At 61.8% G+C, this 55,873-nt stretch carries 54 protein-coding genes and 3 pseudogenes (2 of these 57 cut by a window edge); 29 read left to right on the top strand and 28 right to left on the bottom strand.

The genetic code is table 11. From position 1 onward, the window contains the following. The 8 genes from EFR00_RS06865 to EFR00_RS06830 all read right to left on the bottom strand — a co-directional run. Nucleotides 1–490 carry the 5' portion of a hypothetical protein gene (locus EFR00_RS06865; RefSeq protein WP_009991488.1) on the bottom strand. Its footprint begins 17 nt before the window's first position, so only the first 490 of its 507 coding nucleotides appear in the window; it begins with the start codon at nucleotides 488–490; the stop codon falls past the left edge of the window. Between the two features lie 75 nt (nucleotides 491–565). Then, a complete protein-coding gene (locus EFR00_RS06860; RefSeq protein ID WP_077989412.1) occupies nucleotides 566–2,218 on the bottom strand; it encodes a putative bifunctional diguanylate cyclase/phosphodiesterase in 1,653 nt (550 codons plus the stop codon). Between the two features lie 241 nt (nucleotides 2,219–2,459). Next, complete coding sequence (locus EFR00_RS06855) at nucleotides 2,460–3,293, bottom strand: sugar phosphate isomerase/epimerase family protein (protein ID WP_077989411.1); 834 nt, start codon at nucleotides 3,291–3,293, stop codon at nucleotides 2,460–2,462. Then, nucleotides 3,290–4,495, bottom strand: coding sequence for an NAD(P)/FAD-dependent oxidoreductase (locus EFR00_RS06850; protein WP_077989410.1), 1,206 nt, complete (start codon nucleotides 4,493–4,495; stop codon nucleotides 3,290–3,292). Before EFR00_RS06850 ends, EFR00_RS06855 begins: the two co-directional genes overlap by 4 nt. A 60-nt stretch (nucleotides 4,496–4,555) precedes the next feature. Further along, on the bottom strand, nucleotides 4,556–5,500 hold the full coding sequence (locus EFR00_RS06845; RefSeq protein WP_077989409.1) for a substrate-binding domain-containing protein: 945 nt from the start codon (nucleotides 5,498–5,500) through the stop codon (nucleotides 4,556–4,558). Nucleotides 5,501–5,572: 72 nt separating this feature from the next. Further along, on the bottom strand, nucleotides 5,573–5,884 hold the full coding sequence (locus EFR00_RS06840; RefSeq protein WP_077989408.1) for a MocE family 2Fe-2S type ferredoxin: 312 nt from the start codon (nucleotides 5,882–5,884) through the stop codon (nucleotides 5,573–5,575). Further along, nucleotides 5,881–6,915, bottom strand: coding sequence for a sterol desaturase family protein (locus tag EFR00_RS06835; protein ID WP_077989407.1), 1,035 nt, complete (start codon nucleotides 6,913–6,915; stop codon nucleotides 5,881–5,883). Before EFR00_RS06835 ends, EFR00_RS06840 begins: the two co-directional genes overlap by 4 nt. 169 nt (nucleotides 6,916–7,084) lie before the next feature. Continuing rightward, complete coding sequence (locus EFR00_RS06830) at nucleotides 7,085–8,086, bottom strand: LacI family DNA-binding transcriptional regulator (RefSeq protein WP_077989406.1); 1,002 nt, start codon at nucleotides 8,084–8,086, stop codon at nucleotides 7,085–7,087. 251 nt (nucleotides 8,087–8,337) lie between these two features. Between EFR00_RS06830 and EFR00_RS06825 the strand changes: the two genes are divergently transcribed. Continuing rightward, entirely contained in the window at nucleotides 8,338–9,030 is a 693-nt protein-coding gene (locus tag EFR00_RS06825) for a type 1 glutamine amidotransferase domain-containing protein (RefSeq protein WP_009995720.1), read from the top strand. 197 nt (nucleotides 9,031–9,227) lie between these two features. Beyond that, nucleotides 9,228–9,671 (top strand): SRPBCC family protein, encoded by a 444-nt coding sequence (locus EFR00_RS06820; RefSeq protein WP_077989405.1) that lies wholly within the window; start codon nucleotides 9,228–9,230, stop codon nucleotides 9,669–9,671. A 158-nt stretch (nucleotides 9,672–9,829) separates the two neighbouring features. Here the strand turns inward: EFR00_RS06820 and EFR00_RS06815 are convergent, their stop codons facing one another. The 3 genes and pseudogenes from EFR00_RS06815 to EFR00_RS32945 form a co-directional block, all read right to left on the bottom strand. After that, nucleotides 9,830–10,153 carry a hypothetical protein gene (locus EFR00_RS06815; RefSeq protein ID WP_106796650.1) on the bottom strand — a complete coding sequence of 108 codons (324 nt, stop codon included), beginning with the start codon at nucleotides 10,151–10,153 and terminating at the stop codon, nucleotides 9,830–9,832. Nucleotides 10,154–10,380: 227 nt separating this feature from the next. After that, nucleotides 10,381–11,306: pseudogene (locus tag EFR00_RS06805) on the bottom strand (hypothetical protein). Nucleotides 11,307–11,612: 306 nt separating this feature from the next. Next, entirely contained in the window at nucleotides 11,613–11,786 is a 174-nt protein-coding gene (locus EFR00_RS32945; RefSeq protein ID WP_086156462.1) for a hypothetical protein, read from the bottom strand. 158 nt (nucleotides 11,787–11,944) lie between these two features. Between EFR00_RS32945 and EFR00_RS06800 the strand changes: the two genes are divergently transcribed. Further along, a complete protein-coding gene (locus EFR00_RS06800) occupies nucleotides 11,945–12,145 on the top strand; it encodes a hypothetical protein (protein ID WP_009992991.1) in 201 nt (66 codons plus the stop codon). Nucleotide 12,146: 1 nt separating this feature from the next. Continuing rightward, nucleotides 12,147–12,356, top strand: a complete 210-nt coding sequence (locus EFR00_RS06795) for a hypothetical protein (RefSeq protein WP_009992990.1) — start codon at nucleotides 12,147–12,149, stop codon at nucleotides 12,354–12,356. Between the two features lie 76 nt (nucleotides 12,357–12,432). Here EFR00_RS06795 and EFR00_RS34175 read toward each other — a convergent pair. From EFR00_RS34175 to ftsZ, 3 genes and pseudogenes are all read right to left on the bottom strand, one after another. Next, nucleotides 12,433–12,555: pseudogene (locus EFR00_RS34175) on the bottom strand (3-beta hydroxysteroid dehydrogenase); the annotation flags it as partial. Between the two features lie 29 nt (nucleotides 12,556–12,584). Beyond that, nucleotides 12,585–12,998, bottom strand: coding sequence for a hypothetical protein (locus EFR00_RS06785; RefSeq protein ID WP_009992987.1), 414 nt, complete (start codon nucleotides 12,996–12,998; stop codon nucleotides 12,585–12,587). A 323-nt stretch (nucleotides 12,999–13,321) separates the two neighbouring features. Further along, nucleotides 13,322–14,344 carry a cell division protein FtsZ gene (gene ftsZ / locus EFR00_RS06780; RefSeq protein ID WP_077989436.1) on the bottom strand — a complete coding sequence of 341 codons (1,023 nt, stop codon included), beginning with the start codon at nucleotides 14,342–14,344 and terminating at the stop codon, nucleotides 13,322–13,324. A 252-nt stretch (nucleotides 14,345–14,596) separates the two neighbouring features. Here ftsZ and EFR00_RS06775 point away from each other — a divergent pair, with 252 nt between their 5' ends. After that, entirely contained in the window at nucleotides 14,597–15,013 is a 417-nt protein-coding gene (locus tag EFR00_RS06775; RefSeq protein ID WP_077989404.1) for a hypothetical protein, read from the top strand. A gap of 177 nt (nucleotides 15,014–15,190) precedes the next feature. On the opposite strand, the gene EFR00_RS06770 is transcribed toward EFR00_RS06775, so the two are convergent. Then, entirely contained in the window at nucleotides 15,191–16,186 is a 996-nt protein-coding gene (locus EFR00_RS06770; protein WP_077989403.1) for an AraC family transcriptional regulator, read from the bottom strand. A gap of 83 nt (nucleotides 16,187–16,269) precedes the next feature. Here EFR00_RS06770 and EFR00_RS06765 point away from each other — a divergent pair, with 83 nt between their 5' ends. Together EFR00_RS06765 and blh are read left to right on the top strand one after the other, a co-directional pair. Next, nucleotides 16,270–16,638 (top strand): DsrE family protein, encoded by a 369-nt coding sequence (locus EFR00_RS06765; protein ID WP_009994894.1) that lies wholly within the window; start codon nucleotides 16,270–16,272, stop codon nucleotides 16,636–16,638. A gap of 116 nt (nucleotides 16,639–16,754) precedes the next feature. Continuing rightward, on the top strand, nucleotides 16,755–18,035 hold the full coding sequence (blh, locus tag EFR00_RS06760) for a bifunctional sulfur transferase/dioxygenase Blh (protein ID WP_009994892.1): 1,281 nt from the start codon (nucleotides 16,755–16,757) through the stop codon (nucleotides 18,033–18,035). A gap of 121 nt (nucleotides 18,036–18,156) precedes the next feature. Here the strand turns inward: blh and EFR00_RS06755 are convergent, their stop codons facing one another. Continuing rightward, nucleotides 18,157–20,439, bottom strand: coding sequence for a hypothetical protein (locus EFR00_RS06755; RefSeq protein ID WP_077989402.1), 2,283 nt, complete (start codon nucleotides 20,437–20,439; stop codon nucleotides 18,157–18,159). Nucleotides 20,440–20,835: 396 nt separating this feature from the next. Between EFR00_RS06755 and EFR00_RS06750 the strand changes: the two genes are divergently transcribed. The 16 genes from EFR00_RS06750 to EFR00_RS06675 all read left to right on the top strand — a co-directional run bounded on the left by EFR00_RS06750 (nucleotide 20,836) and on the right by EFR00_RS06675 (nucleotide 37,855). Then, nucleotides 20,836–21,399, top strand: a complete 564-nt coding sequence (locus tag EFR00_RS06750) for a hypothetical protein (RefSeq protein WP_009997009.1) — start codon at nucleotides 20,836–20,838, stop codon at nucleotides 21,397–21,399. 166 nt (nucleotides 21,400–21,565) lie between these two features. Further along, nucleotides 21,566–22,489, top strand: coding sequence for an MYG1 family protein (locus tag EFR00_RS06745; RefSeq protein WP_009997011.1), 924 nt, complete (start codon nucleotides 21,566–21,568; stop codon nucleotides 22,487–22,489). Between the two features lie 179 nt (nucleotides 22,490–22,668). After that, nucleotides 22,669–23,058, top strand: a complete 390-nt coding sequence (locus tag EFR00_RS06740) for a c-type cytochrome (protein ID WP_009997013.1) — start codon at nucleotides 22,669–22,671, stop codon at nucleotides 23,056–23,058. A gap of 162 nt (nucleotides 23,059–23,220) precedes the next feature. Beyond that, complete coding sequence (locus EFR00_RS06735) at nucleotides 23,221–24,030, top strand: cytochrome c oxidase subunit II (RefSeq protein WP_009997015.1); 810 nt, start codon at nucleotides 23,221–23,223, stop codon at nucleotides 24,028–24,030. Between the two features lie 66 nt (nucleotides 24,031–24,096). Continuing rightward, nucleotides 24,097–25,866, top strand: a complete 1,770-nt coding sequence (gene ctaD, locus EFR00_RS06730) for a cytochrome c oxidase subunit I (protein WP_077989401.1) — start codon at nucleotides 24,097–24,099, stop codon at nucleotides 25,864–25,866. Beyond that, nucleotides 25,863–26,573, top strand: a complete 711-nt coding sequence (locus tag EFR00_RS06725) for a cytochrome c oxidase subunit 3 (RefSeq protein WP_077989400.1) — start codon at nucleotides 25,863–25,865, stop codon at nucleotides 26,571–26,573. The genes ctaD and EFR00_RS06725 overlap by 4 nt, the downstream gene beginning before the upstream one ends. 23 nt (nucleotides 26,574–26,596) lie before the next feature. Beyond that, the gene (locus EFR00_RS06720) at nucleotides 26,597–27,316 is read left to right on the top strand and encodes a heme-copper oxidase subunit III family protein (protein ID WP_077989399.1); all 720 of its coding nucleotides are present in this window, start codon (nucleotides 26,597–26,599) and stop codon (nucleotides 27,314–27,316) included. 7 nt (nucleotides 27,317–27,323) lie between these two features. Further along, the gene (locus EFR00_RS06715) at nucleotides 27,324–27,689 is read left to right on the top strand and encodes a cytochrome C oxidase subunit IV family protein (protein ID WP_009989279.1); all 366 of its coding nucleotides are present in this window, start codon (nucleotides 27,324–27,326) and stop codon (nucleotides 27,687–27,689) included. A 107-nt stretch (nucleotides 27,690–27,796) separates the two neighbouring features. After that, a complete protein-coding gene (locus EFR00_RS06710) occupies nucleotides 27,797–28,378 on the top strand; it encodes a dienelactone hydrolase family protein (RefSeq protein ID WP_077989398.1) in 582 nt (193 codons plus the stop codon). A 127-nt stretch (nucleotides 28,379–28,505) separates the two neighbouring features. After that, nucleotides 28,506–29,519: a helix-turn-helix domain-containing protein gene (locus EFR00_RS06705; RefSeq protein ID WP_009995073.1), complete on the top strand. Its 1,014-nt coding sequence runs from the start codon at nucleotides 28,506–28,508 to the stop codon at nucleotides 29,517–29,519. A 347-nt stretch (nucleotides 29,520–29,866) separates the two neighbouring features. Next, a complete protein-coding gene (locus EFR00_RS06700; RefSeq protein WP_125864847.1) occupies nucleotides 29,867–31,129 on the top strand; it encodes an efflux RND transporter periplasmic adaptor subunit in 1,263 nt (420 codons plus the stop codon). Beyond that, a complete protein-coding gene (locus tag EFR00_RS06695) occupies nucleotides 31,126–31,830 on the top strand; it encodes an ABC transporter ATP-binding protein (RefSeq protein ID WP_039620563.1) in 705 nt (234 codons plus the stop codon). The genes EFR00_RS06700 and EFR00_RS06695 overlap by 4 nt, the downstream gene beginning before the upstream one ends. Further along, a complete protein-coding gene (locus tag EFR00_RS06690; protein WP_077989397.1) occupies nucleotides 31,827–32,966 on the top strand; it encodes an ABC transporter permease in 1,140 nt (379 codons plus the stop codon). Before EFR00_RS06695 ends, EFR00_RS06690 begins: the two co-directional genes overlap by 4 nt. A 4-nt stretch (nucleotides 32,967–32,970) precedes the next feature. Next, on the top strand, nucleotides 32,971–34,182 hold the full coding sequence (locus EFR00_RS06685) for an ABC transporter permease (protein WP_077989396.1): 1,212 nt from the start codon (nucleotides 32,971–32,973) through the stop codon (nucleotides 34,180–34,182). Nucleotides 34,183–34,512: 330 nt separating this feature from the next. After that, entirely contained in the window at nucleotides 34,513–36,006 is a 1,494-nt protein-coding gene (locus EFR00_RS06680) for a right-handed parallel beta-helix repeat-containing protein (RefSeq protein WP_077989395.1), read from the top strand. Between the two features lie 379 nt (nucleotides 36,007–36,385). Next, nucleotides 36,386–37,855 carry a right-handed parallel beta-helix repeat-containing protein gene (locus EFR00_RS06675; RefSeq protein WP_183740796.1) on the top strand — a complete coding sequence of 490 codons (1,470 nt, stop codon included), beginning with the start codon at nucleotides 36,386–36,388 and terminating at the stop codon, nucleotides 37,853–37,855. 111 nt (nucleotides 37,856–37,966) lie between these two features. On the opposite strand, the gene EFR00_RS06670 is transcribed toward EFR00_RS06675, so the two are convergent. The 3 genes from EFR00_RS06670 to EFR00_RS06660 form a co-directional block, all read right to left on the bottom strand. Next, nucleotides 37,967–38,248 (bottom strand): hypothetical protein, encoded by a 282-nt coding sequence (locus EFR00_RS06670; protein WP_038689666.1) that lies wholly within the window; start codon nucleotides 38,246–38,248, stop codon nucleotides 37,967–37,969. 215 nt (nucleotides 38,249–38,463) lie between these two features. Then, nucleotides 38,464–39,240 carry a dioxygenase family protein gene (locus EFR00_RS06665; RefSeq protein ID WP_077989394.1) on the bottom strand — a complete coding sequence of 259 codons (777 nt, stop codon included), beginning with the start codon at nucleotides 39,238–39,240 and terminating at the stop codon, nucleotides 38,464–38,466. Nucleotides 39,241–39,339: 99 nt separating this feature from the next. After that, nucleotides 39,340–41,241 (bottom strand): potassium transporter Kup, encoded by a 1,902-nt coding sequence (locus tag EFR00_RS06660; protein ID WP_077989435.1) that lies wholly within the window; start codon nucleotides 41,239–41,241, stop codon nucleotides 39,340–39,342. A gap of 657 nt (nucleotides 41,242–41,898) precedes the next feature. Between EFR00_RS06660 and EFR00_RS06655 the strand changes: the two genes are divergently transcribed. Next, nucleotides 41,899–42,321, top strand: coding sequence for a TIGR02594 family protein (locus EFR00_RS06655; protein WP_009990113.1), 423 nt, complete (start codon nucleotides 41,899–41,901; stop codon nucleotides 42,319–42,321). Between the two features lie 72 nt (nucleotides 42,322–42,393). Here the strand turns inward: EFR00_RS06655 and EFR00_RS06650 are convergent, their stop codons facing one another. From EFR00_RS06650 to EFR00_RS06640, 3 genes are all read right to left on the bottom strand, one after another. Continuing rightward, nucleotides 42,394–43,179: a class I SAM-dependent methyltransferase gene (locus tag EFR00_RS06650; protein WP_077989393.1), complete on the bottom strand. Its 786-nt coding sequence runs from the start codon at nucleotides 43,177–43,179 to the stop codon at nucleotides 42,394–42,396. 102 nt (nucleotides 43,180–43,281) lie between these two features. Beyond that, on the bottom strand, nucleotides 43,282–44,685 hold the full coding sequence (locus EFR00_RS06645; RefSeq protein ID WP_077989392.1) for a pyridoxal phosphate-dependent decarboxylase family protein: 1,404 nt from the start codon (nucleotides 44,683–44,685) through the stop codon (nucleotides 43,282–43,284). A 232-nt stretch (nucleotides 44,686–44,917) separates the two neighbouring features. Next, on the bottom strand, nucleotides 44,918–45,838 hold the full coding sequence (locus EFR00_RS06640) for a phytanoyl-CoA dioxygenase family protein (protein ID WP_077989391.1): 921 nt from the start codon (nucleotides 45,836–45,838) through the stop codon (nucleotides 44,918–44,920). Between the two features lie 97 nt (nucleotides 45,839–45,935). Here EFR00_RS06640 and EFR00_RS06635 point away from each other — a divergent pair, with 97 nt between their 5' ends. The 3 genes from EFR00_RS06635 (at nucleotide 45,936) to EFR00_RS06620 (ending at nucleotide 49,104) form a co-directional block, all read left to right on the top strand. After that, on the top strand, nucleotides 45,936–46,754 hold the full coding sequence (locus EFR00_RS06635; RefSeq protein ID WP_077989390.1) for a helix-turn-helix transcriptional regulator: 819 nt from the start codon (nucleotides 45,936–45,938) through the stop codon (nucleotides 46,752–46,754). An 800-nt stretch (nucleotides 46,755–47,554) separates the two neighbouring features. After that, nucleotides 47,555–48,061 (top strand): GNAT family N-acetyltransferase, encoded by a 507-nt coding sequence (locus tag EFR00_RS06625; RefSeq protein ID WP_077989389.1) that lies wholly within the window; start codon nucleotides 47,555–47,557, stop codon nucleotides 48,059–48,061. Between the two features lie 95 nt (nucleotides 48,062–48,156). Beyond that, entirely contained in the window at nucleotides 48,157–49,104 is a 948-nt protein-coding gene (locus tag EFR00_RS06620) for an ornithine cyclodeaminase family protein (RefSeq protein WP_077989388.1), read from the top strand. 35 nt (nucleotides 49,105–49,139) lie between these two features. On the opposite strand, the gene dapB is transcribed toward EFR00_RS06620, so the two are convergent. Next, a complete protein-coding gene (gene dapB / locus EFR00_RS06615) occupies nucleotides 49,140–49,910 on the bottom strand; it encodes a 4-hydroxy-tetrahydrodipicolinate reductase (protein WP_077989387.1) in 771 nt (256 codons plus the stop codon). Between the two features lie 170 nt (nucleotides 49,911–50,080). Next, nucleotides 50,081–50,296, bottom strand: coding sequence for a hypothetical protein (locus EFR00_RS06610; RefSeq protein WP_009995619.1), 216 nt, complete (start codon nucleotides 50,294–50,296; stop codon nucleotides 50,081–50,083). Between the two features lie 297 nt (nucleotides 50,297–50,593). On the opposite strand from EFR00_RS06610, the gene EFR00_RS06605 reads away from it, so the two are divergent. Beyond that, the gene (locus EFR00_RS06605; protein ID WP_009995621.1) at nucleotides 50,594–51,067 is read left to right on the top strand and encodes a VOC family protein; all 474 of its coding nucleotides are present in this window, start codon (nucleotides 50,594–50,596) and stop codon (nucleotides 51,065–51,067) included. 57 nt (nucleotides 51,068–51,124) lie between these two features. Here EFR00_RS06605 and EFR00_RS06600 read toward each other — a convergent pair whose 3' ends face one another. Continuing rightward, a complete protein-coding gene (locus EFR00_RS06600) occupies nucleotides 51,125–51,526 on the bottom strand; it encodes a GFA family protein (RefSeq protein ID WP_009995622.1) in 402 nt (133 codons plus the stop codon). Between the two features lie 223 nt (nucleotides 51,527–51,749). Here EFR00_RS06600 and EFR00_RS06595 point away from each other — a divergent pair, with 223 nt between their 5' ends. Continuing rightward, a complete protein-coding gene (locus EFR00_RS06595; RefSeq protein WP_077989386.1) occupies nucleotides 51,750–53,630 on the top strand; it encodes an ABC transporter ATP-binding protein in 1,881 nt (626 codons plus the stop codon). A 131-nt stretch (nucleotides 53,631–53,761) separates the two neighbouring features. On the opposite strand, the gene EFR00_RS06590 is transcribed toward EFR00_RS06595, so the two are convergent. The 3 genes and pseudogenes from EFR00_RS06590 to EFR00_RS06585 form a co-directional block, all read right to left on the bottom strand. Further along, nucleotides 53,762–54,535, bottom strand: coding sequence for a phosphodiester glycosidase family protein (locus tag EFR00_RS06590; protein ID WP_009993519.1), 774 nt, complete (start codon nucleotides 54,533–54,535; stop codon nucleotides 53,762–53,764). A gap of 313 nt (nucleotides 54,536–54,848) precedes the next feature. Beyond that, nucleotides 54,849–55,022, bottom strand: a complete 174-nt coding sequence (locus EFR00_RS32940; protein ID WP_167482289.1) for a hypothetical protein — start codon at nucleotides 55,020–55,022, stop codon at nucleotides 54,849–54,851. A gap of 205 nt (nucleotides 55,023–55,227) precedes the next feature. Continuing rightward, a pseudogene (locus tag EFR00_RS06585) lies at nucleotides 55,228–55,873 on the bottom strand (argininosuccinate synthase) (it continues 577 nt past the right edge of the window).

The raw sequence follows: 55,873 nt of genomic DNA, 5'->3' as shown, positions 1-55,873 counted from the left end.
CCGAGGGGAAATCGGCAATGATGCCGATCCCGTCCGCGCCGTCTTTCTCGATGTGGATGACGGCGCCGAATATTGTCGCCAAATTGCTGAGCAAAGCCCCATCGGACTTCGTGACCAGGCGACCGGACCCGTCGTCGAGGCCAGGCTGGATTTCACCTGACCCTGCCTCCATGTGTTTGCGGCGAAACTCCTCATCGCAGGGAAACGCAATTCGCAGCCGATTGTAGGTCGCGCTGCGCGCGAGGCTGAAACTTATCTTGCCCCGTCCGTTCGTCGCGCGGAAAGCGAGTTCGATGAGTTCGTTTGCCGCGACTGAAAGAAAGTTGGCGTACCGCGCGGGATCGCTGTGACCCTGGCCGAGAATGTCGGAGAGATATTCGGTAATCTCGTCGCAAAACTGCCATTGAGATTTGAACACCGCAACGTTCATTTCCAGCGATACCATCGGCACAAATGCGTGGTCGTCGAAGCGGGATGCTTCCTCTTCCAATGCACCCTCCTTTCGTCTGTCTGGAGCGCCAGATTTGCATGCGATCTAGGAGCATGGCGAAAAGTCGTTAAAGCACTATTGTCGAGCGTGGATCTTGGATGCGTCCGCGCGGGTAATGAATTCGTCAATCGCCTCCACGGGAAGCGGCCTGCTCACCAGATAGCCCTGCAGCCTGTCGCAGCCGACGCTGTGCAACCATGCCGCCTGACCTCGCGTCTCGACCCCCTCGGCTGTCACCTGCATGTCGAGGTCATGTGCAAGGTTGACGATGCATCGGACGATTGCCTGGCTTTTCAGATCGGTTTCGAGATCGGTGATAAAGTATTTGTCGATTTTGATCGTATCGAAAGGAAATGTTTTCAGATAGCTCAGGGACGAATATTCCGTCCCGAAATCATCAAGAGAAATTCGGATGCCCAGCACATTGAGAGTGTTCAGGGTGTCGATGTTGTTGACGGTGCGCTCGAGCAGAACGCTTTCGGTTATTTCGAGCTCCAGACGTTCGGGCGGAAGTCCGACAAGATCCAGCGTCTGGGAAATCCGGTCGGTGAGGCCGCTTGTCAGGAATTCAGCCGCGGACAGATTGACGGCAACGATGTAGTTCTCGGGCCACTTCATCGCCTCAAGGCATGCCTGCTCCAAGACCCACGCGCCGATCTCGGGCATCATTCCATCGGCCTCGGCCATCGGAATGAACGACGCCGGCGGAATCTTCCCGAGCAGGGGATGGTGCCATCTCAGCAACGCTTCGAAGCCGACGATGCAGCCGCCCTCGGCGATGGGCTGGTATTCGACATAAAATTGCTGTTGCACCAGGGCCATGCGCAGGCTGCGGCGCAGCAGTTCCCGCTGCTCCAGCAGTTCAAGCATTGCCGGGTTAAAGGCTTTTGCCCGACCGCGCCCATCTTTCTTGGCGGTGTAGAGTGCGAGGTCGGACGCCTTCATAAGCTCCTCCGGAGTTGTACCGTCCGATGGAGCCGTGGATATGCCGATGCTGGTGCCGACAAAGACTGCGATGCCGTTGATCGTGAATGGCTTTTTGAACGCAGCAACCAGATCGTCCGCCAAACGATGGGCTCTGGCCGGATGTCCCGAGCCCACCGATATCACCGTGAATTCGTCACCGGCCAGCCGATAGGCTCTGTCATCGCTGGAAAGGCAGGCTAGGATACGCCTTGCCGCCGATTGAAGAAGCTTGTCGCCGGCGGCATGGCCGAGCGTGTCGTTGACGGGTTTAAAATCGTCGAGGTCAAGTTGCATCAGCGACAGTGTCTCGCTCGCGCCTGCGGTTTCCTGCAAGAGGGCGGTCAGGTCTTCGCTGAACTGGCGCCGGTTCGGCAGTCCGGTCAGCGGATCATGGGTTGCGAGATGCAAAAGTGTTGCGCGCTCATCATCGGCCCGTTCCTCGGATCGGACCACGGCAAACAGGTCGCCGATCCGGTAGATCGTCAGGCCGGGTGAGCCGGGGGCGCCGAGCTCGCCCGATATTCGCAAAGGCTGGGCATTATCATCCAGTGAATGGAAAGCACGCGTAATGGCTGATTTGTCCAGCTCAGGAAAATGCTCCCAGAAGGAGGCGGCTGGTTTGACGTATGAGGGCAGCGCATTGCCGAGCAGATCCTCGATGGGATTGAAATCGCGGTCAAAGAACAAAAGCCGGTCCATCAAGCTCGAAGCTTCTGCCTCCGGCTTTCCGAGGGCTAAACGGGCAGCAGGAATTTTCCGCATGTAGGAGGCTCTCCCTATCGAATATCCTACCAGATATTATAGCAACTCTACTCCTGCACAACTTGTGCTCGTTAAGATTTACATTAGGCATTTCTGATTAACAATCCCCAAACCTCCGCCCGGCGTGTTCGCCGCTGTGGACGCCCGCAACTGATGCGACGAGGTTGATGGCGGCCATTGAGAGAGCCGCCGCGGGGGGCGCGAGAGAAGGAATTACCGTGCGATATTCGTTCAATCCGGCTCAGCCAAAGGCATCCCACAATTCACGCACCATCTGGCGCAGCGCCAGAGCCTCGGCCCATCTGTCTGTCGAATCGTTGCCGTCTCTGCCGGTGATCGCATAGGGTTTGGGACCTAGCTTGCAGGTAAAAACCAGCTCGGCGTCATCGGCGGCACGGGATCGCCAATGGCGAAAACCATACTCCCACCATTGCAGGAAGAGATCGACCCATGGCCGGTGGTGCGGAAAGGCGATTTCGATCTGTACCTGTTCGCGTGAGGCGACGCGACCATGAAATGCATGGGCATTCTGCAGGACGCGCCTGACATGGGCGTGGTTTTCCTCATCGACCGGAAAGGCGAATTCGCGGCCGACCAGGAAATGCGACAGATCGGCCAACAGCGGCAGTTCGGGACGCCGGTCGAGCAGATCCAATGTGAAGAACAGGTCCGTCGTCATCCGGTCGCGATGGGTTTCGATGAAGACCGGAATGCCGGCATCTTCGGCGAGCCGCATCCAACCGTCGAGGAGCGGCAGGCAAGCCTCGACGCGGCGGAGGCGGATATCGGGCTGCAGGTTGACGTGGCTGACGGGAAAGGCCGCGGCAAGCTCCAGCGGCAGCCGCAGATCCTCGACTGAGCGGGGAAAGCAGACCGCCTCGATCTTCAGCCCGCTGCCTCGGAGCGTCTCGTTCAGCAAAACGACATCCCGGCGGTTGGTGTAATGCGCGCTGATGCCGTCGAAGCCCGCCTGGCGAATCATCGCGATGTTCTCGTCAAGTGTGCGCTCGAATCCGTCCGTGTGCCGGCGCTCCATGGCCCAGAGCGACTGGAAGATGAGCAGCTTCTGCGTCATGCGGCCCGCGCGCTTTTCAGAAGCATCTTGAGGTTGACGCTCGGGTCTGCCAGCGCCGCGGGCGAGGGACTGACACCTGCGGCAATCAGCAGTTCGGCAAGCTTGATATCCTTGGCCAGGCCATTGCCGATACCAAGGCCGGCGGCCGCCACGAGGCGGCCATCGTCGAGATAGAATTCGAGCTCGCCCGCCGGTATCAAGCGCCGGACAGTCTGATGGGCGGGCTGCGGCTGCCCCGCCACCTGCAGGCCCAGATCGTACTGGTCGGACCAGAACCAGGGAATGGCGGCAAACGCCTCGGCGGTGCCGGCCATGTTCCGCGCCGCGGTCTCGGCCTGCGTTCTGGCGTTGCGCCAGCTTTCATAGCGGATATGTCCTCCGGCCGGTTGGGCGACCGCCGCGCAATCGCCTGCCGCATAGATGTTCGGCGCGCCGGTGCGAAGATAGGCATCCGTCAGAATGCCATTGCCGGTGGCCAGTCCAGCCGCTTCCGCCAGGGCGATGTCAGGCAGGACCCCGATCGCGCTGACGACGAGATCGGCGGGCACCACGCTGCCGTCGGTCAAGGTGACGCCATCGTCGCCGATTGCCGCCACAGCCCGATCGAAATGAAAACGCACGCCTTCGGCGGCATGTCTGATGTGCAGCTTGTCGGCAAAGCGGGCAGGGACTGCGCGGCCCAAGGGCTTGGGCGCGGCTTCGATCACGCTGACCGCAACGTTTCTGCTGCGAAGCACCGATGCGAGCTCCATCCCGATCAGACCCGCGCCGATGATCGCGACACTCCGGCCGGGGGTGATGTTGGCGAAGATCGCTTCGGCGTCGGCGTGGGTGCGGAAGTCGAGTGCACGCTCGGCGCCGGGGCAGGCAAGCCGTCTCGGCCGTGCGCCGGTGGTCAGAAGCAGCTTTTCGTAACGCAATATCCGACCGTCGCTTACTGTCACGGTCGCGGCGTCGGCATCCAGCCTGGTGGCCGACAAACCCTTGAGATAGGTGATGCCTGCTGCATCAAGCGCATCCGCCGCGCAGATCAGCTTCATCTGCACAGCACCGTCGACGGTTTTCGACAGGGGCGGCCGTTCATAGGGCAGATGGGGTTCGGCGCCGACCAGCGTGACGGATCCGCGATAGCCTGCTTCGCGCAGTGCAAAGGCCGCCCGGGTCCCGGACTCGCCCGCACCGATAATGACGATACCGTCCATGGCGTACTCCATAAAAAGAGCGGCCGGCGCTCGTGAGGAGGTGACGCCGGCCGGGGAGGATCAGTTCTTCTTGGCGTATTCGGTCATGTTCTGAGGCGTGACCAGTTCGAAAGGCACCCAGACTTCCTTGTCGACGCTGTTGCCGTGGGCAAGCGCGACGGCTGCGTCGACGGCGCTTGCCGCCTGTTGTTTGGCGTTCTGGAAGACGGTCACGTCAAGATCGCCCGCCGACATCGCCGCCAGTGCGTCCTGCGTCGCATCGATGCCGATGACGATGACGTCGTCCATCGACACGCCGGATGCCTTGAGCGCCTGAATGGCGCCTAGCGCCATCTCGTCATTATTGGCGAAGATCGCGTCGATCGGACGGCCTGCCGTGAGCCAGTTCGTGGTCAGATCCATGGCGTTCGTGCGGGTCCAGGCGGCGGTCTGCTCGTCGGCGATGGTCACGCCCTTGCAATCGCCTGCCGCGAGCGTCGCCTTGACCGAAGAGGTCCGGTCGCGCGAGGCCTGATGCGCGAGATCGCCCATCAATATGTAGGCCTGGGCGTCGTTCGCCTTGCCCTTCTTCTTCAGCAATTCACAGGCGGCCTCGGCGCCGAGCCTTCCGGAATCGGTTTCCTTCGAGCCGACATAGGCCTGCTTTTCCGGAAGCTTATCGATGTTTTCCGGCTCGAGATTGAGGTAGACGAGCGGAATGCCGGCCTTTCGGGCCGCCTCGCTGATGCCGGTGGCGGCCGAGGTGTCGGCGAGCGTCATGATGATCGCATCGACCCCCGATGCGATGAAGTTGTCGACCTGGCTGCGCTGTTTGGAAACGTCGGTCTGCGCATCCTCGATCTGCAGGCTGACGCCGTTGAGCTTGGAGGCCCTTGCCTGCAGGCCTTCGCGCAGCAGGGTCTGAAAATTGTTGTCGAAGCTCTGCATCGAGACGCCGAACGTCTCGGCCGAGGCAGCAGTCGTCGTCAGGGCGGCCAGGACGGCCGCCACACAGATTGATTTCATCTTATCCTCCCAAGGGGCGCCGGGCCGCCCGATCCATTCCGGAGGCTGTTCAGGCCTGCTGATGTCGCGGGCTCAGATCAGAGCCACGCGAACCTCTCCGTCGATCACCTCCGCCGGATAGGTTTTCAGGTTCTCGCAGGCCGGCAGCCGCAGGGCCTCGCCGGTGCGATAGTCGAAGGCGCCGGAATGTGTTGGACATTCCACCTCGAAATCCATGACCAATCCGTCGGCGAGATGGATCGCCTCGTGGGTGCAGAGCCCGGCGGTGCAGTAGACGCTGTCGTCGGGGCCGCGGTAGATCGCGTAGGTGCGTCCGCCATGGTCGAAGCGGATGGCGCCTTCCTGTTCGATGTCGTCGAGTTTGCCAGCTGTGACCCAGGTCATTCGGCGGCTCCTTCGACTTCCAGGCGCGCCTTGCGGGCGGCGAGTTTTTCCTTGCGCCTGCGGTAGCGCTCCTGCATCTGCGCCTCGCCTTCGGGGGAGCCGTCGTGCCAGGTGCCGAACCACTTATCGAGCGGGATCAGCGCGTCACCGTAGTTCACCTCGAAATATTTGTGGTGGAGGTAATGCGCATAGGCGTGGCTGTCGACCAGCCCATCCTTGCCGATCTCGACCTTGTCGAAGCCGACATGGCCGGGAATTGCCCCGAAGCCGGCATAATGCAGCTGGTAGAGCATGATGATCGGGTTGGAGGGCAGGAGCAGATGGTAGAAGGCCGTTCCGAAATAGAGCAGATGCTCCACCGGATGCATCGACAGCGACGACCAGGGTGAGGGGTTGACCGAATTGTGGTGGACCGAATGCACCCATTTGTAGAGGAAGGGCGTGTGGATGAGCCGGTGGATGCAGAAGAAGTGGAACTCGTGAATGATCGGAACCACGAGCGCGACGAGCGCCAGTGTACAGGGATTTTCGGCGAAGCCGAGCCAGGGCGCATAGCCGTTGGCATAGGCCCAGAGCATGCCGACCTCGACGGCGGTCCAGATCACCACGCCCGACAGGAAGGTGCGTAGCATATTGTCGAGGTTCTGGCGCTGGAACCAGAAGGCGCTGTTTTTCTGCTCGGCCGGGAACTTGCCATTGTACTTGAAGCGGTTTTCCTGCCGCTTCAGCACGTAGAGATGCAGTTCGAAGGCGCCGTAGAACAGCAAGACCGCGACGGCGTTGACCGCGTAAAGCCAGGCGATCCAGCCGAGACTCAGCGTCCGCATCGTTTCAACAGGGGGGATGATCCAGGCCCAGTAGGCGAGCGCGGAGATGGCAAAGATCAGGTTCCAGGGCAGGAAATAGTGCGGCAGCCATTTCAGGACCGCCGTCAGCTGCGGCGGGAAGGCGAAAAGCGGCGCGGTCTCGACCGGCCGGTCCGGCGCCCAATCGCCGCGCTTGTTGCGCTTGCCGAATTTCAAATCATCCATTCGCATCTCCTCCGAAGCGCCGGACGTCTCCGGGCCCGCACATGTTTTGCTAGAGGAGAGCGCCACTTGCGCCTCGATCCGCCGGGTCCTCGCCGCGCCGGATCGCCTCCCCGATGCGAAACTAGCAGCGGGAGCTCCGAACGGCGAAGCCTTCTTTGATCTAATTAGATCAAAGCCCTTCCTTGGTGATGGTGATGAAACGGATCGGTGCCTGGTCCGGTTTGATCTCGGTCAGGCCGATGCGGTGCAGAACGAGATCGAGCGCGCGGCGCGCCTGCGCCTCCGGCGCCTGGTCCAGCACCACGTCCATGACGCCGTCCAGCAAGGCTGCGCGCGTATAGTCGGTCAATTCGTGGCCGACGAAAAACACGTCGCGACCGCCAGGATGCCGGCGCAGCACCTCGATCAGGGCGGAATTGGCGCCGCCGGCATTATAGAGGCCGGCAAGGTCGGGATACATCTCCAATGCCGACCACAGCCGATCGGCGCTGGCGCGCTCCTCGTCGCCACCAAATCCCAGCCACTGGAAGCTGGAGGCGCCGGGATGATCGCGAAAATACTCCGAAAAGCCGCGGATCCGATCGCGGTGCACCTGATAGATCGGATGGCAGATGGCAACGACAGGTCCGGTCCGACGCGCCATTCGGCAGATGTAGAGCGCGGCCGTCCGGCCGACGGCCTCATTGTCGATGCCGATGAACTCGCCAACGCGCTCGGAAGCGCGGGTGACGACGTGGACGACGGGCAGGCCTTGCGCATTCACCTTTTCCACCGCGGCACTGATCAACGGGCTGCTCGGCACGGCCAGGATCAGGCCGGCGCGCGGAAGGTCGGTGGACAGGATGCGCCGCGCGACCGCGTCCGCATTCATCTCGTCGGTGAAACTGCGGTGGACGACGACCAATGGATCGAGGGTCGCCGCAATTCTCTCGAACGCATGAGAAAGGCGACGATAGAAGCTGGTTTCCGGACGAACCATCAGCACTTCTATCCGCAGCAGGCCGCGATGGGCTTCGGGAAGTCTACGCGGATAGTCCAGGCTGCGTGCGGCGGATATGACCTTCTCGACCAGCTCCGGCCGGACGCCGCCGCGCCCGTTCAGGACGCGCTCGACCGTGGCAGTGCCGACGCCGGCATGGCGGGCGATATCCCGATAATTCGGCTTGCTCACTTTCCAAGATCCTCGAAGGCTCCGCTGAACCGATGCGCAACAGCGATACGGATCTTCTATGCGTCTCCAACAGGAATTTGAAGGGCGGGACGATCAGGCGCGTCCTCATCATTCGAATGGAACAGGAGGCTTGTGTCGCGCCGGTGGTCGATCTATGATTTTGGCAATTCAGCATGAGATTGCAGGCAGTATTTCACCGTTAACCCGGACACGAAGGCTTTGTCCTCCGGCCGGAGCGAAGGAGCTGGGCAATGAAAATTCTCATGGTTCTCACATCACATGATCAGCTGGGAAATACCGGGAAGAAAACGGGCTTCTGGCTCGAGGAGCTCGCCGCGCCTTATTTCGTCTTCCGCGACGCCGGAGCGGAGGTGGCGCTCGCTTCGCCCAAAGGAGGTCAGCCTCCGCTCGATCCGAAGAGCAACGAGCCGGCCTTTCAGACGGAAGACACGCGACGCTTTGAACGAGACCCGGCGGCTACGGCGGCGCTCGCCAATACGCTGAAGCTGTCCGACGTCGACCAGGCTGATTATGACACCGTGTTCTTTCCCGGCGGCCATGGCCCGCTTTGGGATCTGACCAACGACAGCAATGCCCACGCCTTGATCGAGGAGACGCTTGCGGCCGGAAAACCGCTGGCGCTCGTCTGCCACGCGCCGGGGATACTGACGAAGGTCAAGGCACCCGATGGCGGGCCGATCGCCAAGGGGCGGACTGTCACCGGCTTTACCAATTCCGAGGAGGCCGCCGTGCAGCTCGTCGAGGTCGTGCCCTATTTGCTCGAAGACGTGCTGAGAGAGCAGGGGGCAAAGTTTTCGGCGGCGGAAGACTGGGCCGTGCATGTAGTCCAGGACGATCAGCTGATCACCGGACAGAACCCGGCTTCTTTGAAGCAGGCCGCTCGCCTGCTGCTCAATGCGCTGGGCGAGCAGGCAGCGGCCTGAACGCAGCGGCGGCGCAAGGCGCGGCAGCTTGCAACCCAGATGCGGGCCGCCATCTTCCACAGTTCCAAAGCATGCCGAGCTGACACCCGCACGCCTCCGAGCGATTTTTCTTGAAGAAAAGATCGATCCCATGTCGGATCGGCAAAGGCTTGTCCGTCCTTAGCCCGTTCATCCCGTCCACCAGAAGGAACACCACCATGCCGAACACCATACGCCTGCACCGCGTTTTCGCGACCAGCCCGGAAAAGGTCTATCGCGCCTTCATCGAGGCAGACGCGCTTGCCAAATGGCTTCCGCCGAACGGTTTTCTCTGCACTGTGCATCATCTGGAACCGGCCGTCGGCGGCACCTTTAGAATGTCCTTCCGCAATTTCACCACCGCCAACAGCCACGCCTTCGGCGGCGAATTCCTCGAGCTCGTCCCGGGCGAAAGGGTTCGCTACACCGACAAGTTCGAAGACCCCAACCTGCCGGGCGAAATGGATGTCACTGTGACGCTGAAAAAAGTCTCGGTCGGCACCGAAGTGAACATCACCCAGGCTGGCGTGCCCGACGTCATCCCGCCCGAGGCCTGCTACCTCGGCTGGCAGGAATCGCTGCGCAATCTTGCCAAGGTCGTCGAGCCGGATATCCACGAATAAAGCGGCTGCGCCAGCCTTGAAAGCGGCCAACCAGCTGCGCCTGCTCTGGCGCCGCGCTTTGCCTCTCCGCCCTCATCCGGCAAATATCCCTGGAATGAGGGCGGAAAGGTGGGTTTCCATAGAGGTCCGGGTCACGGCCGACCGGCGATCGATCGCTGCTAAGCCGGGCGTTGACGGATCGGATCTATCGTTCCGGGTGCAGGAGGCAGCGAGGAGAGCCAGAGGGAATAGGCCAGGGATAGGCCCGTCGACCAGAAGACCATCGGCAGTGTCATCACCGCGGACATCAGCTTGGCCATTTCGTGCGGATCGAGGTCCCAGGAAAATGGCGCCGCTGTCGGCGCCGGCGCGGTATGAAGGGGCTCGAGGCCTGTCCTTTGCATGTCTTCGAGCACCGCCGTGGTGGCGGCTTGCTCGGCCGATGAGGCCTTCTGAACTGGAACGATGGCGGTTTTAACGTGGTTTTCGGCTTCGCCGGACATTTGGAGCTCCTTGTTTTGCTTCCGTCGTAGAAAGCCTGTCCGGGACAAGAAGTTTCATGACATCTCAATGAAATGGTCGGCGCGACGCAGCCGGTGCGAATACGGCGGGGAAGGTTCAATGGCGAGCCGGTGACGTCGCCCAGCGCGAAACCTGTCTTTCCTGTCATATCGGCAACGTGAAAGACCGCGACTAGGTTTTCACACGCTAGGCGCCTTGAGCTTGTCTTCTAAAGCTCAATGCCGCGTTTCGCCAGCGCCTGGCGCGCCGCCGATGCGCCCCAGTCCTCGTCGGGATCGCGGCCCTCGATCTCTCGGTTGCGGCGATTGCCGTTGCCCGGATCAGCGGTACGGAGCCGAAGGGCATGCCGTCGATCCGGCGAGGATCACGGCTGAGGATGATGCGGGTCAGGGGGTGGTAATCCTCCGTCAGCCGGCAGAACAGGATGGCGCCATGGTTTTCGACATCGCGTGCGACGCGGTAGCCGTCGGCCACGAGATCGCCGAGGTCGATCAAAAGGGTTCCCCAGTCGGCGATGGTCGCCGCATCCAGCGTGGCGGCGCCGAATTCCATGAAGAGTTCGCATTCGACGCCGTTCTCGGGTTCGGAGATGCCGGCCCAGGGTGTGGAGAGACCGTCGGTGGCAAGGATCATTTTTCCCGGCGCATCGATCGCCAGGATCCGGCGGTGCGGGCCGAACCACTTGGTCTGGGCACAGACATTGGCCGCGGCGCGCTCGGCGGCAAAGCCCTCGCGCACGGTGCCACGGCTCTGCCAGAAGGCACGGCGGGCACTTGCGGCGCGCTCGTAGATCGGGTCGTCGGGGCCGCGCGGCACGATCGTCTGGTCGAAACTGGTTTCGATCGTGACCTGCGCCCGCATGAAGGGAAGGGCCGGCTTCTTCCAGCGGACGACCACCCGGTTGAAGCGCTCGGTCGTCGCCTCATCCAATCTTTCGACGACATCGCCGATGACGCGCAGCGGATCGCGCGAAGCGTCCGACACGGGCTTTCCGGTCGCATCGCGGTAGCCGCCCGTGCTTGAGGAATGCCCGGCCTGCATGGTGGTGGCGGCCCATTCACCGCTGACGGCGGCCGCCGGCGCCTTGGAGAGAACCGGGACGAGCTCCGGAATTGCATCGTCAATCGAATAGATGCCACGTCGCCCCTTCCGCTGTCGGATGATGCCCCGCTGCGGCCGGTCGGCCGCGAGCATAGGCTAGGGCAGAGGCGTTGCCGTTCAATGACAGGCGAGATAAGGGCGGGGTGGAGTATGTGCGGACCGTGCGGTTGGTTCGCCTAACGCCTGCGATTTCCGCATGCGTCCGCCGATCCGTCAACTTTGCTGTGAGTTGATTATGTTAAGACGCAGACTCTTCTGAGACGCTGAAGGAAGCCATTCACCGCGCGGATGCGCGGTGAATGGTACATTGCGTGCAAAGCCTTATAGCGGGCATAGCCCTCAATTGCTCCCATCGTTGGGGCGGGCCTTGGCGCTGTCGTTGCTGCTGTCCGAGGCGGTTTTGCCGTCGGGTTGCTGGCCAAAATAGGTGCCGCCAAGGTGGCCGCCGGCGCTGGTGTTCCTGACCTGTTGTTCGGCGCGGTTCTGAAGTTCACGAGCGTTGGTCTTGCTCATTTTCGGCTCCATGTTTCAGGTTGCGACCTCTTACCAACCGATGCGCGGCGACACTGTTCCAAATTTTATGCGCCGACCCTCCTCGCCGCGACCTCATGAATGGCTGGAACTGTTCAGGCTTTTTGCGGTTTTCCCTATTCAACCAAGGAGAAACGACAATGGGCATGACGACACCCAAGGACGGCGCCCCCGGCACCACCGATCAATCCCCCCGATGGGAAGGACCGAAGGGCAATAGGCCGCGTGGCTACCTGAAGGCCAAGGACGATCCGGACAAGAACCGCGACGCCAACGACGAAAACAACCGCGACCCTGAAATGAAGGATTTCAGCGACGCGATGAAGCAGAAAGGCGAATGAGATGGGGAATCCCGAAAAAGATGCAGCCGGCCAATTCGCCAAATCCCGGGCCGACCGAAAGGCCACCGGTGTTGCGAGCGCCAAGCCGACCGTCATCACCGGCTCGGAGGATGCCACGGTCAACCGGAACCCGCCGGGCAAGAAAAAGCCGCAGAAGGATTGGGACATCAACTATGATCCCACCGATATGAATGAGGGCCGCATGCGCTAGGACACGTATAGAATCTGATTTCATGCGACGTGCTTTAGTCTTTGTTTTCTTGTCGCCTCGGCCCCCGCGATATCGATCACTCGCCGAAATAGGCCGGGTGGTCGATATCGGCGAGGAGGCCAGGCTCGGTGGGATCCAGCCGACGGCTGATGAGCGCGGCGATCTCACGAAAGGCAATGCCTTCTTCGGCGACCGCCAGGTGGCGCCGAGGCTATTCGACGAGGGATTCTACTTGACTACTTTCACGCTCAACACGCCCTCTTCGGTCTTTCCCTCTTCATAGGGCGAGCGGATGACGAGTCGGTCGCTGCCGGTGTAGCCGGGATCGGATGTGTAGTAGCCGACGACGCCGTTGACCTTAATCGTTTCGCATTTCGACGCTTTTCCGTCGAGCTTGGGGAAGAGCGGTTCGTGGACGATTTCGAGACGCCCGTGTTTGGGCCGTTCGACGATATTGATGGCGGGGTAGTCGATATGGCGGCAGTCGTCGTCGATGTGCCAGTTCTTGGCCACCAGCGTTCTGACGCCACTTTGCGCCGTGATCGACAGCGACTGCCGGCGGGAGCTTTCGGGGGTCGTCGTGCAGCTCGAAAGCGGAATCGTCGTCGCTGCTAATAACAAATATACAAATGCATGTTTCACTTCAAATCCTCAACTTCGGCTTGAAGGAATATTCGTTTTTTTCATTGTGTCAATTGAACTGAGGGCCTGACGGGAGGCGCATCCGCCTCGGCCTTCGAGGCTCCAGCCTTCGGGCTTCCGCTACTCAGGGGAGCTCTCTCGAGCTTAGGCCCGGGCATCCTTCATCGTCTGCGATCCGGGCGCATAGATGAGGAGCATGACCGACGAAATCTCCGTGGTGCACAACATCTGATGGTGACGTCGCCCCGTCCCGTTCTTTATACGGCGGAGCGACGTTTGTCCGGCCGGAGCCGGCGTGAGAAAGTCAGGATACTGCGGCCGTGCTATTGCAGCGTGCGCGTCTGGACTTGCTCGGTCGGGTGGGTGCTCGGGGATATGGGGGCAGCGCTGGCTTCCAGGCCGGTCGCCACGACCGAGACGCGGAACCTGCCGTCCAGGCTGCGGTCGAAGATCGCGCCGACGACGATATCGGCGTCGTCCTGTACTTCGTCGCGAATGCGGCTTGCCGCCTCGTCGACCTCGAAGAGCGTCATATCAGAACCGCCGGAGATCGAGATCAGCACGCCCTTGGCGCCCTTCATCGAGATATCGTCGAGAAGCGGGTTGGCGATTGCCGCTTCCGCCGCCTTCATCGCCCGGCTTTCGCCGGCGGCTTCGCCGGTGCCCATCATGGCGCGGCCCATGCCTTGCATGACCGACTTCACGTCGGCAAAATCGAGGTTGATCAGGCCTTCCTTGACGATGAGATCGGTGATGCAGCCGACGCCGGCAAAGAGCACGCGGTCGGCCGTCATGAAGGCATCGGCGAAGGTGGTTTTTGCGTCCGCGATGCGGAAGAGGTTTTGATTGGGGATGACGATGACGGTATCGGCGGCCTGCCGAAGCGCCTCGATGCCGACTTCCGCCGTCCGCATGCGGCGATTGCCCTCGAACGTGAAGGGCTTGGTGACGACGCCAACCGTCAGGATGCCGGCCGCACGTGCGGCGCGCGCGATGACGGGGGCTGCGCCGGTGCCCGTACCGCCGCCCATGCCGGCGGTGACGAAACACATATGCGAGCCGGCCAGGTGATCCATGATCTCATCAATCGACTCCTCGGCGGCTGCATGGCCAACCTCAGGCAGTGAACCGGCACCCAAACCTTCCGTCACATTCGCGCCGAGCTGAATGCGGCGCGACGCCTTTGAGGTGGCGAGAACCTGGGCGTCCGTATTTGCGGCGACGAACTCGACGCCCGCCAGCTTTTCCGCAATCATGTTATTGATGGCGTTGCCGCCGCCCCCGCCGACGCCGATAACCGTAATATGCGGCCGTAGTCCCGAAATGCCGCTCTTGGCGTCCGTCATCGCACTCTCCTTTGATGCAATCTTGCGCCGCGCCCTCGTCGCGGACAGCGAATCGACAGTGAGGATAAACGCGCAACAAGGCGGAGGCGAGGCGAAAGACGTCCGGGGCGGCGACACACCTGTGATTGTTGCCCTGATGAAGTTTGCCACCACGCTCTTGCGGATTTCGATCAGAAGCTTCGAGATGAGTGTGAACCAAAGGCCTGCCTCGGTGTTTACAGACATGCCTCACTTCTCCGAAAGGACCGACCGATGCAAAGAGTTCTCCTATCTGGCATTGTCCTTGCCGCGCTTACCGGCTCCACCTTCGCACAACAATCGCCACCTCCACCTTCCGCCGCAACGCCACCCACCGCGACCGAGCCTAGCTCGCCTCCGCCGCCGCCAGCCCCGCCGGCTCAGCCCGCTCCCGATGATGACGAGCGGATGATGGGCAGCCCGAATGCACGGTCCGGAGATCGCCCGGACTACCGGTGGCACGGTTCGAAAGGCGACATGGGTTTCCGAGATTTCCGCGGCCATCGCATGCCGCGGCCGTCGAAGGCCGCCCATTTCCAAATTGAGGACGGAAACACACGGATCGATCTGAAATGCGCCGAGGACGAACCGATGAAAGCCTGTTCCGACCTGCTGCTGGAGGTGATTGATCGCCTGCAGGGCCAGAACTAGCCTTTTTCGGCAGTCGCGTTTGCCGACCGGCGAAGGCAACTGATCGCTACTGCTCGAACTCGATGCAGCGGACGTTGCCGCGTGGTTGAAACCCTTGACCGCCCAAGCCTCGCGCCAGCTTCGGTTTCTTGTCGGAGGGCGAGGGTGAGATGCGGGATGCGTCGACCGGAACCGTGTTCAGCCGTGCGCCGCCCGCCAAGCGGCCGGTGGCTGAGCGAAGGCGCGGGAGAAGGCGCGGTTGAAGGCAGCTTCGGTGGCGTAGCCGGCGTCATAGGCGATCGCTGCAATCGGCTGGCTTGTCGTGGCCAGTGCCACGCTTGCCAGATAGAGCCGCCAGTCTCTGATATAGCGGATCGGCGATGTCGCAAGCATCGTTTGAAAGCGTTCGGCGAGCGCGCTGCGCGACGATCCCGATGCTGCGGCCAGCAGCTCCAGCGACCAGTCACGCCTGGGATCGTCGTGGATTAGGGAGAGGCAGCGCGAGAGCGCAGGGTCGGCCAGCGCTGCCAGCAAGCCAATCGCGTGGGGTTTGGCCATCATGATCTGATGGCGCAGGATCTCGATGAAGATGATTTCGGTCAACCGCGGCAGCATCGAGATGCCGCCGGCGCGCGGGCTATCGACCTCCTCGACCATCTGGCGGATAGTGGCGCGCAGCCAGTCGCGATCATTGGCCGCCCGCGTCCTGACATGGATCATTTTCGGCAGCGCCTGGCGCAGCGGCGCAAAGCTCAGCCCATCCCATTGCAGATAGCCGCAGAGCAGCCGCACGCTTTGCGCCGCCTCGCCATAGCGCAGCACCGGAATCTCCCGCCACGGCTTCTGCGGCAAGTCGCGGGTCGGCAGCACCAGCGTGCCATTTTTTCCCACACCCAGCTGATGTCCGGTGCCGAAGGGAAAGACTAGGACGTCGCCGGCTTCCAGATCGGTCTCTTCGTCTTCCGCTTTCAACCAGCAACTGCCCGCCACGACGATATGGAACGGCATGGTGCCCGTAGCCCTTGCCGAGAGGCCTGCAAGCGACGGCGCGGCATCGGTCTGCCAATCGCCAGTCGGCATGAAGCAGAACTGCAGTGATCCCGAAAGACGGATCGTCGAAAGCAGCGCCGACAGCACGTCATCACGGGTGACGCCGCCCTCAGTACCTGGATTTTCGGACAAGGCTTCACGCATTCCGGCCAAATACGCGCGCGGCGCACCCTCCTATCATGGTCGCGTTCAGTCCAAGCAATCTTGAATTCAACTGGGAGAATACTATGCAAAGCCAAAGCGATAAACTGGTCGTGCTCGTCACGAAGGGCATCGAATCCGAACTTTCCTCCGTCGCCTTCACCATAGCCAATGGCGGGATTACCGCCGGGCTCAAGGTTTCGGTGTTCCTCACCAGTACCGGGATCGACCTGGTGCGCAAGAGCGGCCAGCGGATGACGCATGTGCCGCCGCTCGATCCGCTCTCGACATTGATTGAGAATTTCCAGCAGCGCGGCGGCTCAATCTGGGCATGCCCGCCCTGTGTGGCTTCGCGCGGCTATACGCAGGAGGACCTGCTCGATGGCGTCGTCATCGTCGGCGCCAGCGCCATGCATGCCGAGATCAGGCAAGGTGCCGCGACGCTGTCGTTTTGATCAGTCAGACCGGGTGGGAGCATATGCCAGCACTATTCTTGCATTCGGCAATATACTCGTGAGATTGTACACTTATACATGTGATGAAGCGTGATGAGGGCGGTGCGGAGGCTTCAATGACATCCGTGAGGGTCAATGAGCTGATATCGGTGGCGGGGCAGCCCGATGCCGCCGGCCTTGCCGCTTTCGCGGCCGAAGGTTTTGCCGCCGTCATCAATGCCCGGCCAGATGGCGAGGAGCCGGGGCAGCCGGGCAATTTGGCGGAAAAGGCTGCCGCCACCGCCGCTGGGCTTTCCTATAGCTTCGTGCCGGTGAAGGGGAGCGAGATCACCGAGGCAGATATACGCGCCTTTCAGGCGGCGATGGCCGAGGCGAAGGGGCCTGTCGTCGCCCATTGCAAGAGCGGCATACGGGCGCTGACACTTTATACGCTGGGTGAGGTGCTCGACGGGCGCATGGAGCCCGGCGATGTCGAGCTCTTCGGCCAAAGCCTCGGTTTCGATCTTGCCGGCGCGCGCCGCTGGCTGGAGAGGCGAGCGGCGCAGACGGCGGATGTGAAGGCCTTCTTCCATCCCGCCACATGGAGCGTGCAATATGTCGTTGCCGATGCCGCCATGGGACGCTGCGCCATCATCGACCCTGTGCTCGACTTCGACGAGACCTCGGGGGCAACGGGCACGTCAAGCGCCGATGCCATCCTTGCCGACATCGAAAGCCGGGGGCTGGCGGTCGCGTGGATCCTCGACACGCATCCGCATGCCGACCATTTTTCCGCCGCCCATTACATCAAGGGAAAGACCGGCGCGCCGATAGCCATCGGTGCCCAGGTCACCGAGGTGCAGAGGCTCTGGAAGGAGATCTATAACTGGCCGGCTCTCGCAACAGACGGCTCGCAATGGGACCGGCTGTTTGCCGATGGCGACAGGTTCGAGATCGGCGGGCTTGAAGCTCGCGTTATGTTTTCGCCCGGCCACACGCTCGCTTCCGTCACTTATCTGGTCGGCGACGCCGCATTCGTGCACGACACGGTGTTCATGCCGGATTCCGGCACGGCGCGCACGGATTTCCCCGGCGGCAGCGCGGCCGCTCTGTGGAGTTCGATCCAGGCGATCCTGTCGCTGCCAGACGAGACCCGCCTCTTTTCCGGTCACGACTACCAGCCTAACGGGCGTCACCCGCGCTGGGAGAGCACGGTCGCAGCCCAGAAACGCGACAATCCCCACATAGCAGGCAAGGACGAAGCCGCCTACGTGGCACTCAGGCAGGCGCGCGACCGCACACTGCCGAAACCGAAGCTGATGCTGCACGCGCTGCAGGTCAATCTCCGCGGCGGGCGGCTGCCGGAGCCGGAGGGGAACGGGCGGCGATATCTGAAGATACCGCTGGATGCGTTGTAGGGTTGACGGTCGAGAGACACTTTGAGAAAGGAGTTCCCCGTGTCCAAGGACTGGGGCACGCTAGGTTCCTGCGGCATCCCTAGGGCGAAGCCTGAGGGCACGGGAATGCGCAGGCATTATCTCACGATCCGGACCAGAAGATCGTGATCTGGGCCGCACCGCTACATTTGTCGATGATGTCGCCACTGTTGCAGATCGGGGAGGAAAGGCTGTAGCCGCCGCTGGTCGCCTGGTTCGATATCCAGACATCGCCGGCCTGGAAGCCGTTCGGATCGCGATTGACGACCAGTTCCGCGATCAAGTTGCCGGACTGATCCTTGACCCATATCGGCGCATCCAGATACATGCGCGACGTGGCTAGCAGCGTATCCGAGCCGTAGGGCGGCAAGGGCGCCGTGCTCACTCCAGGCAGGAGGCTCGGCCGAAGAAAAGCGCCGCTCCCGTCGATGACTTCATAGCCGACTGTCAGCACATTAGGCGTCTGGTTGCAGATCGTCAGGACGACATTGTGCGTGCCTTCCCAATAGGAGGTGGCAAAGCCCCAACCGTTGCAGGACTGGAAGAAGTCGGACCGAGCAACGCCGTTGCCCCATACATGTTGTTGCATCAAATCGCTGTCGGGATAGGCCTCCCAACTATCCTGCCCCGCGATCCAGTATTTCACCCAGGTACCGCCGCCGCCCGGCGTGACCCACTGCGCTTCGCTCGGTACGCCGTTCACGGGGCTGTCGTCGTTCTGGTAGTAGAAATAGATCTGGAACTTGGCCGGCAGCAGCATCTGCAGGGCGGAGATCTCGAAACCGGGAAGTGAATTGTCGACCAGCGTTGCGGTCTGTCCGGAAGGCCAGCTCAGCGTGTTCGGCCCGGTCGCCATCGACGCGGCATAGAAGGCCTGCATCTTGCCCCAGTCGGAGAGGATGATGGTTTCCATCAGGCCGGCGGCGTCCGTCGTCGATTGGAAGGCCGTCCCAATGTCGTCCCACAATTTGGCGTATGCCACTTGGAACGGGTCCGCCGAAATCGTGGTGCTGACGTTGGCGGCGTTGGTGGCGACGTTAATGCATCCCTCCATCACATTGCCGATGATCGATGCCGTCGATACGGCCTCTTCTCCGCCCGGAACCGCTTCCAGCACGGTATAGAGGATGCCTTCGAAAACCGACAGGATCAGGCCGCCGATGCTCATGCTGCTGCCCTCCTCCAACCCGGCAAGTGTGCCGATGGCGAGCCCACGATCGGTGCAGCTCGTCTGAAGGCTTGTCTGGTAGGCGCGGAATTCGTCGAAGAACTGGCGTACGCTGTCGGCCCGGGTGATCTCGTCTCCCAGCTCGGCCACCACGGCATTCCAGGCGGTCTGGTCCAGCTCCGGCGGGCAGGGCATGGTACTGATCGTCGTGTGCAAATCCGAAAGTGAGATGGTGAGGTTGGCATATTCGCTGCGGATGTCGGCGATGCCGAGGGCGTTCATGATATAGGCATAGACCGAGGCCTCCTCATCCAAGAAAGCCGGGAACGGCTGCGGGCTCTGCATCACGATCGTGTTCAGTGGATTGTCCGGCGCCAGTTGCCATTGGAAACTCGCCGGCGGATCGGAGCCCCCGGCCGCACCGATGACAGCCAACGGCCCCGTTCCCGGCTGCAGCGAATCCGGCTGGCCATCAATGCCGAGGGAAAGGCCGGTGTCCGGATTGCCGATCACGCCGGAAGGGCCGAAGTTCCAGGTCTGGCCGCTCTCAGGGCTGAGCGCCGACTGAATGACGACGGGGCCGCCGTCGCTTTCCGCCGCTCCGAGCAGCAGCGACCGGTTCATGGCGCTGAGAATGCGGCCGTCGCTGGTGATCTGCCACATCGAATTGCTCGAATCCGCCTCGAGCTGCCAGACGATAACATCCGTGCCTGGGCTTTCGTCGGCGCCCTTGACATTCAGCACGAAGGTCGTGCCGTCACCGTCGGTAAGATTGCTGACGATGTAGCGCCAGGCGCTGAATTGCTGCTGGATCGCCTGCATGTTCGGGGCCGTCCACCAGGATTGCGTCGCCGGCGGACCGTCCTCGGCCGGCGAAAGCTGGACCAGCGCTCCCTGGAGCGGCTCGGCCGAGGCTGCCGTTATTACGGACCCGTCCTCGGCGGCGATGGTGCCCTGCGCGGTGAATGACCAGTAGGCGGGCGTCGCCGAGATGACGAGGCCGCTTCCCTCCGGCGACGGAGCGAGATATAGGCCGGAACCGAGCGCGCTCACCACCGAGCCGTCGTCGCCGATCGCCCAGAGCTCGTTATCGGCCCCGCCCTGCCAGCCCCAAGTTATGATCGGCGTTCCGGGTGCGCTGCCGGCGCCCTGGACGTTGAGACCATAGCTGACGCCGTCCGTGCCGGAGGCGGTCTGGATGAAATACCAACTGGTCATGATGGCCTCCGAAACGGTGAGATCTTACAATTCTTCACGGTGAGGAGCCTACAGCCATCGCAGGTGTCTTCAAAATATAATACCATAACGTGTTTCATTTTCGATATGAATGGTTCTCAAATCGCTGCCGTGGTTCTGCGCGCCTTCTCAGGAGGGATGCCGGGTTGCGAGGCGCTGTACTGATATGGTGCAGGTGGTGCCCCCAGGTATTGCCGGCGTCGGCGCCGGGCATTGGAGGCGGGGATTGTTCCGATATCCCGCGGCGGCCTCGTGCTTCCTCCGGCGACGTCCGTGCCTTACAGTCCGTGCCTTACATATTAATCTCGTCGCGATCCGGCCTCGCTAGTCTTTTCGCGCAGTTCGGCTATTATTCCCAGTGGTTGAAGGGAGTCTACGATGCTCGAACGAAATCAGCTTCCCCTGCGCCCTGCCGTGCCTGGTTTGGCGGTCGCCTGGGTTGTCGTCATTGCCGGTGCGAGCGTGGTTCTCAGCCTGTTTTTTGCCTGCGTCACACCCTTCGTGGCGCTTTCGGCGGTTTCGGCGGTTGTGCTGCCGCGGCGGATGGCGGTGGCGGCGGTGCTGCTTGCTTGGCTCGCCAACCAGATGGTCGGGTATCTCGTGCTCGATTATCCCGAGACCTGGGAAAGCTACGCCTGGGGGCTTGCGATCGGGATTGCGGCTTTCGCATCACTTACAGCAGCGCTTTTCGTGCTGCGCCTTGCGGCCGGTCTCACCGTCACGATGTCGGGCGCCTTCCTTGCCGGCTTCATCGCCTATGAGGGCGTGCTTTTTGCCGCAACGGCGGTGCTTCCGTCCGGCGACGGGGCGTTTTCGGCAGCTGTTGTGGCCGAGGTTCTTTTGATCAATTCTCTGGCTGCGGTCGGACTCATCTGCCTGCATGCCGGCGCGGCGGCTAGCCGCGCGCTTGTCGCGGCACAGCCGGCACGGGCACTGCTTTAGGTCTTCGTCTCCACACTTGTCGTCGGTCCAAAACTGCTGCGCGCCTTCCGCAACGGGCCGGCGCCCTCAGCAATGCGCGAAGATGGGTTGAGATCATGGTCGGCAACGGCTATCTGGTTCCGACCCGCAAGCGGACCGGCCGCGAACGACAAGGCGCATAGCTCCCATGATCCCCGATTTTCTCGTCACCCATTCCGGTGGTTTCCATGCCGACGAACTGCTGTCGAGCGTCATCCTGACCCGGCTTTTCCCGCAGGCGCGCCTGATCCGCAGCCGGGCGCCGGAGTGGATCACGCCAGGGCAGGACCGGATCATCTATGATGTCGGCGGAGTTTATGACGCCGATGCCGGCATATTCGATCATCACCAGCGCGGCGCGCCGTTGCGCGACGATGGCCAGCCCTACAGCTCGTTCGGCCTGATCTGGAAACATTACGGCCGCGACTATCTCGCTGCTTGCGGCCTTCCCGCAGACCACGTCGAAGCCTTGCACGGCTCTTTCGATGCGAGCTTCGTGCTGCCGATCGACCTGACCGACAATGGCGCGCTTAGCCCCTCGGGGCCATTGGCGGGCCTGACGCTGCCGGCGCTGCTCGAGACCCTGAAACCGGTTTTCGACGAAGCGGAGCCGGATGCCGACGATCGCGCCTTCCACGCGGCCCTTGCCATTGCCCGCAGTTTCGTCGAGGCCAAGATCGCTCAGAGCGCTGCAAAATTGCGGGCCGAGGCGATCGTTCACGAGGCTATCAAGGCTGCGGGGCAGGGCCATATTCTGGAACTGCCGAGGGGGATGCCCTTCCGTCCTGCTATCGTCAAGGCCGGTGCCGATCACCTGCTGTTCGTCGTCCACCCGCGCGAAAAGGATTGGTGCGTAACCGGCATCCGCCGCGCCGAGGAGGGGTTCGAGCTCAGGGCCGACCTGCCTGCAGCCTGGGCCGGTCTTGCCAATGGAGAGCTGGCGGCGGTTTGCGGCATAGAGGGCGCGAGCTTCTGCCATAACGGCCGCTTCATCGCCGCCGCCAGGAGCCGCGAGGCGGCGCTTGCCATGGCCGAGTTGGCGGTCAAGGAGGCTCTTTCGATCGGGGTGTAGCGGCCGTTATCCGCGTCGGATCTACCTGATATCAAATGCGTTCAGGTCATTCCAACCGTGGAAGCGATTGACTTGCATCCGCGAAGGACTAATCTTCCTGCTATATCAACCACCACCCACACGCGAGAGATAGTGGACGGTGTGAGTGGCTGGCGACCTTGAGGAGGATGAGGTTTGCCATGGATTATCGTGTCGTTCTGCTGATTGGTGCAGCTGTGACTGCCTTTGCTCCCGCTAACGCCGGGGCGCAGGAGGGCGACGCTGCGGCGGGCGCCGTTGTTTTCAAGAAGTGCGCGACCTGTCATGTCGTCGATTCAGATACGAACAAGGTCGGCCCGTCTCTGAACAAACTGTTCGGCAGGAAGGCCGGGACGCATCCCAATTTCGCCTACTCGGCCGGAATGAAGGCGGCCGGCGAAGGCGGTCTCGTCTGGGACGAGACGGTGTTGCGCGAATATCTGCACAATCCGAAGGCGAAGGTGAAGGGCACGAAGATGGCCTTTGTCGGCGTGAAGGACGAAAAGGAGATCACCGATCTCATCGCCTATCTCAAACAATATTCGCAGTGACGGGCAAGAATCCCAGACGGCAATACTCCGAATGACGGGTTCGCGGCCGGCGACGAATGGCTAAATCGCCTCAATTGCGATATTTTCTATCTGTGCGATAATAAACACGGACTTTTTGCGGAATGCGGTTTCACGGGTCAACCTGCTCGAGGAGGAGCGGAAATGGCTGTCGTGCTGATCCTCGTCCTGATTGTCGTCGGCTCCGTGCTGTTTCATGTGCTGAGCCCGTGGTGGTGGACGCCGATCGCGTCCAACTGGACCTATATCGACACTACCCTTGTCATCACCTTCTGGATCACCGGCATCGTCTTCGTGGCGGTGGTTTCGTTCATGGCCTATTGCGTCTTCCGCTTCCGGCACAGGCCGGGCAACAAGGCGCATTACGAGCCTGAAAACCGCAAGCTGGAGGTGCTGCTGGCATCTGGAACTGCGGTCGGCGTCGCGGCGATGCTGGCGCCCGGCCTCATCGTGTGGAACCAGTTCATATCGGTGCCTGCCGATGCCGCATCGGTCGAGGTCGTCAGCCAACAATGGCTGTGGAGCTTCCGTCTGCCGGGAGCGGACGGAAAACTCGGCCGTGCCGAGACGCGCGACGTCAGCCCGGAAAACCCGCTCGGTCTCGACAAGAACGATGCAAGCGGCCTCGACGATGTCATCATCGAGGGCGGCGAGCTGCATCTGCCGATCGGCAAACCGGTGCACATTTTGCTGCGCTCCGTCGATGTGCTCCATGATTTCTACGTGCCGGAGTTCCGCGCCAAGATGGACATGATCCCCGGCATGATCACCTATTTCTGGTTCACGCCAACGCGGACGGGGACCTTCGACATCCTCTGCGCCGAACTCTGCGGCGTCGGCCATCCGCAAATGCGCGGCACTGTCGTCGTCGAAAGCGACGCGGATTATCAGACCTGGCTCGGGCAACAGCAGACATTCACCCAGCTGACGGCGTCGGCTGGGCCGGCGAACTGACGCGACCAGGACGGCCGGAGGCCGCAAGCCGGTTCAGGGAACCAGCGGGGAAAGGGAAGAGAGATCATGGTCGAGATTCCATCCGGCAGCATCCCATCCGCCGAAGTCGAGGATGTCGAACTTTACCATCCACACAGCTGGTGGACGAAATATGTGTTCAGCCAGGACGCCAAGATCATCGCCGTACAATATTCACTGACGGCGATCGCGATCGGCCTGGTGGCGCTGGTGCTCTCCTGGCTGATGCGGATCCAGCTTGCCTTTCCCGGCTATTTCACCTTCATCGATGCCGATCATTATTACCAGTTCATCACCATGCACGGAATGATCATGGTGATCTATCTCCTGACCGCGCTCTTCCTCGGCGGCTTCGGCAATTACCTCATTCCGCTGATGGTCGGCGCCCGCGACATGGTGTTTCCCTACGCCAACATGCTGAGCTACTGGATTTATTTGGTGGCGGTGCTGATCCTCGCCGCAGGCTTTTTCGTCCCCGGCGGCCCGACGGGGGCAGGCTGGACGCTTTATCCGCCGCAGGCGGTTCTCTCAGGCACACCAGGCGGCAGAGACTGGGGCATCCTGCTGATGCTCACCTCGCTGATCGTCTTCATCATCGGCTTTACCATGGGCGGGCTGAACTATGTGGTGACCGTGCTGCAGGGGCGGGCGCGCGGCATGACGCTGATGCGGATGCCGCTCACCGTCTGGGGCATCTTCACCGCGACCGTCATGGCGCTCTTGGCCTTTCCCGCCCTCTTCGTCGCCTGCGTGATGATGATGTTCGACCGCCTGCTCGGCACCAGCTTCTTCATGCCCGCCATCGTCGAAATGGGCACGCAGCTGCAGCATGGCGGCGGCAGCCCGATCCTGTTCCAGCACCTGTTCTGGTTCTTCGGGCATCCCGAGGTCTATATCGTCGCGCTGCCAGCCTTCGGCATCGTTTCGGACCTGATCAGCACGCATGCGCGCAAGAATATCTTCGGCTACCGCATGATGGTCTGGGCGATCGTCATCATCGGCGGCTTGAGCTTCGTCGTCTGGGCCCACCACATGTATGTCAGCGGCATGAACCCCGCCTTCGGCTTCTTCTTTGCCACCACGACGCTGATCATCGCCGTCCCGACAGCGATCAAGGTCTATAACTGGGTGCTGACGCTCTGGCGCGGCGATATCCACCTGACGCTGCCGATGCTGTTTGCGCTCGCCTTCATCGTCACCTTCGTCAATGGCGGCCTGACCGGCCTCTTCCTCGGCAATGTCGTCGTCGACGTGCCGCTGTCGGATACGATGTTCGTCGTCGCGCATTTCCACATGGTGATGGGTGTCGCGCCGATCCTCGTCATCTTCGGGGCGATCTATCACTGGTATCCGAAGGTGACGGGACGCATGTTGAACGACGTGCTCGGCCATATCCACTTCTGGATCACCTTCCTGGGCACCTATGCGATCTTCTTTCCGATGCATTATCTCGGCCTGCTCGGCGTGCCGCGCCGCTATTTCGAGATGGGAGAGGCGGCCTTCGTTCCGCCTTCGGCGCATACGCTGAACATTTTCATATCGGTCATGGCGCTCGTCGTCGGGGCCGGGCAGGTGGTCTTCCTGTTCAATCTGGTCTGGAGCCTTTTCCGGGGCAGAGAGGCGGGCGGCAATCCGTGGCGGGCGACGACGCTCGAATGGCAGACGCCGCAGACGCCGCCGGCGCACGGCAACTGGGGCAAGGACCTGCCTGTGGTCTATCGCTGGGCCTATGATTACAGCGTGCCTGGTGCCGCAGAGGATTTCATTCCGCAGACGGTGCCGGCAAGCGGCGACGTCACACGGGAGCGTCCGACATGAACGTCACGCTGATCTTCCTCGCGGCCATCGCCGCCATCATCATCTGGTGGTTGGCGGGGCAGCGGCTGACCTCGAAGCCCTGGCTCGAAACCGGCTCGGTGCAGCTGCCGGATCACGTCGGCACTGAGCGGCCCGCGCCGGCGGTTAAGATCGGTCTCTTCGTATTTCTTGGCGTCGTCGGTGCCGTCTTCAGCCTTGCCGTCAGCGCCTATTTCATGCGTGCAGCGTCGGCGGACTGGTGGGCGACGCCGGTTCCGCGTCTGCTCTGGGTCAACACGGCGGCACTCGCCCTGAGCAGCGCCGCGCTGCAATGGGCCAGACGCGAAGCGCTGCATGGCCGCGGGGAACGCCTGCGGCCGGCGCTTGCCGTCGCATTTGCTCTTGCCGTCCTCTTTCTCGCCGGACAGATCCAGGCATGGCGCGAGCTGACGGCGGCTGGATACGTGCTGGCCGACAATCCCGCCAACAGTTTCTTCTATATGTTGACCGGTCTGCACGGCCTGCACATTCTCGGCGGGCTGGCGGTGCTGGGTCACACGACCCTGCGCGCTTTCGCGACCGACATCGCGTCGGACAGGCTCAGCCTCAGCGTCGACCTTTCGGCGATCTATTCGCATTTCATGCTTGCCGTCTGGCTGCTGCTGTTTGTGCTCTTTGCCGGGTGGGCGAATGATTTCGTCGATCTCTGCCGCACATTGCTGAGCTAGGGGCGCAACCGGGAGAATTGCAGATGGCACATCCTGTCCAGACACACGGCGAGCCGGGTCTCAGGCCGGTCGGCTTGCGCGGCGTCGCCGCCGATTTCGCCTCGGACCAGCGCGCCTTCAAGACCGCCTCCTGGGGCAAGGCGATGATGTGGATATTTCTGCTCAGCGACACTTTCGTCTTCGGCTGTTTCCTGCTCGCCTATATGACCGCCCGCATGTCGACGCCCGTTGCCTGGCCCAATCCGAGCGAGGTCTTCGCGCTGCATATCGGCGGCCAGGACGTGCCGCTGATCCTGATCGCGATCATGACCTTCGTGCTGATCTCGAGCAGCGGCACCATGGCGATGGCGGTCAATTTCGGCTATCGCCGCGACCGCGGCAGGACCGCCGTCCTGATGCTGCTGACAGCGCTTCTCGGGGCATGTTTCGTCGGCATGCAGGCCTTCGAATGGACCAAGCTGATCACCGAAGGCGTGCGCCCCTGGGAGAATCCATGGGGGGCGGCACAGTTCGGCTCGACCTTCTTCATGATCACCGGCTTTCACGGCACCCACGTCACGATCGGCGTCATCTTCCTCCTCATCGTCGCCCGCAAGGTCTGGCGCGGCGATTTCGACGTGGAGCGGCGCGGCTTCTTCACCAGCCGGAGAGGCCACTACGAGGCCGTCGAGATCATGGGTCTTTACTGGCACTTCGTCGACCTGGTCTGGGTCTTCATCTTCGCGTTTTTCTATCTGTGGTGAGGTCGTCATGAGCGAGACAACAGCGCATGGGCAAAGCCAGACGGTGCATGTACAGGCACATAGCGGGCAGCAGCACCCGATCCGGCTCTATCTCTTCGTCTGGGGCCTGCTCTTCGTGCTCAGCGCCCTTTCCTACATGGTCGATTATCTCGGGATCCAGGGTTATCTCAGGTGGACGCTGATCCTGGTATTCATGATGCTGAAGGCGGGGCTGATCGTCGCCGTCTTCATGCACATGGCCTGGGAACGGCTGGCGCTCGTCTACGCCATCCTGCTGCCGCCGGTGCTGGTGCTGGTCTTCGTTGCGCTGATGGTATCGGAATCGCAGTATACCATCTTCACCCGGCTCGCTTTCTTCGGCGCGACGCCGTAGAACCGGTCTTCGGAACGGAGGTGCGACATCGCCGACTGCCGCCCGCTCAATCCGGACTGCTTCGAACTTTTATCAAAATGTGCCGACATCTCGCCCCGGGGGCGCCTATGGCTGAAATCTTGCTGTTCCATCACGTACAGGGGCTGACGCCTGGAGTGCGCGCCTTCGCCGATGATATCAGGGCTGCAGGCCATATCGTGCACACGCCTGACCTGTTCGACGGACGCACATTCGGAAGCATCGAGGAGGGGCTCGGCTATATCGGCGAGATCGGATTCCACGCTATCCGGGAACGCGGCGTGCGGATTGCCGACGAACTGCCTGCCGAACTTGTCTATGCCGGCTTTTCATTCGGCGTGCTGCCGGCGCAGAAGCTGGCCCAAACACGGCCAGGAGCCCGTGGTGCTCTGCTTTTCTATTCCTGCCTGCCGATAAGCGGCGAATGGGCCTTCGGACCCTGGCCCGATGGTGTGGCGGTGCAGATCCACGGCATGGACAACGACCCGATCTTCGTCGGCGAGGGCGACATCGATGCGGCTCGCGAGATCGTCGCGAAGGTCGCGGACGCCGAGCTCTTTCTCTACCCCGGCGACCAGCACTATTTCGCCGATAGCTCGCTTGCGTCCTATGACGCGGATGCGACCGCGCTCCTCACGGCGCGCGTGCTTGCATTCCTGCAACGCGTCTAGCTGGGCCGGCGGCGGCCAGTTCAAAAGAATTTCTCCTGAAAACGCGTTCTAAAACACGATGGAGGTCGCGTCGCGCGAGGATGTCGGCAATGATGGCACCTATCCGTGACCCCGATCCCGCCAGGCCATGCTGTTCATTCCGCTTCCCTTCGTCGTCGCCCTCCTTCTGCTCATCCTCTTCGTCGTCGTCCTCAGACGCGACGAGGAGGGCCAACCCAACCGGCCGTTTCTGGTGCTGATCCTGCTGAGCGCGCTGCAATCCATCCTCTCCGGCTTGCGTTGGGGCTATGGAATGCAGGTGGTCGGCGTGATCGCTCCCGTCATCGCGGCGACGGTGCCGCCGCTTGCCTATGCCGGCGTTTCCAGGCTGGTGAGGACGAACCGGCGACCCTTGCCGGCGCGCATTGCGCTGCATGCCGTGCCCGCCGTGCTCATACTGCTGCTGGTGGCGTTCTGGCGGGAGGCGATCGACATTGCGCTGGTGCTGATCTTCGTCGGTTACGCCCTGGCGATCCTGCTGCTGATGCGCCCGGGCGCAGATGCGCTTCGGCTTGCGCCTTTCGAGGGAGCGGTGCCGGCTTATCGTGCCATCATCTTTGCGGCGGCGGCGCTTTGCCTGTCGGCCGCGGTCGATACCTTCGTCTTCTTCGACTTCACCTGGGCACATGGCGAGCACGCGCTGACCGTGATCAGCCTCGGCAGTCTCGCCGCCCTCGCCATTCTCGCCACCGCGGCGGCGGCCGCCAGCCGAAGCCGGGCGCCGACCGAAACGGCGGAGGCGGCGGCGAGGCCGGAGGCGAGCGAAGACAAGGCGACGATCGCTATCGTGGACGCGCTGATGGAGACAAGGAAGCTCTATCGCGACGCCAATCTCAATCTCGATCGGCTCGCCCGCAAGGCCGGCATCCCCGCGCGCCAGATCTCGGCGGCGATCAACCGGGCAATGGACAAGAACGTCTCACAATATGTCAACGATTACAGGATCGGCGAAGCCTGCCGCCTGCTTTCGGCCACCGAAAAATCGGTGACCGAAGTGATGTTCGACGTCGGCTTCCAGACCAAGTCCAACTTCAATCGCGAATTCCGCCGGGTGACGGATATGACGCCACTTGCCTGGCGGCAGAAGAAGGCGGAGGGGTAGACTAATACGAGGGTTCGTGAGCCTCGACCTCTCTCCGCCCTCATCCTGAGGCGCCCCGCAGGGGCCTCGAAGGACGAGGGCGGCCACTGGCGTTTCATCGGCAAATGGAGGGCTGTAGCGCCCAGCCACCCGCCCTAGTGGTTCGAGACGGCCCTGTGGGCCTCCTCACTATGAGGGCTGATTGGTGCGCCCTGCGGCTCGGCTCTCGGCGGCAGGGCGCCAGCGTTCGCTGGGTGAGGCAAGCCGTGCCTTCTCTCCGCCCTCATGCTGAGGTGCCCCGCAGGGGCCTCGACGGACGAGGCCGGGCGCTGCCAGGTACACGATCGCGATCGAGGCCGTCCCGGATCGTGTTCGAGGTCGCGATTTCTGCCGGGTCGGCGATGTTGGCCGGTATGAACACGACATCAGAACATGATCGAACCCTTGCCGCCCAGCTGAGATCGCTGTCGATCGAACCTGCGGCCTTCGAGACGGAGCTGCCGGAGCCTCGTGCCCAGCGGCGCATGATCCATGGCGCTATGTTCGTCCTTGCGGCGACGGCATCGCTGGCGGTCGTCGCTCTCTATGGACCTCGGACGCTGGAGCGTATCGAAGCTGCGATTGCGGGTGGGGCGGGCGACCACCCTGCGATATCCGCTCATGAGGTGCCGGCCAGGGGCGGTGCGATCGTCGAGGGAATGCGGCCTGCGGCCGACGATGGGGCGAAGACCAGGGCCGCGCCGTCCCGCGAGGTTACCGGTTCCGGCTACGTCGTGGCGCCCGATGTCGCCACGGTCTTTTCCAAATATGAAGGCCGGATCGTTACGGTTGAGGTCGAGGCGGGCGACAAGGTCGTGGCGGGACAGGTGCTCGTGCGGCTCGATGATGCCGGCGCCCGGTTTGCGCTCCGCGGTGCGGAGATATCGGAGCGGGCGGCGAAGCTGGCGCTTGATGCGAGGAATATCGCGCGGGTGCAAGCGCGGTCTTCCCTCACGCGCATCGGACGGCTTGCCGGGCGCGATGCGATGTCGGCGCAGGCGCTGGAGGAGGCGAAAACCACTTACGACACGGCCGAGAATGGCGCGGAGCAAGCCCGGCAGGATCTCGCCAAGGCCCGGCTCGATATCGATAGGGCGCGCGAGCAGGTCGAGGCGCTGACCGTGCGAGCGCCGATTTCGGGCACCGTGACGCGACTTGATGCGCATGTCGGCGATACCGTGCTGTCGCGCGAGGACAGCGTGCGGGAGAATGAAAGCCTGCTTGCGATTACCGATACGGCAAACATGGTCATCGATGCGGATGTGGCCGAAGCCAATATCGCGCTGATGCGGCCGGGCCTCTCAGGCGAGGCGGTGCTCGATGGCTTTCCGGGCCAGCCCTTTGCAGTCGAGGTGGCGAAGATCGCGCCGGTCATCTCACGGGAGAAGGGGACGGTGACGCTGCGCCTGTCGCTCACCTCGCCGCCTTCGGGCATGCGGCCTGCGATGGCGGCGCGCATCCGGCTTGTGGTGGGTGAGGAGAGCGCGGGCGCCCTTCACCCGACCTCATCCTCAGGTGCCCCGCAGGGGCCTCGAAGGACGAGGGCGGCCTCTGCGATAGCGACATTCCATCACCAAGGAGCAAAACAATGACCGACAGCCAAGACCCCTTCATCGCGCTCGCCGGCGTCAGAAAGGCGTTCAGGATCGGGACGGAAACGATACCAATCTTTTCCGGCCTCGACCTTTTCATTCCGCGCGGCGATTTCGTCGCGGTCATGGGACCGTCCGGCTCGGGAAAATCGACGCTGCTGAATATGCTTGGCGGCATCGACAGCCCCGATGCCGGGGAGATCAGGATCGGCCGCAGCCGTCTCGAGCAGATGGGCGAGGGATCCCGGGCCGCGTGGCGGGCGCACAGAATGGGCATCGTCTTCCAGTTCTACAATCTGCTGCCGATGCTGAATGCCGCGGAGAATATCGAGCTGCCGCTGCTTCTGAAGCCGCTCGGTCGAAAGGAGCGGCGGGCCCGCGTCGATACCGTCATGGAACTCGTCGGCCTTGCGGGCCGGCAGCGGCAGTTTCCCTCGAGCATGTCGGGCGGGCAGCAGCAGCGCGTCGGCATTGCCCGCGCCATCGTCGGCGATCCCGATCTTCTGCTCTGCGACGAGCCGACCGGCGATCTCGATCGAAGATCGGCCAATGATATCCTGGAGATGCTGAGCTTTCTCAATCGCGAGCTTCAGAAGACGATCATCATGGTCACGCATGATCCCGAGGCCGCCGCCTTCGCCCGGCGCACGCTGCATCTCAACAAGGGGGAATTCGTCAGCGAGGAAAGGGCCGGCCGATGACCTTCTTCGAGCTCATGCGGCGCAATGCCTGGCGCAAGCGGCTGCGCGCTATCCTGCTGATGTTTTCGATCGGCGTCGCCTTCCTGATCTACGGGCTGACGGCGAGCTTCGTTGCCGGCAGCCAGGGAGCGGCGGGCGCCAGCGACAACCTGCTCGGCGTCTTCAACAAGGCAGGCCGCGGGCTGCCGCTGCCGCTTGCTTATCTCAGCCGGATCGCCGCGGAGGACGATGTCGCCGCCGTCGCCTATACCGCGCGCATGCGGGGCTTCGTCGAGGTCGAGAAGAATGTGGTTGTCGTCAGCGCCGTCGAGCCGCAGGCCATTGCGGCGGCCAACGGCGAAGAACTCGGGCTGACGCCGGAGCTGACCGCGGCGCTCGAAGAGGGCGGCGACCGCGTGTTGGTCGGCAGGGCGCTGGCGGAGGCTCAGGGCTGGTCGGTCGGCCAGCGCATCGGCTTTACCGGCCAACTGACCAGGGCCGACGGCAGCCGGAACTGGAACTTCACCATCGCCGGCATCTTCGAGGGCGGCGATGCCGGCACCGACACCTATTTCATGCTGGCTCGCTATGACGCGCTCAATGCCGCGCGTGCGCGCGACAAGGATACGGTCGACGCCTTCGTGGTGCGTCCGCGCCCGGGCGTGTCGCCAGGCATACTGGCGGCGCGGATCGACGCTCTGTTCGCCAATTCGGCGGCGCAAACAAGGACGCAATCGGAAAAGCAATTCCTCGAGGCGTTTCTCAGGCAACTCGCCGATGTCCGCCTCATCGTCAGCCTCGTCGTCGGTGCGGCCTTCGTCACCATCCTGATGATCGCGATCAACACCATGCTGTTTGCCGTGCGCGAGCGTCGTTTCGAGATCGGCGTTATGAAGGTGCTCGGCTTTTCCAGTGGGCGGATCATGGCGCTTGTCGTCGGCGAGACGCTGTTCATCTTCGTTCTCGGCGGCGCAGGGGGGCTCCTTCTCGCCAAGCTCGCGACGCTTTCGATCGGGCCGGAATTCGGCCTCGTTTTCGGCGCGACCCTTCTCATCAAATCTTTCGCCATCATCGCGGGGCTCGGCCTGCTGACCGGGCTGTTGCCTGCGATCAGCGCCATGCGCCTGCCGATCATCAACGCCTTCAGAACGAGATAGTCCAATGTCGTCAGCGCTCAAGCAGATCTTTCTCATGATCAGAGTCAATCTCGGCAGTCTGCCCCGGCGGCTCGCGATCTCGCTGTCGATGGTGCTGTCGGTCACCCTCGTCGTGGCGGTGTTGGCGGGCTTTCTGGCGATGGCGCGCGGCTTCGAGGCCGCGCTTGCCGGCGCCGGCTCGCCCGATATCGCCATCGTTCTCGGCGGCGGCACCAACCAGGAGACGGGCTCGGAGGTGCCGGCCGAAGCAATCCGCAGCCTTGCCGCCATGAGCGGCCATACCGGGATTGCTCGCAACGGAGCAGGCGAGCCGGCTTTGTCGCGCGAAACCGTCGTGCCCGTCGATGTCAGGCAAGGCGACGGCACGGAGCAGACGCTGTCTTTGAGGGGCATGGACGTGACCGGCCCTGCCTTGCGCGAGCGCGCGCGGCTCTCGCAAGGGCGGCTGTTTTCGCCGGGTGCGCGCGAGATCGTTGTCGGCGACCGCATCGCGGACACCTTCCCCGGCTTTGCGGTCGGCGACACGATCCGGCTCGGTGCGCTCGACTGGAGGGTCGTCGGGCAGTTCACGTCGGACGGCAGCGCTTTTGAATCCGAGTTTTGGGCGGATCTGGAGCCGGTGCAGTCGGCCTTCGACCAGCACGGGCAGGTGCAGAGCCTGCGGGTGCGGCTCGATGGCGGAGGCGATCCCTCAACAGCACTGGCGGCCTTGCGCGATCGCCTGTCGTCCTTGCCCGGCACGCCGCTCGCCGCCGTCTCGGAGATCGATTTCTATGCCGGCCAGGCCGAGCGGACCGCGAGCCTCATCCGAGTGTTCGGCTGGCCGATTGCCCTGTTGATGGCGATCGGAGCGACGGCGGGCGCCTTTAATACGATGATGAGCTCGGTCTCCGACCGTAGCGTCGAGATCGCTACTCTGCGCCTCCTCGGTTTCGCCCGGCTGCCGATTTTCGCGGCGAGCTGGGTGGAGGCGGTCCTGCTCTCGCTGGCGGGCGCCGGCCTCGGCGTCCTCGCCTCGAGGCTGGCTTTCGACGGTTGGCAGGCAAGCACGATGGGCGCCAACCACACCAAGATGGCTTTCCAGCTCGAGGTTACGCCTGATGTGATCTTGACTGCCGGGCTGCTCGGGCTCGCGGTCGGCATGATCGGCGGCGCCCTGCCGGCGCTGGCGGCCGCGCAGCTGCCACTGCGTGCGGCGTTGCGGGCGAGGGGGTAGGGTGCTCCTCATTGTCTGTCGCTCGCGCCAGCCTTCCCTTAGGGCGAATCACCTGCTTGCGTAGTCCGAACGAGGTAGACCGGCGGCGTTACAACCGCGATTTATTCGCCCCGAAGTCGTTGATTTCTCGGCCTGGGTTGCAGCTATCTCGACCTGGCCGACATTCGGCCGATTGACTGGGGAAGAAAGCGGAAGGACCTTCTCGCTGCCGCATTGACAACATCTTCTCGCCTTCTTGCCATGGACGGTTGCCCCGCCGCGTTCCGATCAGCCGACCCCGGCCGATCGCGCGGCGACATAGCGATCCGACGAACAGGGCAACATGGCGATATGACAATCTACTATGTGAACTCAGCGACTGGTTCCGACCGCAACAGCGGAACGGGCCAGAACTCGGCTTTTGCGACTTTGTCCAAAGTTGAATCCTTGACGCTGAAACCGGGCGACAGCGTGCTTCTCGCCAAGGGGAGCGTGTTCAACGAGCAGTTCGATATCAAATATTCCGGCAGCGCCGATGCGCCGATCAAGATCGGCAGTTACGGCACGGGCGCGGCGCCTGTCATTCATGGGGGCAATGACGGCGTCCACAGTCTTTACGCCTCGAACATCGTCATCGAGAACCTCAAGATATCAAACACTGGCGGTGCGGCCATCTATGGCGGCAATGTCTCGAATTGGACGGTGCGCAACGTCGAGATCGACAAGGCGGGATCGTCGGCCGAAGCAGGTTCGGTGACCTTTCGCAGCAGCAAGAACATCACGATCGAAGACAGCAAGATCTCGGGCGTCAAAGGCGACGGCATCTGGATCGAAAAGGTCGATGGCGTCAAACTCCTCAACAATACGGTGACCAACAGCCATGGCGCCAGGGCCGATGCCGTCCAGGTGAACGACAGCAGCAATATTCTGATCCAGGGCAATCATCTCGATCAGACGCAAGCCGATAGTTCGAAAGGCGTCATAGCGCTGGTGCGAGCCACCAATGCAGTGATCGAGGACAATACGCTGACCGGCGGCGGCTTCGGCATCAGCGCCCCCGCGGGCAAGAATGTCGCCATCCGCGACAACGACATATCGGGCTTTCACGGTTACAGCTGGTCGTTCGCCATCGGTCTCGGCGATCAGGGTAATAGCAGAGATTACGATATAGCAGGCAACCATATTCATGACGGGGCGTGGGGCGTGGTCGTCACCGCTCCCGTCGACGGCACGAGCTATGTCCGCAGCGGTATCAAGGTCCATGACAATGTCTTCGACGACCTCACGCAGTCGGCGCTGAAAGTCGACCGGCCGGCATCCGGCTCATTCTACAACAATACGATCGAAAGCGGCGTCGACGTCTACAGCATGTCGCCTGCCGTCGCCGACGCGCGTACCTTTTCCATCAGCAACAACCATACAGTCGCCAATGTCGAGACGGCGCTGGCAACGACTGCCACCACGGCGGCGGCAACGACGGACGCGATGGCGGATCCGGCGGTTGTCGCGGTTCATGACAATTTGAAGATCTTCACGGATACGGGCGAGGCCCATCGCGGCAATCTCCTGGAAAACGACAGCTCCGACAATGGAACCCTGGCGCTTCGCCGCTTCGGCGACGAAAGCGTCGGCAAGCACGGCCTGACCCTGACCGGGGAATACGGCACTATCCATGTCGACCGGGATGGCAGCTATGCCTATACGCTCGATGAGACGAAGCTGCCTGCCGATCATGACGGACATGTGAGCGAAACCTTCAGCTACGGGGTCAACGATGGCACCTCGCAGCATAAGGACTGGGATACGCTGACCGTCTTCATCCATATGGATGGCCTGCTGAGCTGAGGGGTGGGCTATCCAGCCCGATCTCTCTCCGACCTGACGCAGAGGCGCCCTGGACGGGCGCCTCCCCCAGCCGCCGTCGCTGTTCGGCCAGCGAGCGCTCGTCGGTATATTGTCCAACTCCCGTAACGTAAATTGTCAGACGTGGCGTTACCGTTCGTTCACCTTTCAGTCGTTGTTTTCTGGATTATTTTCTTAAAAGTTGTATTCCTTGGGATGTAGCCACCGCCAGGCACATCTCGGGAGCGAGGCAGGCCCATTGCCTGTCGCCGCCATAACGGCAATCGAACGCCATCCTATATGGCCTCAGCCCCCGACCGCATCCGATCCACGCGCTGCAGCCGTTTGAGACGGCTGAGCGACAATGCGAGAACAAGGCGATATGACAATTTATTATGTGAATTCAGCGACTGGCGCGAACACAAACGCCGGTACCAGCGAGGACGCGCCCTTTGCGTCGTTCTCGGCGGTGGAAAGCCTGAAGCTGCAGCCTGGCGACAGTGTCCTGCTCGCAGCCGGAAGCGTGTTCAACGATCAGCTCGACCTGAAATATTCCGGCACTGTCGATGCCCCGATCACCATCGGCAGCTACGGCATCGGCGACGCCCCCGTCATCCATAGCCCCAATGACGGCATTCACAGCCTCTATGCGTCGAACATCGTCATCGAGAACATCGCTATCTCCGACACATCGGGCGCGGCTATCTACGCCGGTTATGTCTCAAATTGGACCGTGCGCAATGTCGAGGTTGACCACACCGGATTGTCCAAATCCGGTTCGATCACCTTCCGGACCGGCTCGAACATCACCATCGAAAACAGCACCATCAACGACGTCAACGGCGACGGCATCTGGATCGAGAAGATCAACGGCGTCACTCTTCTCAACAATACTGTCACCAACGCCCACGGCACCGCGGCGGATGCCGTGCAACTAAACGACAGCAAAAACATCGTCATCAGCGGCAATACTTTTGATCAGACCGGGGCGGTGACGCCAAAAGGCGTGCTGACGCTGGTGCGGCCAGTGGATGCGGTGATCGAGGGAAATACGATTATCGGCGGCGGCTTCGGGATCAGCGCGCAGGCCGGCACCAATGTCGCCATCCATGACAATGATATCTCCGGCTATGGCGGCTACAGCTGGTCTTACGCCATCGGCCTGGGTGACCAGGGCGATACCCGCAACTACGATATCTCCGGCAACTATATCCATGACGGCGTGTGGGGCGTGTCGGTCAGCGCAGCCGGCACGACGACCTATGTTCGTGAGGGCATCGATATTTACGGCAACCTGTTCGATGACCTGACGCAGGCGGCGCTGAAGGTCGACCGACCCGCATCTGGATCCTTCCACGACAATTTCATTGCGAGCGATGTCACGCCTTTCAGCATCTCCCCCTCGATCATTGCCGCAGGCACCTTTCCCGTCAGCGACAATACGACCATCGAAGAAGGTGGTGTCACACTTGCAAGCGCCGACAGTCTGGCCGCCACGGATGCCAGCATCAACCTCGTGTCGGACACCGGGCTCACATCCCATGACGGCCTGAAACTCAGCGCCGACAAAACCGCATCAGACAAGGCGGGCGCCCAGCACGACGATCCTGTTGGAGAAAACGGCGTGTCGGATGGAACCTTGCTGCTGCGTCATTTCGGCCAGGCGGCCTTCGAAAAGCACGGGCCGGCCCTTGGCAACGGCGATCACGGCGTCACGATCGAAGCTGCCGATCTCGTCGGCCCGGAAAACGGCAGCGGAATTTTCCATCAAGAGATCGCAGCTCAGCCGTTTCATCATTCACAAGCTGACGCGCCGATCGTCTCCATCCTGCAAGACGGCATGCTGCACTGAGGGTAGCCGGTCCCATCGCCGCTACGACTAGGATGATTTTAGGCCCGGTCGGCCTAAAATCTGAATCCTGTTCTACATTAAAGGGTTCTAGATGCCGTAGCGGCAGGACACTCAGCGGTCGCCGAACAGGCTCCGCAAGACGTCGGCTTCGATTTCCGCACAAATGATCTCATATTCAGCGATGATGGCAGGATCGGCCGATCTATCCTTGCGCATGCGGTCGAGGACGGAGCAGGCTTCGCCATAGGCGCCGCACAATTCGTAGAGATGGGGCCGGCTCGCTGCGGCGGCACGGATCGTCGCCCGCGTGGCCGGCAATCTCATCATCAGCCTGGCCAGCCCCTGTTCGGCGGCATGCCTGGCAATGGGAGCGATGCCTTCTTTTCTGATCATGCGTCATCCCTCGCTGCCTCAATCTAAAGCGTGTCGCGATCTTTCAGATTCGCTTGGCACGCTTCAGGTCTTGTTTTCACGCATGTCTTTATCGCAAAACCGTTGCACACTTTTACGAGACATGCCTGGTGAGGTGCTGCTGTCGAGAGGTAGTACGCAGAAATGCTGCTTCTGGTTTCATCGCTGATGCAGGAAAGTTTCTCGCTCCTGTCAGCTCAGGCGGAAAGGCCGATGGTAATCGTGGCGGAAAGCACGCCGCCATCGAGCTTTTCAAAATCGAATATGTAATCGACAGCGTCCCGCGGAATGAGGCCGTCCTCATCGTTGCGGGTATCGCGGGGAGGGCGTTGGCGATAGTCGGGATGCCCGCCATAGACGATGTCGCTCAGCGCATCGTCTAAATAGATCTGGCTGACGAGAAGTTCCCTGCCTTCGACAAGGATGCGGCAGTGGACATGCGGCGTGCGGCCCTTGTACCACCCGGGATAGACGGTCAAAAAGCTTGCCTGCCCGGCCGCGTCCGTCAGCTGGCGGCCGCGGAAGGCAAGCCCGCTTATCGCCTCGGCATCGTCGAGCGTACACATGTCAGCCGCTTCCCGGCCGGAATAGATGCCGCGGTGATCGGTATGCCAGATGTCGATATCGGCGTTTTCGACCGGTCGGCAATCGGCTGCATGGACAATGCGGACGGCCAGCCGCAAGGGCAGCCCGGCCTTTCCTTCGGTGACGTCCTGACGCTCCGGGATGTCGTTGACATGGCAGGGGCCAAGGGTCTGGGCGACGGTCGCGACGCAATTCGGGCGCGTCCGGAAGAGCGGCGCGGGCAGCTTTTCCAATGCGACGGACCGTGTGCCGCCGCTGAGGAAATCAGTGCCCTTCCAGTCGAATGTCCTGGCGGCCACGGCGATATGTCGCCGCGGCCAGAATGCGGCCGCAGCGACGGATGATGCGACAATGGTCGCACCGCCAAGCATAAGGGTCCGCCTCTTCATCTGTCCTCCCTTGCCGCAGAAGAGCGTGTAAAGCGAATGGACCGGGATTTCGAGTTAAATCCCGGCAATGATCGACGGCAGCGAGACGATCCTCGCACCTCAGATGGCGACCTGTTCGCCGAGCTCGACGACGCGATTTGACGGCAGGTTGAAATAATCGGACGGGTCGATCGCAAAGCCTTCCAACGCCATGAAGATCCGTTCCTGCCAGCCGGGCAGTCCGGTGTTCGGCGTTCTGACGAGGTTGCGGCGACCGAGATAGAAGGAGGTCTTCATGATCTCGAACTTGAAACCCGCCTCCCGGCAGAGAGCCAAGGCCCTGGTGACATCCGGATCGTCCATGAAGCCGAAGGTGATGTCCAGGCGGACAAATCGCGGCGAAAGCTGGCTGATCTTGATGCGTCTGCTGTCGGGGACATAAGGCTCGTCCTCGGTCCAGACGGTCAGGATGACGTTCTGTTCGTGGAGCACATGATTGTGCTTGAGGTTGTGGAGCAGAACACTCGGCGTCCGGTCGGGGACACTGGTCAGAAAGACCGCCGTTCCCGAAACGGTGACCGGCGCATGGTCAGACTTCCGCTCGATCGATTTGATGAAGGAATCGAGGGGGATCTCATTGTTGGCCCGCAGTCTCTTCAGGTAGGCCTGCCCACGGGTCCATGTCCACATCAAAATCATGATCGCCAGCGCCAGGGCGACCGGAACCCAACCGCCGTCGTGGATCTTCATCAGGTTGGCCGCCAGGAACATGACTTCGATGGCGAAGAGCGGCAGCAGAAGGGCGGTGGCGAGCATGAGGGAGTAGCCCCACACGGCCCGCAGGAACTGGAAGGCCAGCATCGTCGAGATGACCATGGTACCGGTAACCGAGATGCCGTAGGCGGTCGCCAGTGACTCCGAATCGCCGAAAGAAAAGATCAGCATCAACACGCCGACCAGCAGCAGCAGATTGACGCTCGGCACATAGATCTGGCCGGTGTTGGTCTCCGAGGTGAATTTGATGCGCAGTCTCGGCAGGAAGCCGAGATGGACCGCCGAACGGGCGAGCGAAAACGCGCCTGTTATGACGGCCTGGCTGGCGATAATCGTTGCCATCGTCGCCAAGATAACCACCGGCAGCAAGACCCAATCGGGATACATCAGAAAGAACGGGTTTGTCGCCGTTTCGGGATGGGCGAGAACCAGAGCGCCTTGACCGAGATAGTTCAGGAGCAATGCCGGAAAGACGAGCACGAACCATGCCGTCTGGATCGGGCGGCGCCCGAAATGCCCGAGATCGGCATAGAGTGCTTCGGCGCCCGTCACCGTCAGAAAGACGGCGCCGAGCACGATCAGGCCGACGGTTCCGGCATGGGCGAGGAACGAGAGCGCGTTGAGCGGATTGAGCGCGGCCAAAATTCTCCAGTCGTCGCCGATATGGATCACACCGCCGACCGCCATCGCCAGAAACCACAAGACCGTTATCGGCCCGAAAAACATCGAGACGGCGGCCGTTCCTCTCGACTGGACGGCAAAGAGAACGATCATGATCGCAGCCGACGCGAGCGGGACGTAGTCAGCGAAGGCCGGGGTGACCAATTTCAGGCCTTCCAGCGCCGACATCACCGAGAGGGCAGGCGTGATCATCGCATCGCCGATGAAGAGGGCGGCGCCGATCAGCCCGGCGAAGAACAGCACCGGCACGTTTCGCCCCATTTTCTTCATCAGGAGGGCGAGAAGCGAGAGGGTTCCGCCTTCGCCGTCGTTGTCGGCCCTGAGAAGAAACAGAACATATTTGAAGGTCACGATGACGGTGAGCGTCCAGACCATCAGCGAAATCAGGCCGATCACCTCCGGCTCGTGGATGCCATCGGCGGCAAAGGGCCTCAGCGCCTCGCGAAAGGCATAGAGCGGGCTGGTGCCGATATCGCCGTAAACGACGCCGATTGCGCCGACGACCAATCCGACAAAGCCGCTCCGGCTGCCGGCGTCACCGGTCTTGTCTGCATGTGTTGAAGTCATGGTTCCCCGCTCATACCGCTTGCTTACAAGCAGAAACATATGCCGCATTGGAGAACGGCAAGTAAATTCGCGCCGATGCAAACTTTTCTTGACGGCTAGCCGCCAAATGCGGGCTGGTATGATGGCCCGGAACCGGCCGGGATGAATCGATTTTCGATCCACAGGCTCGGACTGCCGCCCTCCGTCGCGCTGCTGGCATGACGCAGACGGCAAGAGATCGGACGATGAGACATTGCACGAGCTGGTGCGGGATCTCGATCTTGAGGAGCTGAGTGCGATCTCCGCCACGGCCTGATCCGGTGAGTCTCAAAATCGACGACGTATTACCGTCTGCGCCGAAAGTATTATGTTTATCGGTGGAACTATAAGCCGTGCGGGTGGTGACGGCGCTATGCGACGTCATCCAATGTCGTTTGACGTCAATGGCCCATTCTGCGGCAGAATTCAGGTTTTAGCTGCGATAGGCAGAACTTTCCGAAATGACCTTTTAGAGACAGTATTGCTCTGGAATGCTGCGAGATTATCTGCGCAATTTCGAAAAATTCGCGGAGAGATTGTTTCTAATTACTGACATTATTCGAATATACGTTCCCGACCGCGATTTTTTCTTCGCCACATTTCGAATATTCCAGATTGTCCAAACAATGGTGAGAAACAATGAAAATTATTCTCGTCATGGCCCTCACGCTTTTCGCCATCCCCTGTAAGGCCGATATGTTGCGTACGGCTTCCAGATACGACCGCATGCACGAACGCTCGATCTCTTTCCTCGACATCAATCCCCGCAGAACGTCGTGGTGCGGCGCCTTCCTCGCCTTCATCGCCAAACGATCCTCGCGGCAGCCGCCGGCAAATCCAAATATGGCGGTCTCCTGGAAAAACTTCGGCAAGCCCGTTTTCGCCCGCTCGGCCAGGCGTGGCGACGTGGTGGTGATCCGAAGCGGCAGGCGTTTCCACGTCAGCCTGTTCGACCATTTCGACCAGCGGCGTCAATACGTCTATCTGTTCGGCGGCAATCAATCCAACCGGGTACAGCTGTCGCGTTACCGCGCGAGCTCCGTCATCGCCGTTCGACGATGACAGTGGGCCGCCAGTCACGAAGCGCAATTCTGAGTTCCTTGACGTTCGATCCCAACCTCGATAGCGGCGGGCTCATGGCTTGCGCGCTCTGACATGAAGGAAGATCGGCGCAATGCGTGTGTCGGCAACGAGGGGTTCGGCCAGCGCCACTTCAGCTGAAGCCATGGGTTCGCCGAAGGCTTCTATGACAAGCCCGGCTTCGACGATCATCGACACCCAAGTCGTAAGCGTGCGGTGAAAGCGCGGTATGGAGAATGGTGTCAGCGCCGCCCGTTCGGCTTGAGGTATGGATGAAAAGATCCAGCGCTCGATCCGGCCGTCGCTCTCGTCGAAATACTCGGCGATTTCGACTGCGATCGGCTCGCCTGCCTCGTTGCGGACATTGCGGCGCTTGGGCGGCACGAAACATGGATGCAAAATAGAAAACTGCAGAAAGCCGCTGGATTTGAGGATACGGTGCACGCCCTTCAGCACGCCACGCTGGTCGGCCATGTCCATCATCGACATGAAGGCGGTAACGAAGTCGAAGCTCGCCTCTGGAAAGTCGATGCTCTGGCCGTCGCCGAGCACGTAGTCTATGCCCAGCGGCGCCTGGGTCTCGCTCTCGCGGGCATAGCGAATGAAGGTTGGGGCAATATCGAGGCCCGTCATGCGGGCGCCGAGACGAGCGACGGCGCGGGTATTGGAACCTTCGCCGCAGCCGAGATCGAGTCCTGCCAGGCCCGCGACAGGCGGCAGCATGTTCAGAAAAGCCGGTGTGTTCAGCGCGTCGCGATATTTGTCGTAACCTGCCCTGGAATAGATCGTCCAGGTCTCGGCATTGCTCTCCCAATGGGCGGCAACGTCATTGGCGTTCATGGCTCTCTCCTTGCCCGGTTCGAACGGGCGGCAAGCTATAGTTGCAGTCTATGGGCAATGGGAAGGCGAACGGAACAGGATAGCGGCTACGCCGCCGTGGCATCACCCTCGGCTGACGCTCCTGAACGCAGCGATGATGCTCTCCGCCGCCAGTTCGGCCTGATCCGATGTCGTCTGGAAGTTGGTGACGGAGAGGCGCAGGACGTCGCGGCCGCGCCATTTGGCGCCACCGGCGAAGAGCATCCCGTCCGCCTGGATCTTTTCGATCGTCTTTCGCGTCAGCGCGTTGCTTTCGTCGTCCGGGCGATCGGCTCCGAAACGGATGACGAGCTGATTCAGCGCCACCTCGTTCAGAATGGCGATGCCGGGTTCGCGCGCGAGCCGGTCGGCCATCAGACGGGCCGAGGCGCAGCATTGGTCGACGAGGGCCTCGATGCCGTTGCGGCCGAAATGTTTCAGCATCGCCCAGGTGGCAAAACCGCGGGCGCGCCGCGAAAGCTCCGGCACGTAATGGGAGGGATCACGCTCGCCTTCGCCGGCGAGCGGCAGATAGCTTGCGGCGATCGTCATGGCGCGGCGATGGGCGAGTTCGTCGCGCACGATCGCATAACCGCAATCATAAGGCGTCTGCAGCCATTTGTGGCCGTCGGTCGCCCAGCTGTCGGCCGCTTGGATGCCGCGGCTGAGATGGCTCACCTTCGCCGATGCCTGCGCCCACAATCCGAAGGCGCCGTCGACATGCACCCAGGCGCCTTTCGCCTTCAGAGGCGGAATGAGCCTGACAAAATCGTCGAAAGCGCCGGTATTGATCTGACCGGCCTGAAGAACGGCGATCAAGGGGCCGTCGACCGCCTCGAGTGCGCCGGGAAGTGCCGCCGGGTCGATCCGGCCCATCGTGTCGGTGGGCAGGCGCAGTACACGGTCATGTCCGAGACCGAGGAACTGAAGCGCGGAGAAGACGGTTGTGTGAGCGTCGTCGCCGATCAGCACGGTGATCTCAGGTGCGCCGAACAGGCCGTCGGCATCCGCATCCCAGCCGACTTTTCGCAACACCTCGCCGCGGGCGGCGGCAAGGCAGGTGAAATTTGCCACCGTGGCGCCGGTCACGAAGCCGACCGAGCTTTCAGCCGGCAGTTTCAGGAGGTCGAGAAGCCACCGCGCCGCTATGGTTTCAACGGCTGCCGCAGCCGGAGCGGCGAAATGGTTTCCGGCATTCTGGCCCCAGGCGCTGGTGAGGAAATCGGCTGCGACACCGACCGGATGGGAGCCGCCGATGACCCAGCCGAAAAAGCGTGGACCGGTGGTTGCATGCAGTCCGGGTTCGGCGCCGTCGGAGAGCTGCCGGATGACATCGAGCATATCGGCGCCCGTCGCCGAAAGCGGCTCGTCGAAGACGGCAAGACAGGCGGCGTAATCGCTGCTTGGCACATGGCGGGCAAAGGCTTTTTCCCGAAACCCGGCCGCAAGCCGGGCGGCCTCCTGAAACAGAGTTGCGATTGCCGACATCGGATCCCCCGCGCCAACGGCTGCCGGCCCCTGACAGAACCTCCTCAAAGCAAGCTGTTGACGCAGGCAGTCTAGCCGATCTTGCCGACGCTGTCTTGGCGCTCCTCTGAACAGGCGGGCACCACGACCTATTTGCGAGGCATTCGGTCGGCAATCAGGAAATGGGCAGCGCCGAGATCCTGAGGGCGATTGGATGGGTGCAGGTCCGTTCGTTCCTGTGCGGCCGTCGTCGCTACAGCATATCCCCGAGGCTCCAGTGATTGTTCCAGCGGGCGTCGATTTCGTCATCGACGTTCTGGAAGCGGATGTCGGTGGAGAGGCGCAGGCGTCCGGCGGGATCCTGGTTGGTGGTGGCGGCGTGGATCATGTAGGGCGAATGCAGGACCACGTCACCGGCTTCGTAATCGGCGGCCAGCCAGCGGGTGTCGAAGCGTTCGGCCATGTCGGGCAGATCCTTCGAGACCCAGCCGCCTTCGGCCATATGGCTGTTATAGGCGCTGATCCGCTCCTCCGGCGAGAGATCGCCGCTGCGGCGTCGGAATTCGGCCTCCATGCCCCGCCCGATGGCGTGCGAGCCTTCGAGATAGACGAGGCCACCCATTTCGACCGGGATGTCGCCGATCGGAATCCAGGCAGTCACCAGCCGGTTGGTGCCGCCGCGGAGGTAGACGAGATCGTAATGGGCCGGAGTGGCCGTCGCCGTGCCCGGCTTGGTATAGCGCATCAGCTTGCGCTTATGGAGGTAGGAAATGCCTTGGAGAAAGGCGTCCATGAAGCGCACGAGCGGCGGCTGGGCGCAGAAACCTTCATAGGCGGCCGAGCGGACGATCGACATCAGCCGCCGGTCGGCCAGGCTCCAGTCGACGCCTTCGGCGGCGGCGATGCCGAGAGCAAGATCATGGCCTGGTGCCAGCAGCCCGGTTTCGGCAAGGCGGGAGAAGACCCAGCGGCGAAAATCGATCACTTCGGGGCGCGGCAGGAGGCCCTTCAGCCAGACGTAGCCGTCCTCCTCATAGCGGCGGCGGATGGCCTCGATACCGACAGCCGGGTCGGTCGGCTGAAGCGGGCCAAGCCTTTCCGCCGGGATCGTCCGGCCATGGGCGGCAAGGGAAAGATCGGTTTTTCGCGCCTCGGCATTTGCAGAAATTGACATTTCGCCCACCCATCGCTTGGATTATTGTGTCTCCAAATAGGCGATAAAAAGGACCTGAGGACATGGAGGAAAGTCATAGCTGGACTTTTCGCTCAATATGAGAGCGGCTGAGGCGATTTATCGGTCGCCGCTGGACGCGGCCGGCGGGCTTGCCGTCACCGGGAGCGGCAGACAGCATGCACGCCATGCCGTAATGAGGAGGAAGCTGCCGAGTTTTGCAGTGGTGCTGGTGGAGCGCGGGCAGGGTTTTCTGGAAACCGCCGCTGGCGGGCGCCGGCATATCGGGGCACCGGCGCTCTTCTGGCTCTTTCCCAATCGCCTCCATTCCTATGGGCCGGATGAGGCCGGCTGGGATGAGCGATGGGCGCTGTTCGACGGCTCGTTCACGCGTGATTTCGTGCGCCTGCACCTGATCGCCGAGCGGCAGCCCGTGGTGGCGCTGCGCCATGTCGAGGAGGTGGCGCGGCTCTTCGCATCTCTGCAGGCCGATCTCATCAACGACACCCCTCTCGGTCAGGCCTCAGCGGCATCGGCGCTGCATAACATCGTGATCTTGGCCGCAAAGGAGACGAGCGCTGCGGTGAGCGGACGCCAGGTTGATGCCGGCGACATCATCGAGACGTTGCGGGGGAGGGCGCTACAGCCGCTCGACCTTGCCGCCTTCGCCGTGGAGCACGGGATGTCGCCGGCCACGCTGCGGCGCAAATTCGTGGCTGAGACGGGTTTGCCGCCTAAGGCATTTCAGCTTCGGATCCGCATGGACCATGCCAAGCAATTGCTGGCCACCAGCGATGAAAAGATTGAAACCATCGCCGCCGGGATCGGCATCGACGATCCGTTTTATTTCTCGCGCCTCTTTCACGAGCGTGAAAGTTGCAGCCCAAGCCAATTTCGGGCGCGGTACCGGAGGATGTGAGCGTGTGGAATTAGCCGTTATATGAGGATCCCTCGCGTTAGCCGCGACACGTAGGATAAAATCGATCATTACGTGAGGTGATTTTAAATATTGTTAGCGATTTCCTGCTGTGTCTTTTAATCATTCCGGGTAACTTTAAAATCCATTGCCTTTTCTGTAAGTATCGCTCAAAGATATGGAAATATCATTCGCAGTTCTGTCAATGTCGTTCTGCCAATCAGCGAGGGATATGCACTGAGATATTTTGTTCTCTACGCGCTCGTGTGCTCGACGGTTGGGTTAGTCCTTCTCGTCGTCATCCATCAAATCGCGCCGTTCGACACGGACGGGTCGAACCATTTTGTCGCCGAGCGAATGATCGACGACACTGCGACCGGGACGGTCGGCAGTGCGCCGATCCGGCCGGATGACCTGGTCGTAGGATCAACTCCTGCGCCTGCCCCTCATCAACCGCCCGTTCAGCGGTCCGATCAATGGGACCTCCGGCCAACGAATTCGCCGGCGGAGGATCCATTCAATTCATCGGTTGCACGAAAGGGCGGTCGGGTGGGAACGCCGATGCAGTGAAGCCGAAGTCTGGTAACGCTGCTCATGCTTGTCTCCGGTTGCTGCGACTATCAAAGTGTACAGCCTAAAGAAAACGGTCGGCAATTTCAGGTTGCTCCATGCTTCGGTGCCGGCGACCTGAGGTTGGGCGTCAATACGGCTGCATTGCCGCATCACGATTATCGTACCGGCCTCGATTGCATTGGCCCCAACTGTCAGTATTGACAGTATCGGGTTGATTGCAGGAGGTTGCGATGGATGTGAGCTGTGTGACGATCAGGCTTATTGAGGCAGACGAGGTGGAGACTTTCCGGCGCATCCGCCTGGAAGCGCTTCGTGTGGAACCGTCCTCCTTTGCCAGCCGCCTCGAAGATTGGGAGGCTCTTTCGCAGGAAGAGTGGCGCAGTCGCTTGAATGAGCCGGTGTTCGTGGCGTTCCAGGACGGCGAACCTGTCGGCATAACCGGCCTGCTTCGGCAGCGCTCGAGCAAAATGTCTCATCGTGCGACGATCATCATGGTCTACATCAGCAAGAGCCTGCGCGGGACCGGTCTTGCAGGCAGATTGCTGGACGTGGTTGCCGATCATGCGCGCGCGACTGGGATTCGGCAGCTCGAACTTTTCGTCAGCGCGGAGAACCCCGCGGCAATTCGCTTCTACCAGCGCCAGGGCTTCTCGGAGGTCGGCAGGATTCCCGGTGGGGTGCTGGAGGAGGGCAGGGAGATCGATGACGTGATGATGGCGCGCCGTATCGTCGATTAGGCTTCACACAGGTTTCTTCGCGTAACGGTTTATCTCGCCTCTTGACCTCAACCGCGGTTGGGGTCGCAGGATGCGGCATGAGCGGGAGGTGTGCCATGACGAAAATTCTGAAAGACGAGGATCTGGTCGGCGGCGCTTTGATGTCCATCGCCATCGACGCGCTCGAGGCCGCGTTTCTCGCGAAAGCCTGCAATCGCTTGATCTCTCCGCCTCGGCATCATGTCTCGTTCCCCGATCGAGGCGATCTCGTTTTCACGGTCGGCGGCCTCATGGGCGAGAAACCGATCGCCGGTTTTCGCGTCTACGACACATTCAATGGGGCGGAGCATACGCAAATCGTCGCCGTGTGGTCGGCCGACGACGCCAAGCTCGAGGGCGTCATTCTCGGCGAGCGCCTCGGCAGTCTCAGGACCGGCGCCATCGGAGGGCTCGCCATCCGCCATCTCGGCGCGCCTGATGCCCGGAATATCGGGATCATCGGCAGTGGGGCGCAGGCGCGAACCCAGCTTGCCGCGGCGGCCGCCGTTCGCAATCTCGACCGCGCCCGCGTCTATAGCCGCGACGAGACAAATCGCGCAGCCTTCGCAAGCGAGATGCAGCAGGCCCTGGGGCTTGATGTGGAACCGGTCGACAGCGTCTCGAAAGCCGTTGATGACGCCGACATCGTCATCTGCGCAACCACGAGCCAAACGCCTGTCGTCCATGCCGGGGATTTGAAGCCCGGCGTGCATGTCACCACCGTCGGCCCGAAAACGCTTCAAGGATACGAACTCGGGTTGGATGTCGCCGATGCCGCAGCCGTAATCGCGACGGACTCCCTTGAACAGGCGCGCGCCTATGCTTCGCCGTTTTTCCTCACCGGCTCCGGCAACGATGATCGCATGGCCGATCTTGCCGACATCATTGCCGGGAAAGCGGCCGGACGGCGATCGTCCGAGGAGATAACGCTGTTCTGCTCGGTGGGTCTGGCTGGAACGGAAGTCGTTGTCGCGTCGGCGATACTCCGATCACCAGCCCTCGTCCTTCGGGGCACCTCAGGATGAAGGCTGATCGTGCGGGCAGTGTCTATCCGCCCTTCTCACGTCAAGCCCAGGACGTCCCGCATATTGTATTCGCCGGGCGCGCGCCCTGCGATCCAGCGGGCAGCGGCAAGCGCACCGCGGGCGAACATGCCGCGATCGAGAGCCGAATGCGAAAGCGTGAGAACTTCCTCGGCGGCGGCAAACAGCACCTTGTGTTCTCCGACGAGCCCGCCGGCGCGCAGCACGGCAAAGCCGATCTCGCCGGGCGGCCGCTCACCGGTGATGCCGTCGCGGCCGTGCCGCTCGACGGATGCGAGCGAAACGCCGCGTCCTTCGGCAGCCGCTTCGCCGAGCATCAGCGCCGTGCCGGATGGCGCGTCGATCTTCTTGTTGTGATGCGCTTCCAGGATTTCGATATCCCAACCATGGGCAGGAAGGGCGCGCGCGGCCTGAATAACGAGGCCGACCAGCATGTTGACACCGATCGAGAAATTGCCGGAGCGCAGGATCGGAATGGTGCGCGCGGCCTCGGCGATCCGCTCGACTTCGTCCGGCTCGAAACCGGTGGCGCCGATCACCAGAGCCGGTCCGCCCGCCGCGGCGCATAGACCGGCAAGTTCGGCGGCAGCAGCTCCCGTCGTGAAATCCAGGATCACGTCGGCGGCCGCGATCGCAGCCGAACGATCGATCAACCCGGCGCCCGCGGCGGCCTCACGGCCGATGCCGCCGACGAAGGCAAAATCCGGATCGGCTGCCAGCAGCGACAAGATGGCTCGGCCCATGCGGCCGTTCGGGCCGGCGACGGCTACTTTGATTGGTGTGGTCACGTTCTTTCCTAACTCAGGAGGGTGAGCGCTGGCGGAGGGGTTTTGTCGAGCTGGACGCAAATAAAACAGAGCCATGGTGTAGACAACGAGTAGGATCGGTATTTCCGCGAAGACAGCGATCAGAATGATGCCGGCGCCGGGCCCGGCGCCTTCTCGGGGCTGCCTGGCATCTACCAATTGCCGGGGTCGGCGGTATGATCGATGCTGGCAAACTCGTCAGCTTTATTCCGGTCCAGCGTGACCTCGGTCGTCACCTGCGTCTCGTCGGTGACCGAGTAGGTGTCAGGAATCGGCCCCTTTGATAATTCCTGATACAGAAGCAGAGCGGCCTCCTCGGCGGTATCGGCCTCGATCTCGCGGGTAATTGATACGGTGAACTTATGCATGGCTTCGGCTCCCGATGGTCGCGCAGGCATGGCAGTCTGACACGAGTTTTGTGTTGAAGACACAAAAACCACGCCGCGTAGAATTGGATTCAACTGGCGGCGCCGGGCTCGATTTCTATGCCGGCTCGGACTTCTGCCGCGTTGATTGAGGCCGCGGCTCGATGCGTTGCCAAGGCCAGCGCCGCCGATGCGGCGGCTCGATCCTCATCTGCAGGAAATATTCTGCATAGGCTGGAGATAGACGGTTCGGCTCTTACTTCAGAGGGAGCAGGAAACGAACAGCGAAAGGGGCCCGTGATGGCGAAGAATACGATTTGCGTATGGTACGACAAAGAGGCTGAGGCTGCCGCCCGCTTTTATGCCGCGACTTTTCCGGACAGCGCCGTCGGTGCCGTCATTCGTGCGCCGGGAGATTATCCCGAGGGCAAGCAGGGAGACGTGTTGGTTGTCGAATTCACTGTTGCGGGTATTCCTTGCATTGGTCTGAACGGCGGTCCTACGTTCAAACACAGCGAAGCTTTCTCATTTCAGATCGCAACCGAGGATCAGCAGGAGACCGACCGCTATTGGAACGCCATTGTCGGCAATGGCGGCCAGGAAAGCGAATGCGGCTGGTGTAAAGATAAATGGGGCGTGTCCTGGCAGATTACGCCGCGGGTGTTGACCGAGGCGCTGGCCGCAGGTGGCGACGAGGCAAAGCGCGCCTTTGATGCGATGATGACCATGCGGAAGATCGACGTTGCCGCGATCGAGGCCGCCCGGCGCGGCTGAGCCGGCCCGGCGCGGACGATCGGCGCCCCGGCCGAGGCACGTGCATGGCGGGGTTTTTCAGAACCAGAGATCGCGCACGCAGCGTCCCTGGGAGGGAAGGTCTTCGAATGTCTCAAGCCCATCGAAGTGATCGATGGGCAGGTCGGCGACGAGATCCGGGGGCGCAAGCCGAATGTTGACGGCCATGCGGCGGCGGCCATCCTTTTGAAGCCGCAGGCCGCGCCAGCTCAAGACGCAGGCGCAGGAGGGGCAGAACAGAATTTCGAGAGATGAGTTCTCCCTGCCGGCGCGGGTATAGGAAGCGGTCTGCCCGGTTAGAGCGATACGCTCACCCTCATAGTCATAGGCCCACAGAACGCCGTAGCGTCGGCAGAGGGTGCAGTTGCAGGCGGTAATCGAGCCGGGATCGCCCTCGAGCGTCCAACTCGTCTTGCCGCAATGACATGAGCCCGTCAGCATGCGCGTGCGTTCAACCTCTACGCCTCTTCACACGCCGCATCCTGCCTCAATCGGATAGTGACGGCAATTGGACATTGCGACGTTGCTTCCCGGGCCCGAGCCATCGCGATAACGTCCATTCGATCATCTTGAAATTTCTAATTGAGGTTGAGGCCGGAAGATGATCCCATCCGACCTGGCGTAGTTGAGTCCACGTCTCTTCCCCATTTGCTCCGGGTGGCCAATGTCGATCTCAGATGCGATCTATCGTCCTTTCGAAACCTGGATCAGGCCGCTCGATATTGCCTATCGACCGCTGCCGTCCAAGGGGCCCGTGGCCGTCCTTCTGCACTTCATTTCGATGTTTCGCGGCGTGCTGATCACACTTGCGCTTTGCTCCATGGTGTTCGAGGTGATCAACCTGACGATCGTCTGGGGGCTTTCGGTCATTGTCGATGGCGTGACGCAACAAGGTGCTGCCGCCTTCCTGGAGAAGGAATGGCTGCTGCTTGCTGTCCTCGGCTTTCTGATCTTTCCCGTGATGCCGATCGTTTCGTTCACGCTCAACACGCTGAGTTCGCACACATTGGGCATCGCCATGCCCGCTGCCATTCAGTGGCAAGGCCACAAGGCGGTGGAGCGGCAGGACCTTGCCTTCTTCCATGATCTCTATGCCGGGCAGGTTTCCTCGCGGCTGCAGCAGGTATCGTCCGCCGTCCAGCAGCAGATTCTTGCCGGCTTCCAGACCATCCCGCGCTTCCTGATGCAACTGGTCGGCTCCGTGATTCTGTTGAGCGCTCTGGCCTGGCAGCTTGCCCTGCCGGTCGTCCTATGGATCGCGCTCAACGTCGCATTCACCGCCAGGATCGTGCCTGTTTTCGTCGAGCGTTCGCGCCGCACCGCCAAGCAGCGCAGCATGGTGGCCGGGGCCATCACCGATCTCTATACCAACATGCAGATGATCAAGCAGTTTGCGGCCGAAGACAGTGAGGCAGGCGCAATCCGCCGCATCATTCAGAAGGCCGTGCAGACGCAGCACAGCGAGCAGCGCATCTATCGCTCGTCGGAAGTGACCGTCGTGGTTCTCAACACGCTGCTGTGGCTGGCCATGCTGTCGATCGGATTTTCCGGCCTCGTCAAAGGCTTCCTCACGGTCGGCGAGTTCGTCGGCGCGGTCTACATCCTCAACCGGCTGTCGTCGCAGATCTTCGTCTTCCTGCAGATGGGCCAGCAGATATTCCAGGCGATCGGCACGATCAAGGACGCCATGCCCGTCATGACCACGCCGCCGACGATCAGCGACCGGCCAGATGCGGGCGAACTTGCCGTGCAGCGGGGCGAGATCCGGTTTGAGAATGTCCGCTTCGCCTATAAGTCGGGCAAACCAGTGATCGACGATCTGTCGCTGACGGTGCGGCCGGGGGAGAAAGTAGGGCTGGTCGGCCTCTCCGGGGCCGGCAAGACCACGCTCGCAAATCTGCTCCTGCGCTTCTACGATATCAAGGCGGGCGCGATCCTGATCGACGGACAGGACATCCGCGCGGTCACGCAGTCAAGCCTTCGCCGCGCCATCGGCGTCATCGCCCAGGACGTCGCGCTGCTGCACCGTTCGGTCGGCGACAATATCCGCTACGGCCGGCCGGAGGCGACGCAGGAAGAGATAGAAAGGGTGACGAAGATGGCGAGCGCCGATGCCTTCATCACCGATCTTGCCGACAGCGAGGGCCGCAAGGGCTATGACGCCTTCGTCGGTGACCGCGGCATCAAACTGTCTGGCGGCCAGCGGCAGCGCGTCGCCATCGCCCGCGTGCTGCTGAAGGACGCGCCGATCCTGGTGCTCGACGAAGCGACCTCGGCGCTGGACAGCGAATCCGAAGCCGCAATCCAAGAAAGGCTCAACCTCGTCATGGAGGGCAAGACGGTCATCGCCATCGCGCATAGGCTTTCAACGATCGCCAGGATGGACCGGATCGTCGTGCTCGATCACGGGCGGATCGTGGAAGAGGGCAGGCCGGACGAACTGGTCGAACGCGACGGCCTGTTTGCCCGCCTGTGGAAACGCCAGACCGGCGGTTTCATTCCTGAAGACATCGACGATCCGTTGCCGGCCTCGCCGGCGATCTGATCGCGCACGGCGGTGATGGAAATCGCTGTCATATCTGCGTCCGCTTTCCGCCGTCGTGATCGATATCGATGTTCGGCCGAATGCAAAGGCCCGGATGACGATTGCGAGTCTCGATGCAATTTACCCGCGGGCTATTCCACCAGCCCGAAGATCGGGCCATAGCCGCCGTGCCACGACCAGTCGTTACGTCCCATCGCCGGACTGTAAAGGCCGACGCCGCGTCCGCCATCGAGAAACAAGGCGTCCGGACATTGCAGACGATCGCGGAAGAGCCGCGCGAAATCGTGAAAATTGACACCGTCTTCGCTGATCGCGAAGCGAACGGTCCCGTTCTCGCAGACACCGACACCGCTTCGCCGGGTGCGGTCCGTCGAACCGATGATGAAGATTGGATTGAGCCTGTTGGCGATGACAAGCATCGGGCCGGACTGGGTGGCGAAGCGCGCCTTGGGGGCGAGTTTGAGGAACGCGTCGGTCGGTAGGATACCGGCGCCGGCTTCGCCCAGAAAGAACACGCCGTTCGGCTTCTTGTAGAAATTCGGCACCTGGCCGGCGGCGCGTTCGGCAGCCGCCATATTGGCGGGTTTCAGTTCCCTGCCGTTCTCGACATACAGTCCCAACGGCGAAAAGTCGGCCCGGTACATGCCGGCATTGACGGCGAAAGTCAGCTTTCGCCCTTCGGCGCGAACGGCTTCGGCAAGGCTTGAAAAAGCGCGATAAGGCTCGCCGTCGGCGCCCTTCCAGAACAGACGCAGGTCGACCTTCCCCACTTCCAATGTGCAGACGACGTATTTCGCCTCATCGAAAGTCTCCTGTCCGCATTGCTCGGCTTGCGCGTGGTGCAGGGGCAATAGGGCTGCCAGCATCAAGGCCAGAGCGAGCATGCCAGGTTTCAGATAGGTCATATGGGTCAGGCATCCGATTTGCCGCCGCCGAGCTGGAATCCGATTTCCGCTCCGGCGGCACTGCGGGGCGTGGGAACTCCGTAAATATTGCAATAATCGCATTTCTGTGACCGGCAACCGGCAATTGCTGCTGGGTGGCCTCTGAATGCAAATATGCCGGCGCACTCGCTCCGCCGCGTCGAATGCCTTTTCGATGTGGTATCGGCGCTAACCGGTAGGTGAAGGCAGCGCGCCGATACTCTGTCACCCTCACTTGGTCTCCGGCAAGCAGATGGGGTAGGAACGTCAGCGGCAAAGAGCCCTCTGAAAATTACTACCAGGCGGTACGGGCCGTACCGAGGGCGGTTGTGTGCGAGGATGAAACCTGGGCGACGTGCGCCTTGAGCGACACGACGCAGTTTCCGGGATAGGTGAGCTTGTGCAGCGTCAAATGCTGGAGCAACGCTTCTGCGTCGCGCTTCTCGGTCAGCGGAAATGTCACAGTCATGCAAGTCCTCCAAACGACAAACTGAGCATCTGTAGAAAAGCTAATGCTCAGTTTCTTTTGCGCCGCAACAAGAAAATTTTAATCATAAAATTAAAATCGATTAATTCTGGGTGCCTGATGTTTAATATCGTTTGAAATTCTGCAGCGGCTACCAATCGGGTTGAACGGCGGCAGGAAGCGGTCGATCAGGCTTGCCGCTGCGAGGTTAGGAGCGGTGTCTTCCGTTACGGGCGGCCCAGTTTCTGAGGCGCAATCCGTTGAGCCTGATGAAGCCTTCGGCGTCGTGGTGGTCATAGGCGACCCGCCCTTCCTCGAAAGTGACGAGATCGGCGGAATAGAGCGAGGAAGGGGAGGCTCGGGATATGACCGAGGCGTTTCCCTTGTAGAGCCGGAGCGTGACTTCGCCGCTAACTAAGGCCTGGCTGCGGTCGATCAGGGCTTGCAGCATGTCGCGTTCAGGAGAAAACCAGAAACCGTTGTAGATCAGTTCGGCGTAGCGGGGCATGAGCTCATCCTTCAGATGCGCGGCGGCGCGATCGAGGGTGATCGATTCGATGCCGCGATGGGCGGCAAGCAGGATCGTGCCTCCCGGTGTTTCGTAGACACCCCTCGACTTCATGCCGATGAAGCGGTTTTCAACCAGATCGAGCCGCCCGACGCCGTGTCCCCGCCGCACTCGTTGAGATCGGTGAGCAAAGCGGCCGGCGTCATCGGCCTGCCGTTCAGGGAGACAGGGTCGCCGTTCTCGAAGCCGATCGCGACAATTTCGGGCTGGTCCGGAGCGTCGATGGGATCGACCGTGCGCCGATAGATGTAATCGGGTGCGATCTCCGCCGGGTCTTCAAGGACCT

Source organism: Rhizobium sophoriradicis, assembly GCF_003939025.1.
Classification (GTDB): domain Bacteria; phylum Pseudomonadota; class Alphaproteobacteria; order Rhizobiales; family Rhizobiaceae; genus Rhizobium; species Rhizobium sophoriradicis.
This window is presented reverse-complemented; position numbering and strand designations above follow the sequence as displayed.

Excerpts from the sequence above, each read along its gene's own strand:
- EFR00_RS06765 (WP_009994894.1), top strand. The coding sequence starts at position 16,270 with ATGCAAAGCCAAAGCGATAAACTGGTCGTGCTCGTCACGAAGGGCATC.
- EFR00_RS06840 (WP_077989408.1), bottom strand. The coding sequence starts at position 5,884 with ATGACCTGGGTCACAGCTGGCAAACTCGACGACATCGAACAGGAAGGC.
- EFR00_RS06855 (WP_077989411.1), bottom strand. The coding sequence starts at position 3,293 with ATGACGCAGAAGCTGCTCATCTTCCAGTCGCTCTGGGCCATGGAGCGC.
- EFR00_RS06600 (WP_009995622.1), bottom strand. The coding sequence starts at position 51,526 with ATGCTGACGGGCTCATGTCATTGCGGCAAGACGAGTTGGACGCTCGAG.
- EFR00_RS06850 (WP_077989410.1), bottom strand. The coding sequence starts at position 4,495 with ATGGACGGTATCGTCATTATCGGTGCGGGCGAGTCCGGGACCCGGGCG.
- EFR00_RS06755 (WP_077989402.1), bottom strand. The coding sequence starts at position 20,439 with ATGACCAGTTGGTATTTCATCCAGACCGCCTCCGGCACGGACGGCGTC.
- EFR00_RS06685 (WP_077989396.1), top strand. The coding sequence starts at position 32,971 with ATGTCGTCAGCGCTCAAGCAGATCTTTCTCATGATCAGAGTCAATCTC.
- EFR00_RS06665 (WP_077989394.1), bottom strand. The coding sequence starts at position 39,240 with ATGAAGAGGCGGACCCTTATGCTTGGCGGTGCGACCATTGTCGCATCA.
- EFR00_RS06775 (WP_077989404.1), top strand. The coding sequence starts at position 14,597 with ATGCAAAGAGTTCTCCTATCTGGCATTGTCCTTGCCGCGCTTACCGGC.
- EFR00_RS06800 (WP_009992991.1), top strand. The coding sequence starts at position 11,945 with ATGGGCATGACGACACCCAAGGACGGCGCCCCCGGCACCACCGATCAA.
- EFR00_RS06620 (WP_077989388.1), top strand. The coding sequence starts at position 48,157 with ATGACGAAAATTCTGAAAGACGAGGATCTGGTCGGCGGCGCTTTGATG.
- EFR00_RS06860 (WP_077989412.1), bottom strand. The coding sequence starts at position 2,218 with ATGCGGAAAATTCCTGCTGCCCGTTTAGCCCTCGGAAAGCCGGAGGCA.
- EFR00_RS06610 (WP_009995619.1), bottom strand. The coding sequence starts at position 50,296 with ATGCATAAGTTCACCGTATCAATTACCCGCGAGATCGAGGCCGATACC.
- EFR00_RS06635 (WP_077989390.1), top strand. The coding sequence starts at position 45,936 with ATGAGAGCGGCTGAGGCGATTTATCGGTCGCCGCTGGACGCGGCCGGC.
- EFR00_RS06670 (WP_038689666.1), bottom strand. The coding sequence starts at position 38,248 with ATGATCAGAAAAGAAGGCATCGCTCCCATTGCCAGGCATGCCGCCGAA.
- EFR00_RS06640 (WP_077989391.1), bottom strand. The coding sequence starts at position 45,838 with ATGTCAATTTCTGCAAATGCCGAGGCGCGAAAAACCGATCTTTCCCTT.
- EFR00_RS06625 (WP_077989389.1), top strand. The coding sequence starts at position 47,555 with ATGGATGTGAGCTGTGTGACGATCAGGCTTATTGAGGCAGACGAGGTG.
- EFR00_RS06725 (WP_077989400.1), top strand. The coding sequence starts at position 25,863 with ATGAACGTCACGCTGATCTTCCTCGCGGCCATCGCCGCCATCATCATC.
- EFR00_RS06705 (WP_009995073.1), top strand. The coding sequence starts at position 28,506 with ATGCTGTTCATTCCGCTTCCCTTCGTCGTCGCCCTCCTTCTGCTCATC.
- EFR00_RS06605 (WP_009995621.1), top strand. The coding sequence starts at position 50,594 with ATGGCGAAGAATACGATTTGCGTATGGTACGACAAAGAGGCTGAGGCT.
- EFR00_RS06675 (WP_183740796.1), top strand. The coding sequence starts at position 36,386 with ATGACAATTTATTATGTGAATTCAGCGACTGGCGCGAACACAAACGCC.
- EFR00_RS06660 (WP_077989435.1), bottom strand. The coding sequence starts at position 41,241 with ATGACTTCAACACATGCAGACAAGACCGGTGACGCCGGCAGCCGGAGC.
- EFR00_RS06595 (WP_077989386.1), top strand. The coding sequence starts at position 51,750 with ATGTCGATCTCAGATGCGATCTATCGTCCTTTCGAAACCTGGATCAGG.
- EFR00_RS06690 (WP_077989397.1), top strand. The coding sequence starts at position 31,827 with ATGACCTTCTTCGAGCTCATGCGGCGCAATGCCTGGCGCAAGCGGCTG.
- blh (WP_009994892.1), top strand. The coding sequence starts at position 16,755 with ATGACATCCGTGAGGGTCAATGAGCTGATATCGGTGGCGGGGCAGCCC.
- EFR00_RS06745 (WP_009997011.1), top strand. The coding sequence starts at position 21,566 with ATGATCCCCGATTTTCTCGTCACCCATTCCGGTGGTTTCCATGCCGAC.
- EFR00_RS06770 (WP_077989403.1), bottom strand. The coding sequence starts at position 16,186 with ATGCGTGAAGCCTTGTCCGAAAATCCAGGTACTGAGGGCGGCGTCACC.
- EFR00_RS06795 (WP_009992990.1), top strand. The coding sequence starts at position 12,147 with ATGGGGAATCCCGAAAAAGATGCAGCCGGCCAATTCGCCAAATCCCGG.
- ctaD (WP_077989401.1), top strand. The coding sequence starts at position 24,097 with ATGGTCGAGATTCCATCCGGCAGCATCCCATCCGCCGAAGTCGAGGAT.
- EFR00_RS06710 (WP_077989398.1), top strand. The coding sequence starts at position 27,797 with ATGGCTGAAATCTTGCTGTTCCATCACGTACAGGGGCTGACGCCTGGA.
- EFR00_RS06735 (WP_009997015.1), top strand. The coding sequence starts at position 23,221 with ATGGCTGTCGTGCTGATCCTCGTCCTGATTGTCGTCGGCTCCGTGCTG.
- EFR00_RS06590 (WP_009993519.1), bottom strand. The coding sequence starts at position 54,535 with ATGACCTATCTGAAACCTGGCATGCTCGCTCTGGCCTTGATGCTGGCA.
- EFR00_RS32940 (WP_167482289.1), bottom strand. The coding sequence starts at position 55,022 with ATGACTGTGACATTTCCGCTGACCGAGAAGCGCGACGCAGAAGCGTTG.
- EFR00_RS06740 (WP_009997013.1), top strand. The coding sequence starts at position 22,669 with ATGGATTATCGTGTCGTTCTGCTGATTGGTGCAGCTGTGACTGCCTTT.
- EFR00_RS06750 (WP_009997009.1), top strand. The coding sequence starts at position 20,836 with ATGCTCGAACGAAATCAGCTTCCCCTGCGCCCTGCCGTGCCTGGTTTG.
- EFR00_RS06695 (WP_039620563.1), top strand. The coding sequence starts at position 31,126 with ATGACCGACAGCCAAGACCCCTTCATCGCGCTCGCCGGCGTCAGAAAG.
- EFR00_RS06680 (WP_077989395.1), top strand. The coding sequence starts at position 34,513 with ATGACAATCTACTATGTGAACTCAGCGACTGGTTCCGACCGCAACAGC.
- EFR00_RS06715 (WP_009989279.1), top strand. The coding sequence starts at position 27,324 with ATGAGCGAGACAACAGCGCATGGGCAAAGCCAGACGGTGCATGTACAG.
- ftsZ (WP_077989436.1), bottom strand. The coding sequence starts at position 14,344 with ATGACGGACGCCAAGAGCGGCATTTCGGGACTACGGCCGCATATTACG.
- EFR00_RS06825 (WP_009995720.1), top strand. The coding sequence starts at position 8,338 with ATGAAAATTCTCATGGTTCTCACATCACATGATCAGCTGGGAAATACC.
- EFR00_RS06820 (WP_077989405.1), top strand. The coding sequence starts at position 9,228 with ATGCCGAACACCATACGCCTGCACCGCGTTTTCGCGACCAGCCCGGAA.
- EFR00_RS06650 (WP_077989393.1), bottom strand. The coding sequence starts at position 43,179 with ATGAACGCCAATGACGTTGCCGCCCATTGGGAGAGCAATGCCGAGACC.
- EFR00_RS06815 (WP_106796650.1), bottom strand. The coding sequence starts at position 10,153 with ATGTCCGGCGAAGCCGAAAACCACGTTAAAACCGCCATCGTTCCAGTT.
- EFR00_RS06845 (WP_077989409.1), bottom strand. The coding sequence starts at position 5,500 with ATGAAATCAATCTGTGTGGCGGCCGTCCTGGCCGCCCTGACGACGACT.
- EFR00_RS06835 (WP_077989407.1), bottom strand. The coding sequence starts at position 6,915 with ATGGATGATTTGAAATTCGGCAAGCGCAACAAGCGCGGCGATTGGGCG.
- EFR00_RS06655 (WP_009990113.1), top strand. The coding sequence starts at position 41,899 with ATGAAAATTATTCTCGTCATGGCCCTCACGCTTTTCGCCATCCCCTGT.
- EFR00_RS06645 (WP_077989392.1), bottom strand. The coding sequence starts at position 44,685 with ATGTCGGCAATCGCAACTCTGTTTCAGGAGGCCGCCCGGCTTGCGGCC.
- EFR00_RS06720 (WP_077989399.1), top strand. The coding sequence starts at position 26,597 with ATGGCACATCCTGTCCAGACACACGGCGAGCCGGGTCTCAGGCCGGTC.
- EFR00_RS32945 (WP_086156462.1), bottom strand. The coding sequence starts at position 11,786 with ATGAGCAAGACCAACGCTCGTGAACTTCAGAACCGCGCCGAACAACAG.